Source organism: Paenibacillus macerans (genome assembly GCF_900454495.1).
GTDB lineage: Bacteria > Bacillota > Bacilli > Paenibacillales > Paenibacillaceae > Fontibacillus > Fontibacillus macerans.
Genome location: NZ_UGSI01000002.1, coordinates 805,785 through 863,455, shown reverse-complemented (window position 1 = coordinate 863,455; position 57,671 = coordinate 805,785). Strand labels below are relative to the sequence as shown.

General features: G+C 48.1%; 45 protein-coding genes and 1 pseudogene (2 of these 46 cut by a window edge). 6 read left to right on the top strand and 40 right to left on the bottom strand.

Annotated features, from left to right (window positions below; all coding sequences use genetic code 11):
• The 10 genes from DYE26_RS26910 to argC form a co-directional block, all read right to left on the bottom strand.
• Positions 1-228 carry the 5' portion of a hypothetical protein gene (locus DYE26_RS26910; protein ID WP_051985227.1) on the bottom strand. It extends 123 nt beyond the left edge of the window, so only the first 228 of its 351 coding nucleotides appear in the window; its start codon is at positions 226-228; its stop codon lies off the left edge, out of view.
• Between the two features lie 111 nt (positions 229-339).
• Complete coding sequence (locus DYE26_RS26905; protein ID WP_240534089.1) at positions 340-1,836, bottom strand: methyl-accepting chemotaxis protein; 1,497 nt, start codon at positions 1,834-1,836, stop codon at positions 340-342.
• Complete coding sequence (locus DYE26_RS34405; RefSeq protein ID WP_240534087.1) at positions 1,767-2,327, bottom strand: hypothetical protein; 561 nt, start codon at positions 2,325-2,327, stop codon at positions 1,767-1,769. Before DYE26_RS34405 ends, DYE26_RS26905 begins: the two co-directional genes overlap by 70 nt.
• Positions 2,328-2,631: 304 nt before the next feature.
• Positions 2,632-4,047, bottom strand: coding sequence for an argininosuccinate lyase (gene argH, locus DYE26_RS26900; RefSeq protein WP_036619373.1), 1,416 nt, complete (start codon positions 4,045-4,047; stop codon positions 2,632-2,634).
• Between the two features lie 97 nt (positions 4,048-4,144).
• Positions 4,145-5,383 carry an argininosuccinate synthase gene (locus DYE26_RS26895; RefSeq protein ID WP_036627455.1) on the bottom strand — a complete coding sequence of 413 codons (1,239 nt, stop codon included), beginning with the start codon at positions 5,381-5,383 and terminating at the stop codon, positions 4,145-4,147.
• A 95-nt stretch (positions 5,384-5,478) separates the two neighbouring features.
• Positions 5,479-6,441, bottom strand: coding sequence for an ornithine carbamoyltransferase (gene argF, locus DYE26_RS26890; protein ID WP_036619372.1), 963 nt, complete (start codon positions 6,439-6,441; stop codon positions 5,479-5,481).
• A 3-nt stretch (positions 6,442-6,444) separates the two neighbouring features.
• Positions 6,445-7,815, bottom strand: coding sequence for an acetylornithine transaminase (locus DYE26_RS26885; protein WP_082207644.1), 1,371 nt, complete (start codon positions 7,813-7,815; stop codon positions 6,445-6,447).
• 452 nt (positions 7,816-8,267) lie between these two features.
• Positions 8,268-9,107 (bottom strand): acetylglutamate kinase, encoded by an 840-nt coding sequence (argB, locus tag DYE26_RS26880; RefSeq protein WP_036619370.1) that lies wholly within the window; start codon positions 9,105-9,107, stop codon positions 8,268-8,270.
• Between the two features lie 117 nt (positions 9,108-9,224).
• Positions 9,225-10,460: a bifunctional glutamate N-acetyltransferase/amino-acid acetyltransferase ArgJ gene (gene argJ, locus DYE26_RS26875; RefSeq protein ID WP_036619368.1), complete on the bottom strand. Its 1,236-nt coding sequence runs from the start codon at positions 10,458-10,460 to the stop codon at positions 9,225-9,227.
• A 99-nt stretch (positions 10,461-10,559) separates the two neighbouring features.
• Positions 10,560-11,612 (bottom strand): N-acetyl-gamma-glutamyl-phosphate reductase, encoded by a 1,053-nt coding sequence (argC, locus tag DYE26_RS26870; protein WP_036619367.1) that lies wholly within the window; start codon positions 11,610-11,612, stop codon positions 10,560-10,562.
• 234 nt (positions 11,613-11,846) lie between these two features.
• On the opposite strand from argC, the gene DYE26_RS26865 reads away from it, so the two are divergent.
• Positions 11,847-12,539, top strand: a complete 693-nt coding sequence (locus tag DYE26_RS26865; protein WP_036619366.1) for a PIG-L deacetylase family protein — start codon at positions 11,847-11,849, stop codon at positions 12,537-12,539.
• A 65-nt stretch (positions 12,540-12,604) separates the two neighbouring features.
• Here the strand turns inward: DYE26_RS26865 and DYE26_RS26860 are convergent, their stop codons facing one another.
• The 8 genes from DYE26_RS26860 to DYE26_RS26825 form a co-directional block, all read right to left on the bottom strand.
• A complete protein-coding gene (locus DYE26_RS26860; RefSeq protein WP_036619365.1) occupies positions 12,605-18,967 on the bottom strand; it encodes a phosphodiester glycosidase family protein in 6,363 nt (2,120 codons plus the stop codon).
• 185 nt (positions 18,968-19,152) lie between these two features.
• The gene (locus tag DYE26_RS26855) at positions 19,153-20,037 is read right to left on the bottom strand and encodes a YitT family protein (protein WP_036619364.1); all 885 of its coding nucleotides are present in this window, start codon (positions 20,035-20,037) and stop codon (positions 19,153-19,155) included.
• A 141-nt stretch (positions 20,038-20,178) separates the two neighbouring features.
• A protein-coding gene (gene prfB, locus DYE26_RS26850; protein WP_115311334.1) for a peptide chain release factor 2 occupies positions 20,179-21,289 on the bottom strand; the annotation gives its coding sequence in 2 pieces (ribosomal slippage) (positions 20,179-21,216 and positions 21,218-21,289; 1,110 coding nt in all).
• 237 nt (positions 21,290-21,526) lie between these two features.
• Positions 21,527-24,034: a preprotein translocase subunit SecA gene (gene secA / locus DYE26_RS26845; protein ID WP_036619363.1), complete on the bottom strand. Its 2,508-nt coding sequence runs from the start codon at positions 24,032-24,034 to the stop codon at positions 21,527-21,529.
• Positions 24,035-24,303: 269 nt separating this feature from the next.
• Complete coding sequence (hpf, locus tag DYE26_RS26840) at positions 24,304-24,855, bottom strand: ribosome hibernation-promoting factor, HPF/YfiA family (protein ID WP_036619362.1); 552 nt, start codon at positions 24,853-24,855, stop codon at positions 24,304-24,306.
• Positions 24,856-24,952: 97 nt separating this feature from the next.
• Positions 24,953-25,447 (bottom strand): VanZ family protein, encoded by a 495-nt coding sequence (locus tag DYE26_RS26835; RefSeq protein ID WP_036619361.1) that lies wholly within the window; start codon positions 25,445-25,447, stop codon positions 24,953-24,955.
• 116 nt (positions 25,448-25,563) lie between these two features.
• On the bottom strand, positions 25,564-25,761 hold the full coding sequence (locus tag DYE26_RS26830) for a cold-shock protein (RefSeq protein WP_036619360.1): 198 nt from the start codon (positions 25,759-25,761) through the stop codon (positions 25,564-25,566).
• Between the two features lie 273 nt (positions 25,762-26,034).
• Positions 26,035-28,212, bottom strand: coding sequence for a fibronectin type III domain-containing protein (locus DYE26_RS26825; RefSeq protein ID WP_227872953.1), 2,178 nt, complete (start codon positions 28,210-28,212; stop codon positions 26,035-26,037).
• Between the two features lie 418 nt (positions 28,213-28,630).
• On the opposite strand from DYE26_RS26825, the gene DYE26_RS26820 reads away from it, so the two are divergent.
• Positions 28,631-29,200, top strand: a complete 570-nt coding sequence (locus DYE26_RS26820) for a hypothetical protein (RefSeq protein WP_036619355.1) — start codon at positions 28,631-28,633, stop codon at positions 29,198-29,200.
• Positions 29,201-29,450: 250 nt separating this feature from the next.
• Here DYE26_RS26820 and DYE26_RS26815 read toward each other — a convergent pair whose 3' ends face one another.
• A complete protein-coding gene (locus DYE26_RS26815) occupies positions 29,451-31,244 on the bottom strand; it encodes a glycosyltransferase (protein WP_063836295.1) in 1,794 nt (597 codons plus the stop codon).
• Positions 31,245-31,289: 45 nt separating this feature from the next.
• Positions 31,290-32,354 (bottom strand): glycosyltransferase family 2 protein, encoded by a 1,065-nt coding sequence (locus tag DYE26_RS26810; RefSeq protein WP_240534086.1) that lies wholly within the window; start codon positions 32,352-32,354, stop codon positions 31,290-31,292.
• A 1,090-nt stretch (positions 32,355-33,444) separates the two neighbouring features.
• Here DYE26_RS26810 and DYE26_RS34960 point away from each other — a divergent pair.
• Both DYE26_RS34960 and DYE26_RS26795 read left to right on the top strand, forming a co-directional pair.
• Positions 33,445-33,576 (top strand): transposase, encoded by a 132-nt coding sequence (locus DYE26_RS34960; protein ID WP_082207641.1) that lies wholly within the window; start codon positions 33,445-33,447, stop codon positions 33,574-33,576.
• Entirely contained in the window at positions 33,573-33,761 is a 189-nt protein-coding gene (locus tag DYE26_RS26795; protein ID WP_051985226.1) for a hypothetical protein, read from the top strand. The genes DYE26_RS34960 and DYE26_RS26795 overlap by 4 nt, the downstream gene beginning before the upstream one ends.
• A gap of 678 nt (positions 33,762-34,439) precedes the next feature.
• Here the strand turns inward: DYE26_RS26795 and DYE26_RS26785 are convergent.
• Positions 34,440-35,834 (bottom strand): cohesin domain-containing protein, encoded by a 1,395-nt coding sequence (locus DYE26_RS26785; protein ID WP_051985225.1) that lies wholly within the window; start codon positions 35,832-35,834, stop codon positions 34,440-34,442.
• 579 nt (positions 35,835-36,413) lie between these two features.
• On the opposite strand from DYE26_RS26785, the pseudogene DYE26_RS34400 reads away from it, so the two are divergent.
• Positions 36,414-36,609, top strand: a pseudogene (locus tag DYE26_RS34400) (fibronectin type III domain-containing protein); the annotation flags it as partial.
• A gap of 52 nt (positions 36,610-36,661) precedes the next feature.
• On the opposite strand, the gene DYE26_RS26780 reads toward DYE26_RS34400, so the two are convergent.
• Genes DYE26_RS26780 through rfbH form a run of 4 tightly spaced genes read right to left on the bottom strand, consistent with a single transcriptional unit; the run spans position 36,662 to position 41,003 of the window.
• Positions 36,662-37,549, bottom strand: coding sequence for an NAD-dependent epimerase/dehydratase family protein (locus tag DYE26_RS26780; protein WP_036619353.1), 888 nt, complete (start codon positions 37,547-37,549; stop codon positions 36,662-36,664).
• Between the two features lie 18 nt (positions 37,550-37,567).
• Complete coding sequence (gene rfbG, locus DYE26_RS26775) at positions 37,568-38,650, bottom strand: CDP-glucose 4,6-dehydratase (protein WP_036619351.1); 1,083 nt, start codon at positions 38,648-38,650, stop codon at positions 37,568-37,570.
• Positions 38,640-39,443: a glucose-1-phosphate cytidylyltransferase gene (rfbF, locus tag DYE26_RS26770; RefSeq protein ID WP_036619349.1), complete on the bottom strand. Its 804-nt coding sequence runs from the start codon at positions 39,441-39,443 to the stop codon at positions 38,640-38,642. Before rfbF ends, rfbG begins: the two co-directional genes overlap by 11 nt.
• A gap of 12 nt (positions 39,444-39,455) precedes the next feature.
• Positions 39,456-41,003, bottom strand: coding sequence for a lipopolysaccharide biosynthesis protein RfbH (gene rfbH, locus DYE26_RS26765; protein ID WP_218032586.1), 1,548 nt, complete (start codon positions 41,001-41,003; stop codon positions 39,456-39,458).
• A gap of 151 nt (positions 41,004-41,154) precedes the next feature.
• Between rfbH and DYE26_RS26760 the strand changes: the two genes are divergently transcribed.
• The gene (locus DYE26_RS26760; protein WP_036619347.1) at positions 41,155-43,032 is read left to right on the top strand and encodes a glycosyltransferase family A protein; all 1,878 of its coding nucleotides are present in this window, start codon (positions 41,155-41,157) and stop codon (positions 43,030-43,032) included.
• A 50-nt stretch (positions 43,033-43,082) separates the two neighbouring features.
• Here DYE26_RS26760 and pseC read toward each other — a convergent pair whose 3' ends face one another.
• The 15 genes from pseC to DYE26_RS26685 all read right to left on the bottom strand — a co-directional run.
• Positions 43,083-44,279 (bottom strand): UDP-4-amino-4,6-dideoxy-N-acetyl-beta-L-altrosamine transaminase, encoded by a 1,197-nt coding sequence (gene pseC, locus DYE26_RS26755; RefSeq protein WP_036619346.1) that lies wholly within the window; start codon positions 44,277-44,279, stop codon positions 43,083-43,085.
• Between the two features lie 42 nt (positions 44,280-44,321).
• Positions 44,322-45,269: a dTDP-glucose 4,6-dehydratase gene (locus tag DYE26_RS26750; protein WP_036619344.1), complete on the bottom strand. Its 948-nt coding sequence runs from the start codon at positions 45,267-45,269 to the stop codon at positions 44,322-44,324.
• Positions 45,270-45,298: 29 nt separating this feature from the next.
• On the bottom strand, positions 45,299-46,096 hold the full coding sequence (locus DYE26_RS26745; RefSeq protein ID WP_036619342.1) for a formyltransferase family protein: 798 nt from the start codon (positions 46,094-46,096) through the stop codon (positions 45,299-45,301).
• On the bottom strand, positions 46,093-47,436 hold the full coding sequence (locus DYE26_RS26740; RefSeq protein ID WP_218032585.1) for a DUF4910 domain-containing protein: 1,344 nt from the start codon (positions 47,434-47,436) through the stop codon (positions 46,093-46,095). The genes DYE26_RS26745 and DYE26_RS26740 overlap by 4 nt, the downstream gene beginning before the upstream one ends.
• A 57-nt stretch (positions 47,437-47,493) precedes the next feature.
• Positions 47,494-48,540 carry a pseudaminic acid synthase gene (pseI, locus tag DYE26_RS26735; protein WP_036619341.1) on the bottom strand — a complete coding sequence of 349 codons (1,047 nt, stop codon included), beginning with the start codon at positions 48,538-48,540 and terminating at the stop codon, positions 47,494-47,496.
• Positions 48,541-48,555: 15 nt separating this feature from the next.
• On the bottom strand, positions 48,556-49,644 hold the full coding sequence (pseG, locus tag DYE26_RS26730; RefSeq protein ID WP_036619339.1) for a UDP-2,4-diacetamido-2,4,6-trideoxy-beta-L-altropyranose hydrolase: 1,089 nt from the start codon (positions 49,642-49,644) through the stop codon (positions 48,556-48,558).
• 47 nt (positions 49,645-49,691) lie between these two features.
• Positions 49,692-50,414 (bottom strand): cytidylyltransferase domain-containing protein, encoded by a 723-nt coding sequence (locus DYE26_RS26725; RefSeq protein ID WP_036619338.1) that lies wholly within the window; start codon positions 50,412-50,414, stop codon positions 49,692-49,694.
• 38 nt (positions 50,415-50,452) lie between these two features.
• Entirely contained in the window at positions 50,453-51,658 is a 1,206-nt protein-coding gene (locus DYE26_RS26720) for an acyl-CoA reductase (RefSeq protein WP_036619337.1), read from the bottom strand.
• Between the two features lie 3 nt (positions 51,659-51,661).
• Complete coding sequence (locus DYE26_RS26715; RefSeq protein WP_036619336.1) at positions 51,662-52,726, bottom strand: LuxE/PaaK family acyltransferase; 1,065 nt, start codon at positions 52,724-52,726, stop codon at positions 51,662-51,664.
• 2 nt (positions 52,727-52,728) lie between these two features.
• Complete coding sequence (locus tag DYE26_RS26710; RefSeq protein WP_036619334.1) at positions 52,729-54,078, bottom strand: AMP-binding protein; 1,350 nt, start codon at positions 54,076-54,078, stop codon at positions 52,729-52,731.
• A 62-nt stretch (positions 54,079-54,140) separates the two neighbouring features.
• Positions 54,141-54,380, bottom strand: coding sequence for an acyl carrier protein (locus tag DYE26_RS26705; RefSeq protein WP_036619332.1), 240 nt, complete (start codon positions 54,378-54,380; stop codon positions 54,141-54,143).
• 69 nt (positions 54,381-54,449) lie between these two features.
• The gene (gene pseH, locus DYE26_RS26700) at positions 54,450-54,989 is read right to left on the bottom strand and encodes a UDP-4-amino-4,6-dideoxy-N-acetyl-beta-L-altrosamine N-acetyltransferase (protein ID WP_036619331.1); all 540 of its coding nucleotides are present in this window, start codon (positions 54,987-54,989) and stop codon (positions 54,450-54,452) included.
• Between the two features lie 28 nt (positions 54,990-55,017).
• The gene (locus tag DYE26_RS26695) at positions 55,018-55,758 is read right to left on the bottom strand and encodes an SDR family NAD(P)-dependent oxidoreductase (protein ID WP_115311332.1); all 741 of its coding nucleotides are present in this window, start codon (positions 55,756-55,758) and stop codon (positions 55,018-55,020) included.
• Positions 55,759-55,789: 31 nt separating this feature from the next.
• Positions 55,790-56,932: an FkbM family methyltransferase gene (locus tag DYE26_RS26690; RefSeq protein ID WP_036619330.1), complete on the bottom strand. Its 1,143-nt coding sequence runs from the start codon at positions 56,930-56,932 to the stop codon at positions 55,790-55,792.
• A 31-nt stretch (positions 56,933-56,963) separates the two neighbouring features.
• A protein-coding gene (locus DYE26_RS26685; RefSeq protein WP_036619329.1) for a glycosyltransferase crosses the window boundary here: on the bottom strand, positions 56,964-57,671 show its 3' portion. 441 nt of this gene lie beyond the right edge of the window; the window shows 708 of its 1,149 coding nt (coding positions 442-1,149); its start codon lies beyond the right edge, outside the window — the gene reads right to left on this strand; it ends in the stop codon at positions 56,964-56,966.

Genomic DNA, 57,671 nt, shown 5'->3' with positions numbered 1-57,671 from the left:
TCCGCGCACGACATCACAGACCGTATTCTCCAACCGGATCACATCGCCTTCGATTACGTTGGCCTGCAGCTCCGGCGTTCCCCACGACTTCAGCCAGGGCATCAGTCCCCAGGAAATTTGCGGGGCGACGCTGATCCGGGCGCCTACGATTTCCGCGGCACGGGCGGGACCAAGCAGCCGCCCGGCACCCGTTTTTAACCGTACTGTGATTTTTTCGTTGTAAATCATCCGGACCTAAAAAAATTTGGAACGAAGCTGATTAAAAAACGCGCGGCCCTTTTCCTTTTGCAGGAACAGGGCCGCACGCAGCGATAGAGTATGAGGTTATAAGGAGGTTAATTAAAGTTTAAACCGTTCGATCTGTGCATTGACATCGGCCGCCATCCGCGCCAAACCTTCGGAAGCCGAGGAGATTTCCTCCATCGAAGCGAGCTGCTCCTCGGTTGCGGCGGTTACGCCTTGGAAGCTTTCCAGGCTTTTCGCCGAGGTGGCCGCGATCTGTTCCACCGAATTTGCGATCTCGTCCGCGCTGGCCGACATCTGCTCGGTAATGGCCGACACTTCATGGATTTGCTCCGAAATGCGCTGCGTCGAGCGCTCGATTTCGCGGAACGCCTGCTGGGCTTCTTCGGTCACGGACATGCCCCGGTCCACATTCGCGTTGACGTCCTGCTTGATCATTTGGTACGCCTTGCCGGTAAGCTCGTTCATCTCTCCGATATGCTGCTGAATGCGGTCCGCCGTAACGCGCGACTGCTCGGCCAGCTTGCGCACCTCGCCCGCCACGACCGCAAAGCCGCGTCCTTCTTCGCCGGCCCGGGCCGCCTCGATCGCCGCGTTCAGCGCCAGCAGATTCGTCTGCCCGGCGATGTCCGAAATCGAGCCGCTCATCTCGGCGACAAATGCGCTTAGCTCGCTCATCTGCTGCATCAGCTCCGCCGATTCGCGGGTAGAGCGGCGAATTTCTTCCATTTGCAGCCCGACCTGGGCAACCTTCTCGCTGCCGTTCTGCACGTCGGATACCGTTTGCGAAGACGACTGGACAATGGTGGACGAAGCTTCGGCAATTTTGCGGATGCCCATCGACATTTCTTCCATCGTTTTGGCGCTTTCGGCCGAAGACGCAGCCTGGCTCTCCGCATCACCCGAAGCCTCTTGCACCAGCTCGACGACATGCTCGACCGCTTTCGCGTTTTGCTCCGTTCCGGCCGTCAGTTCTTCGCTCGAAGCGGCGAGCTGGCTGGCGGTTTCCGACATTTCCTGGACCATCGTGCGCAAAGAAGCCAACATGCCGTTATAGTTCTCCGCCAGTTGTCCGATTTCATCTTTTCGCTTCACAACGACATCCTCGTTTAAGTACCCTTCGCTGACCCGCCGTGCCGAATGGTTCAACTGTTCGATCGGACGGGTAATAAGGCGGATGACGAAAAACAGCACGATGCCGGCAACCACCAGTGAAATCGCTAAAACGATCATGGATGTCCAAAAAATCGGCATGGAGGCTTCGCTAAATTCCTGTAGTTCCAATACGCCGACGATCTTGAATCCCGTAAGCTTGTTCGTGGTGAAAAATACGCTCTGCGACAAATCTGTCTTCGGGTTGACATACTCCATAAATCCCGATTCCGTCCCCTGAATTTTGGCGATTTGGTTCCCGGCCGCTTCTTCGCCAATGGCGTTTGTCGGATGCGACACAAACTTGCTGTTCCGGTCCATGATATAAATGTACCCGTTTTTGCCCAAACGGATCGCTTTCACCATTTCGTTCAGCTGGGCCAGGTCAAGGGAAACCGTGATCGCCCCCTGTCCATCCGCCAACGCGCGGCTGATGAACAAATTGTAGTGGCCCGTTGTTGACGATCGATGATGACCGTTTCTTTCGGAGCCTTCAACGCGGCTTTGTACCAGTCTCTTTCCCGCGGATCATAGTCCTGCTTGCCGGGATCCGGCGCTTTCATCCACGCCCCGTTTTGGTTCCCGACGGTCAGGACCTCCAGCTCGGGATGTTTCTCCATAAATAATTCCATCAGCTCCTGGACTTCGGTCGACTTCGCGTCGATTTGCGCCGAATTGATTTGCATCACCAGTTGTTCGACGTTGCGGCTCTCCGCTTCGATGATTTGATTCAGCGTCTCATCCAAGAGGTTTACGTTCGATTTGACGCTTTCTTCCATTTTAGAGCGCAGCTGCCCGCTGGCGCTGGTATAGCTGGAATAAGCGACGACCAGGTTCGGGATGATCAGCAAGACGGCAAAAATAAGGAGCATCCGGTTACGCAATGTCCTGACTTCCACTAAACTAAGCAGACGGTTCCAAAAGGCTTTCATTAAATTCTCTCCTTTGCGGTATGTGTAAAATTTAAAAGTAACTGGGTTGATAGGGATGACATTTGATTGAGGAGGGGGTAAAAGATCATTCACATAAAGCGGCATAATCTATATTTCGACAATTTATGTCAGTTTTTATAGAGTATTTTTGAAATTTCAATGAAAAATATTATAATTAACTTTCATTTTTTCACATAAAAATGGGATGGTTTAGGAGCCCCGCTCGCTCACAAAAAAAGCAGCCGCTCGTCAATGACGATGGCTGCTTGTGATTTTACCGGATCATCCCGGATGGGCCGGCTATTTATTTACTTTTTTCCGCGTACTCCTGCACCCATGTCCGGCCGCTCTCCAGCTTCCGCTCCGCGCGTTCGATCGCCGCGGCTACCTGCTGCGAAGCCGTACCTCCGTATACGTTGCGCGCGTTCACGACGCTCTCCGGCTGCAGCACCTGATAGATGCTGTCGTCAAATAGCGGCGAAAACTGCTTGAATTCCTCCAGCGTAAGGTCGAGCAAATATTTGCCGTTTTGAATGCAGTACAGCACCGTTTTGCCGATGACCTCATGCGCCTGGCGGAACGGCAGGCCTTTGTTGGCCAGGAAGTCGGCGATGTCGGTCGCGTTGGAAAAGTCCTGGTTCACCGCTTCGCGCATCCGCTCCTTGTTCACCTTCATCGTGGCGATCATCGGAGCGAACAGCTGCAGCGCTCCCTGCAGCGTAGCGACCGTATCGAACATGCCTTCCTTGTCCTCCTGCATGTCTTTGTTGTAGGCCAAGGGCAGCGACTTCAGCACCGTGAGCAGGCCCATCAGGTTCCCATATACGCGGCCCGTTTTGCCGCGGACCAGCTCCGGCACGTCCGGGTTTTTCTTCTGCGGCATAATGCTGCTGCCCGTGCAAAACGCATCGTCCAGCTCAATGAAGCGGAATTCGGTGCTGCTCCACAGCACCAGTTCTTCACTGAGGCGCGAGAGATGCATCATCAATATCGAAGCGTCCGCCAAAAATTCGAGTATAAAATCGCGGTCGCTGACTGCGTCAAGGCTGTTTTCATAAACGCCGTCAAAATGCAGCTGCTCGGCCACGAAATGGCGGTCGATCGGAAACGTCGTTCCCGCCAGCGCCCCCGCTCCCAGCGGCAGCACGTTGATGCGCTTGTAACTGTCCTGCAGGCGTTCGATATCGCGCTGGAACATCGATACGTACGCCAGCAAATGATGGGCGAACAAAATCGGCTGCGCCCGCTGCAGATGGGTATACCCGGGAACGATCGTATCCTGGTTCGCTTTGGCTTGCCCCAGCAGCGCCTCCTGCAAATCCTGCAGCAGAGCGACGAATTCAACGACCCGTTTGCGCAGGTACAAATGCATGTCCGTCGCCACCTGATCGTTCCGGCTCCGTCCGGTATGCAGCTTCCCGCCGACCCCGCCGACCTCTTCGATCAGCTGTTTTTCGATATTCATATGAATGTCTTCATCCGACACGGAATACTCCAGCTCGCCGCGCCGAATTTTGTGCAAGACGGCATGCAGGCCTTCCTTGATCTTGTCCACGTCCTCCTCGGACAAAATTCCGCATTTGCCCAGCATCGTCACATGCGCCAGGCTCCCCTGCACATCCTCCTCGGCCAGCGCTTTGTCAAACCCGATGGAGGCGGTATATTCCTCGACTAAACGGTTGGTCTGCTTCGTGAAGCGGCCTCCCCACAGTTTGCTCACCTGATCCACTCCCTTATCTGCTATAGAGGTAGTTTAAAAAGTCATCTTTTAGCCGACTTTTTAAACTTGAACTTACTTATAAAGCTCGTTCAACGGCTTACTTGCTTTTGTTCTGTTCCACGCCGGAGCTTACTTTAAGCCGCAGCGCGTTCAGATGAATAAAGCCCGTTGCGTCCCCCTGATCGTAAGCCTGGGTCGGATCCTCCTCCATGGTGGCGATGTCCGGATTGTACAGGCTGACCGGGCTCTTAACGCCGGCGGCGATAATGTTGCCTTTGTACAGCTTCACGCGCACCGTGCCCGTCACGTTCTTCTGGCTTTCGGTCACCAGCGCCTGCAGCGCCAAGCGCTCCGGGGCAAACCAGAAGCCGTTGTACACAAGCGTGCTGTAGCGCGTGATCAGGCTGTCGCGCAGGTTCATCACTTCGCGGTCCATCGTCAGCGACTCCATTTTGCGGTGGGCCGTAAACAGGATCGTGCCGCCCGGCGTTTCGTACACCCCGCGGCTTTTCATGCCGACGAAGCGGTTTTCCACCATGTCGACGCGGCCGATGCCATGTTTGCCGCCAAGCTCATTCAGCTTCTCCATCACGGCCAGCGGGTTCAAACGTTCGCCGTTCAGCGCCACGCAGTTGCCCTGCTCGAATTCCAGCTCCAAGTATTCCGGCTGGTCAGGCGCATCCTCCGGCGACACGCTGAGCAGGTACATATCCTTGTTCTCCGGCGCGGCCGCGTCAAACCACGGATCCTCCAGCACGCCGCTCTCGTAGCTGATGTGCAGCAGATTGCGGTCCATCGAATACGGCTTGGCCGCGGAGGCCGTCACCGGGATGCCGTTCGCTTCGGCGTAGGCGATCATTTGCGCGCGGCCCGGGAAACGGTCGCGGAACTCGCTCAGCCGCCACGGGGCAATCACCTTGATCTCCGGCGCCAGCGCCGCGGCGGCCAGCTCGAAGCGTACCTGGTCGTTGCCTTTGCCGGTGGCGCCGTGAGCAATTGCCGTTGCGCCTTCGGCGCGGGCGATTTCCACCATCCGCTTCGCGATCAGCGGGCGGGCGATGCTGGTGCCCAGCAAGTACTGTCCTTCATACAAAGCCCCCGCCTGGAACATCGGGAAAATAAAGTCTTTGGCGAACTCCTCGCGCAGGTCGTCGATATATACCTTCGAAGCGCCGGTGGCCAGTGCCTTCGCTTCCAGCCCATCCAACTCTTCCTTCTGGCCGATGTCGGCGGTGAACGCAATGATCTCCGCGTCATAAGTTTCTTTTAACCATTTCAGAATAACCGACGTATCCAGTCCCCCGGAATAGGCCAGCACGATTTTTTCTTTTGCCATGATCCTGATATCCTCCTCGTTGATTGTCAAAGCGAAGCCCGGGCTCCGGCTCAGATATTCGACGCTGGCCGTGTCTACCCCGGGCATCCCCCAAATTATCCGAGCAAAGCCGCCAGCAGCGCTTTTTGGGCATGCAGCCGGTTCTCGGCCTCGTCAAAAATAATCGAATGCGGGCCGTCGATGACGCCTTCGCTGACCTCTTCGCCGCGATGCGCCGGCAAACAGTGCAGAAAGACGTAGTCCGGTTTGGCGTATTTCGCCAGCTCTTCGTTGACCTGATAATCCTTAAAAGCGATCTCCCGGATTTTCTGCTCCTCTTCAAAGCCCATGCTGGCCCACACGTCCGTATAAATGGCGTCGGCGTCCCGCACAGCCTCTTTCGGCTCGCGGACCACTTCAATCCGCGCCCCCGTCGCTTTGGCGATTTCCTTCGCGTCCGCCACGATTTGCGGGTCCGGCTCGTAGCCCTCAGGGCTTGCCACCGACACGTGCACCCCAAGCTTCGCCCCGCCGATCATCAGCGAATGGGCCATGTTGTTGCCGTCGCCGATGTAGGCCAGCTTGAGCCCTTGGAGCTTCCCTTTGTGCTCGTAAAGCGTCTGGTAGTCGGCCAGCACCTGGCACGGATGAGCCGCATCACTGAGGCCGTTAATCACCGGCACGGCGGCGTGGCGGGCCAACTCGACCACTCTGTCGTGGCCAAACGTACGAATCATGATGCCGTCCAAATAGCGGGACATCACCCCGGCCGTATCGGAGATCGTCTCGCCGCGCCCGAGTTGGATGTCGTTTTTGCTCAAAAACAACGCATGCCCGCCCAATTGATAAATGCCCACTTCAAAAGACACCCGCGTCCGCGTCGACGATTTTTCGAAAATCAGCCCCACGGTTTTGCCTTTGAGCGGCTGATAGACCTCGCCGTTCTTCTGTTTGCGCTTGAGCTCAACGGCCAGGTCGATCAGGTAGTGGATTTCCTCCATAGTATAATCGGTCAATTCGATAAAATCACGTCCGCTAAGGCTAATACTGCTGTGTTTCCCCTGCTCCAGCAAAGTCATCGGTTATTTCCCCTCCTTGGCGGTATAGGCTGCGATCACGTCGGCCAGCATGGCTACGGCCTGATCGATGTCATCCTTCGTTACCTTCAGGTTCGGCAGCAGACGGATGACGTTGGGTCCCGCCGTGACGAACAGCAGGCCTTTCTCCTGGCCAAGCGTCACGATATCCGCGACCGGTCCGGCGCATTCGATGCCGATCAACAGGCCTTTGCCGCGAACCTCCTTGACGAACGGCACGGCCTGGAACGTTTTCTCCAGGCGGCTGATCAGGTAGCGTCCCATCTCGTCCGCGTGCTCGGGAATCCGCTCTTCCTTCATCGTTTCAAGCGTAGCGATGATCGCCGCCGCTATGACCGGGTTGCCGCCGAAGGTGGAGGCATGCGTTCCCGGCGTAAACGCCTCGCGCAAATACTCCTTCGCCAGCATTGCGCCGGCCGGGAGGCCGCTGGCGATACCTTTCGCCGAAGTGAAAATGTCCGGCTCAATGCCGTAGTGCTGGTAGGCGAACCACTTGCCGGTCCGGCCCATACCCGTTTGCACCTCGTCGATGATCAGCAGCACCCCCTGCTCCCGGCACAGCGCCGCAAGCTCCTGGACAAAGCCGTGATCAACCGGATACACACCGCCTTCGGCCTGAACCATCTCCAGCATCACCGCGGCGGTGTGCGGGCCGATGGCGGCTTTCAGCGCGTCCATGTCATACAGCGGCACGGTTTTGAAGCCGGCCGGCAGCGGCAGGAAGCCGTCCTTTACCTTTTGCTGGCCGGTGGCCGTCAGCGTGGCCAGCGTCCGGCCGTGGAACGATTGCTCGAACGTAATAATCTCATAACGTTCCGTTCCCTTCACCTTCTGGTGGTACCTGCGCGCCAGCTTGATCGCCGCTTCGTTCGCCTCCGCGCCGCTGTTGCAGAAAAACACCACATCAGCGCAGCTGACCTCGGTCAGCATCCGGGCCGCCGTCTCCTGCTGCGGAATGTGGAACAGGTTGCATACATGCCACAGTTCGTCGAGCTGGGCTTTCACCTTGGCCTTCACTTTTTCCGGCGCATGTCCCAGATTGGCTACGGCCAGACCGCTCATAAAGTCCAAATAGCGGTTGCCTTTGTCATCCCACAGCCAGCTCCCCTGGCCTTTTACCAGATGAATCGGATACCGGGCATAGCTTGGAAAAAGCGCGCTGGAGCCCGAGTTGGCGCCAGGGCTTGAGCTTCCATTAGGGTTGGAACTTGCACTGAGGCTGGAATTTGCTCCAAGGCTGAAGCTTGGACTAGGGCTGGTGCTCGCACCTGGACTTCCGGTTGAAGAGGCGCTCCCCGCTCCATTGGCGGCAGTTTCCGCAGGTTTCCCCGTTTCTTTTACGTCGCTTTGTGCCATAAGTTTTATCACTCCTGTCTATGATTAAGAAATCGACTCGCTGTGCAGCTCTTTTCACGACCAACACACGTAACATAAAGGCAAAAAATGTCGTTATTTCGGCCAATCCCCCACTTTGAGTGAAATAGAGGCAATTTATGTCGTTATTTTCACGAACCGCAGGGAATTGCCACTTTTTCGGGACCGCCCCTGGAAAATAAGGACCAAAAATGCCGCTATTCGGGATGAACATGTTCAATTCCAAAAAATAAGAGCATAAAACTCCGCTATTTTGATGAGACCACGTATCCGGATTGTTCTACTGGTTGTTCTACTTGTTGTTCTACTTGTTGCTCTACTGGTTGTTCTACAGGCTAGTCTCCGCAATCCAGCATCTATTAGTCTAACATATATCTACCGTCACTCTATTAACCTAACTATAACGCACTATAGCGCAAACGGGAACAACGGGGCTACTGCATCCGGACGATTTTGGTACCGATCTTTTCGCCGGACAGTACTTTCCCCAGCACGCCGGGTTCGGCGCCGTTGACGATGACGACTTCCTTGACTTTGCCGCTGATGCAGTCTACCGCTGCGCGAACCTTCGGAATCATGCCGCCGTAAATTTCCCCGGCCAAAATCATGTCCTCGATCTGCTGTACGGTAATCGTCTCCAGCACGCGCTTTTCCCCATTCACGGTCTTCATGATGCCGGGGACGTCCGTGACGACGATCATCCTCGACACGCCCAATTCGGACGCTACCGCGCCGGCCGCGGTATCGGCGTTGATGTTGTAGCGCTGGCCGTCCGGTCCGGCGCCGACCGGAGCGATGACCGGCATATAGCCGAGGTTCAGCACGCCGGCCACCAAATCGGCGTTGACCCCGGTCACTTCGCCGACCAAGCCAACTTCATGGCTAGCCGCCACCGGCTTCGCCTGCAGCAGGCCGCCGTCCACGCCGGACAGGCCAAGCGCCTTGCCGCCGGACTTGGCGATGCGGCGCACGATCATCTTGTTGATGCTGCCGGACAGCACCATCTCCACCACGTCAAGCACCTCTTCCGAGGTATAGCGCAGCCCGTTCACGAACTTGCTTTCGATCCCGAGCTTGCCGAGATTTTCCGAGATCGCCGGCCCGCCTCCATGCACGATAACCGGCTGGACTCCGCTCTCCTGCAGCTTGACGAGATCGCCGAAAAAAGAATCCGGCAGCTCCGCAAGCGTGCTGCCTCCGCATTTCATGACAAACATCCGCCCTCCGGAAAGCTTACCCGCCGCATCCGGAGCGCTGTTTACTGCCGTTGTCATCGTTCAAATGCTCCTTTCCGTCCGATAGATTTCAAAATTAGGTGAAGCGCAAGCGCAATAGCAATAGCAATAGCAATAGCAATAAAGTTCATCTTAAACTATCGGTCCGCCCCTGGACTAAGTCCGGTAAGCGGCGTTAATCCGCACGTAATCGTAGGTTAAATCGCAGCCCCAGGCGGTCGCTTCGCCCTTGCCGTTATGCAGGTCCACGAAGATGTTCACGGTGTCGCCCTTGAGATAGGCGAGCGCCTCATCCTCGTCGAAAGGAATCGGCCGCGAGCCCGACAGCACGAGAATGTGGCCGAGCCTGATGTCGACGGTCTCGGGGTTGATCGGCTCGCCTGCCCGGCCCGCCGCCGCGATGATCCGCCCCCAGTTGGCGTCGGCGCCAAACACCGCCGATTTGACCAGGCTCGAGCCAACGATCGTTTTGGCGATGGCGCGGGCAGACCCATCGGTGACAGCCCCCGTGACCGTCACCTCGACCAGGCGCGTGGCGCCCTCGCCGTCGCGGGCGATCGCCTTGGCGAGCGTCTCGCACACGTGCCGGAACGCGGCGGCGAAGGCGTCCCAGTCGGCGTGACCCGGCGCAAGCTCGCCGCCGCCGGCCAGGCCGCTGGCCATCGCCAGCAGCATGTCGTTTGTGCTGGTATCTCCGTCGACCGTGATCATATTAAATGTCAGGTCGGTCGTCTCACCCAGCAAGCTTTGCAAGGCCTGCGGCTCGATCGCGGCGTCGGTCGTCACGAAAGCGAGCATCGTCGCCATGTTCGGATGAATCATGCCCGAGCCTTTGGCCGCCCCGGCGATCGTCACCTCGCACCCGTCAACGTCCAGCTTGACGCACACCTCTTTTTTCACGAGGTCGGTGGTCAAAATCGCCTGGCAAAACTGCTCGGCGCCCTCGCCGCTCGCCGCCAATGCCGCCGGCAAACCGGCGATGCCGGCGGAAACGCGGTCCATCGGCAGCAGTTCGCCGATGACCCCGGTCGAGGCTACGGCGACTTCGTGCTCGCCGAGCCCAAACGCCGCGGCCGCCGCCGCGCGCATCGCGTACGCGTCGGCTTCGCCCTGCGCGCCGGTGCAAGCGTTGGCGTTGCCGCTGTTGACGACGACGGCCCGCAGCAGCCGCCCTCCCGACGCGATGCTCTCCCGCGTCACCTTCAACGGGGCGGCCTGGAACACGTTTGTCGTGTACACGGCCGCCGCCGCCGCCGGCACCTCGCATACGATTGCGCCGAGATCGTTGCGCGGCGTTTTTTTCAAGCCGCAATGCAGTCCGCCGGCCCGGAAGCCTTTTGGAGCGGTAATGCCTCCCTCCGGCGCAACGCGAAATAAACTAACTACTCCCATGACGTTCTCCTTTCCATCTTCAGCCGATTTCGATACTTTCGCTTAAACGCGCTGTTTATTTTCGAGGAGGCCAAAAGCCCCGCCAACCGTAAACTTAATTTACGGATAAACTGGAACGTAGTTCAGTCCGGCCGTTTCGTCCCAGCACATCATCAGGTTCAAGTTTTGAATCGCCTGGCCCGCGGCCCCTTTGACCATGTTGTCGATCACGGAAATGATCGTCAGCCTTCCGGTCCGCCGATCCGCCGCAAACCCGATGTCGCAATAGTTGGAGCCGAACACTTCTTTCGTCGCCGGCCAGATGCCGTTTTCGCGAATGCGGACAAAAGAACGCCCCTTGTAAAACTGCCGGTACAGCTGAATCAAATCGTCCTCGGTATATGCGCCCTTGAGCCCGGCGTATATTGTGCTCATAATTCCCCTCGTCATCGGCGCCAGATGTGTCGTAAACGTCACTGTCACCGGCTCGCCGGCGACCTGGGATAAAATTTGCTCGATTTCGGGAATATGCTGGTGTTTATTCACTTTATAGGCTTTTAAATTTTCGTTGATCTCCGCATAGTGCGTCGTCAGGCTTGTGCCTCTGCCCGAACCGGACACGCCTGATTTGGCGTCGATGATAATGCTGCCCGGATCGATCCAACCCGCGCTGAGCGCCGGGATCAGACCCAGCAGGGTCGCCGTCGGGTAGCAGCCGGGGTTGGAGATTAGCCCCGCGCCGGGCACCTCATCGCCGTATACTTCGCTAAGTCCGTAAACCGCCTGCTCCAGCAGCTTGCTGTCCGGCGCCTCATGTTTATACCACGTTTCATACACGTCTCCGTCTTTAAGCCGAAAATCGCCGGAAAGATCGATCACCTTCAGCCCGGCCTTCAGCAGTTCAGGCACCAGCTTGCCGCTGACGCCGGACGGCGTTGCGGTGAATACGACCTCCGCTTTGGCGGCGATTTCCTCCGGCTCCACCGCGTCCAAAGGCTGGACGATAATATCCGACAAATGCGGAAACCCTTCCGAGATCGGCGCTCCGGCGCTGGATGCCGAAATGACCGAAACAATCTCTACCGCCGGATGCCCCCATAAAAAACGAATCAGCTCCGCGCCTCCGTACCCCGTAGAACCGACAATCGCGACTTTTACTTTTTCCCCGTTCACCTGCTTGCCCTCGCTTTCTTCTCCCGCCTGTTCCTATCAAACCAACAACCCGGAATGTATAAAACCGTATTAAATATGTATTATTATACGAGCGAACTTATATAAATACAATCCCATTCCAAAAAATTTACACGGCAATGTTAGGAAACGGCCGGACTTAACGATTTGACCATATTAAAGTATAGTAGGTAGTAAATCATAAACAGCAGGAGTGGAGTAAGGAGGAGGTTCATCATGACAACCGTAGCTTTTGTTTACGCTCATCCCGATGATGAGACGTTCGGCTGTTCGTATCTGATCCGGCAAATCGCCGATGAAGGGGGCAATGCGGTGCTGCTAACGGCAACCCGGGGAGATGCGGGGAAGACCGGGAGATTAGGGGCCATGACCCGGGAGGAACTGGCCGCCAAAAGAGATTTGGAACTGGAGAAAGCCGCGAACATTTTAGGCATCTCCACGGTGGAGCAGCTAGGAATGGGGGACGGCAAGCTGAAGGATACGGATCCGGCCCTGCTGCGGGAGAAGATCGCCGATTTTTTGCGGCGCCATCAAGCCGAAATCGTCGTCACGTTTCCGGAGGACGGCATTTCCGGGCATCAGGATCATATCGTGATCCATCATGCCGTTAATGATGTAGTATTTAGCGGCCAGGCGCCCACGGTACAAAAGTTGTACTATAACCAATTCGGATCATTTGATTCGAAAAAGTCGAGTGTACTGCGCGTAGAAGCCGCCGGCCGCTGGGACGCCAAACGCCGGGCGTTGGAAGCTCATGAATCGCAAATCCTGAGCGTCGAGCGGGTATTCGGCAAATTGGGACCCGACGTTCCACCGCACCTCGGGTTTGAGTCATTCGAATTGGCCTGGGAGCGGGGAGTCCGGTTTCCGCTGAAACAGGAGCATTCCATCTATGATGGTTTGAGTTAAAAAAAGAAGCAGCCTGTGTTCGCTTGAGTATCGAACACAGGCTGCGTTTTTATCCAGATTAGGAATTAGCCCCCATGGTCTCCCATGGTCTCCATCAGATTGTAGATGAGCTTGGCGCTTTCAGCGCGCGTTCCGTATTCTTCAGGGCCAAAAGAAACATCCGTCCGCCCTTCAACAAGCCCGAGGGAACGGGCTACGTTTATCGCCGCTTTCGCCCATTGCGGGGCGGAAGCGATGTCCGTGAAGCCGGATTCGGTACCTGGCTGCGCTGGCTGGCCAGAACCGTACTCATACGCCCGAACTATCATGACAGCCATCTCCTGACGGGTGATCGGCGCATCCGGCGCAAAACTTGCCGCCCCCGTACCGGTTACGATTCCCGCCTGTGCCGCTAACGCGACTTCGTCCGCGTACCACTTGTCCGGAGCCACGTCCGCGAACCCGGCGTCCGCGCCCGTGCCTTGGAGATCAAGCAGACGAACCAGCATCGAGGCAAATTCCGCCCGCGTCACTTGCCGGCCCGGTTGGAACTTGTCGCCGGAAACGCCCTCCACCAGATGTTTTGCCGCGAGATGCATGATCTCACTTGCCGCCCAATGACCGTCCGGCAAATCGGTGAACGACTTCGTATATTCCAGAACAGCATATCTGCCAGCCTGGTTCAACAATGCCGTCAAAAATTTATCCTTCCAAACGCCGCCCAAGTATTCAAGCGAACCATCGCCGGCAAACCCGTAAATCCCCGTCAGGTTCCTGTCCGCATCCGGGTTCGCCGGCAGGAATATTTCGATCGGTTCATTGAACCGGGTAAGCCAAACGGTATCGCCTTCCTTGCTGTTCAAGGACAGCGAGAAGTCCATCACGTCGCTCGCCGCTTCAATCCCAGCCCCGGAAAGCACGCTTGCGTTACGCAGAAGAATTTTGGCTTCCTCGGCTTGTAAGGCATGTGCTTTCAGCACAATGGTACTGTTTTCCGGATGTTCGGTTTTCGCCAAACTGATAAGAGATCGAATGACCCCGGACGGGATAGAGACAGCCATATTGCCTGCTTGCACAAATAAAGCATTGCTCTCAAGCAGTTCCCCCGCATTCCCCGGCAGAATTAATTCGCGCAGCACCCCTTCAAAACGGAGTTCGATTTGTCCGTTTACTGCCTCTTGGCCGCTGAACTGCTCCGGCTTCACCACGAATCGTCCCGGTGTTTCGGACGTTGGAGGAGAGGCAGGCGCGGTTGGCGGTGCCGGCGTATTATTGCTCTTATTCGACGATTTCCCCCTGCCGCCCGTCAAACGATCCCGTCCAACCGTCACTTCAACGCTGGCGGTATGATTCTCGTAAGTCGCCGTAATGACCGTCTGGCCCTCCCGGACGGCTCTAACTACCCCGGCGGTATTTACCGCGGCAACCGCCGGATGGCTGCTGCTGAATTCAACCCCATCCGTCAAAGAGACGGACGTTCCGTCGCTGTAAGTCCCCGTCAAGCGGGCCGTTTGAGTTTCCCCCTCCGTCATGTTCCGGCGAAGATCCATCTCCAAACGCTCCAGCTTAACATCCGGTTTCTGTCCTTCAATGATCAGCGTGTATTGCCCGCTCATTCCCGCAAATTCCGCGGAAATCACCGTCGTGCCCTCGCTAAGCGCCCGGATCACGCCGGCCGCGTCGATAGTTGCAACTTCCGGACGGCTGCTTGCGTACTGAACACCTTCAACCACCTGCCGACGGGACCCGTCGTCATAAACGGCTTCCGTCACCGTTTGATCCGTCTCGCCGACATAAAGTTTATCCCGCCCACGCAATTCGATAGCGGCCAACTCGGCACCCGGCGACGGCGGCACCACCTCGACTACACTGTCGGCGTAAACGGCCTGGGTGACGGTGGAAGCTCTGACAACCGCCGTTCCCGATTCATGAGCGGTAACCAGACCGTCCGCGTCGACCGTGACGACGTTATCCCCGCTCGAGCTGTAAACGGACCAGGTGACCGACTTATTATTCGCGTGCTCGGGCAATACGGTGGCGTTCAGCTTGATGCTGCCGCCCACCTGAATTTTGGCTTCCGTGCGATCCAGTACGACGGATTGCGGGGCCGCTTTGGCCAGTGTAAACCGATCCACGATCCGGTCAGTGATGGTCTTGGCGGCAAAGCTCAGTTCATCCCCGTCTATTTTGATCGATGCATACATCTGGACCTCTTCGCCGTCCGTAATTTTCTGCCATTCGCGCGGCACCACCTGATAAAATTTCGGACCGGTAGAGCCGGCCACGACGTAAGTCGTCCCTTCTCCTTCCCCGACCGGCTTGTTGCCTTTCATCGGATGGGTCCGCATATACACATGGTCGTGTCCGTTCAGAGCCAGGTCGACCCGGAACTCGTCTAAAACCGGAGTCCAGGCGTTCCGGATATGCTCCGAATCGTAAATGCTGCCGTACGCGCCACGGTGGAATATGACGATCTTCCACGTCTTGCCGGTCGACGCCAAGTCCTCCCGCAACCATTCCCGCTGTTTTTCAAAATCGTATTCGCTGTTCAAAACGGCAAAATGCGCATTCAGATAATCAAAAGAGTAATTGCTTCCTTTCAACGAATCGATGCCATTCTGCGGATGATTGAAGTGCGCCAGGAAATAATCGTTTTTCTTCGGACCGGTGACTTCGTGGTTGCCGACGACGGATACGATCGTACTGTTCAATAACGTCTGCTGGGCGGCGCCAAACCACATGTTCCACTCGTTTTCCTTATATCCGTCTTCCACCATATCGCCAGCATGCACCATGAAGCTGGAGTCCGGATGTTCCGCCGCCGCTTTCTTGGCGATATCTCCCCACAATTTGAAGCCGGACGCGTTGGTCGCCTGGGAATCGGCAAAATAGAGAAACTCGAACGCGTCCCCGGATGCCGCGGCCGTGCGGAACGTTCCCTGCGAGCTGGTGTTCCCGGCTCCGTCGCCTACCCGGTAGACGTACTCCGTTCCGGGATCCAGGTTGTCGGCGACCGCCTTGTGCACCCTGACGGTTCCGATGTCCCACGTGTTGAACAAGTAGTCGGAACCAATCACCTTAAATACGTTAGGTTGGGAAAAATCAATAAATTCCGATTTCTTGGCAATCTCCACAACCGTTTCTTTCACATCCGGATGCGTATGCCATGTAAAAGCGCGCGAGCTGCTCGGATCCGCCCCCATCGTTACGCTGATATTGTTCGGAACCGGATTCCCGGCCAATGGCGAAACCTTGAATTTGAGCACGGGACTGTAGAAATTCCCCTTCACCGCTTGCAGCTCGTACTCTTTCAACCCGTCCGTAAGGTCGTTCGTTTCCAGCTTCCCGCTCGCGTCCGTAACGCCGAGCTCGGTGCCGTCGGCCGTCACTGTCGCGTCTTCAACGGCGGCGCCCGCTTCATCGGTGACCTGAATCGTCGTGGCCCCTCCTTGGATAACCCCGTTTTCGTCCCATGCGAGCCGCAAATGGTGTCTGATCTCCGACTCGACCGGCAAGCCGTAAAGCCTGAAGCTGGTATCTCCCTGATCCTTCAGCTTGATCGCGCCGGACCGGAAGGCGATACGATGCGTATCGGACGCGGCCGGTTTCACCTTGAACCGGATTTGCGCAAGCGGCTCATGATCCGTCAAGCCGGACGCCTCCAGACCGTTGAAATCAATCCGAACCGTCCCGGATTCGGGTTCGATCGCAGACCGCAGCTGGGTTTCCGTCAGCTTTTCGCTTGCCGCAACCTGCAGATCCTCCGCCTTGGCCGGATCAAAGCCGAATTCGATAAACCCTTCGTGAATTCCCGCAGCCTTCACCGCCCGCACGCCGAGCGTATACGAATTGCCCGCATACACGCTTGCCGGGCCGTCGTATTCGATTTTCGGCGCTCCGGTATCGACCGTGAACGTCCATTCCTTCTCCGTCTGATTGCCGGACAAATCGCGGATTTTCAGCTTGGCCGCGTGAACTCCGTCCGTCAGGGGAATGGCGGGAGTATAGTGGATTTGCCCTTTAGGCGGATACAGTGTGTGCTGTACCAGTTCTCCATCAACATACAGCCTGATTTTATCCGGATCGATCAGCGTCGTCCCCGGATGAACCGCCGGATCATACCCGTAATCTTCGCCAAAGGCTTGGATTTTCGGCGTATTCGTGTCGATCGTGTTTCCATCCGCGGGGGAAACGTCCTTGATCAACGGGGCGTCCAAATCGTCGTTCGCGGGACCGTACAGTGCCCGGATTTGGTCGATATAGATCGCGCCCGCGTCCTTATTATCGTTTTTCGTTTCCATATAGCGCACCGGCATGGCGAGTTTCAGCGGCAGCGGTCTGCCTTGCGGCACCTCCGCCTCCAGATAGCGCCAGCCCGTGAAGTCGACGCCTACGGTCTCTTCGACAAAGTTGATCGGGATATTCCCGCCGTTGGCGTCGAACATTTGTGCCCGGAGCCAGTGCTTCTTCCCGTCTCCATAAACCCACATGCTGATTTTTTCCGGATATCCCGGAATTTCGATGTAATCGTCGGCGCTTTTCGCTTTGATATAAGCTCCGGAAGTCCCGATCGTCCCCGTGAAGTCGTACTCCAGCTTCGCCGACTTGTTTCCGAAGCGGACAAAGTCCTCATTCGTTTCTTCGCTGACGCCGGCCAATGTGTACCGGTCGCCTGCGCTTGGCAGATACCGGTCCAGTCCGTTCTCGAAATCCTCCAGAATCACCGGAGGGAGGCCAACGTGAACATCCATGGAAACTTCTATTCCCCGATAGCTCGCGATAATCCTGCCGCTTTGTTCAGTCTCCGTCGTCGCGGTGAACGTTCCGTTCTCGTCAATGCTCCCGATCGGACCTTCTACCCGCCACTCGAACATGCGGTTGTCCGCCTGAATCACTTGCCCGTTCCGCAACGCCGTCACGGACAAGGTTTGCTGAGCTCCCGAGGTAAACGTTCTGACCGCGTCGGGAAACTTCAGTTCGCTCAGTTCGTCCACGACTTCTACCTGTCCGCTTCCCGCGAGGCCGCCGGCCGTAACGGAAATATCAGCCATTCCCGGCGTATTTCCCGCCGTAAACAATCCCGATTCATCGATCGACCCGACGGATGCATCCACACTCCAATTTGGCGATCCCGCAAACGGGGCAGGATGGGCATACTCATCGACGGCAGCCGTATTGAACCGGAAACTAGAACCGATCAGCACCCGCTCCAGGTTCGGCTGGACCACGAGCTTGGATGCCGCGGATTCCGGCGCTTTATTGACAAGCAAAATGCCGTTTGCGGTTTTGCGCTCCGCTCCATCGGAAGGTCGGTTCAATATTTTCCGCGTCGGCTCCCCGGGAAGTCTGGCCACAAACGTCGCCGAACCGCCTCCGTCAAGAAGCAGCGCGTCGACAATCCCCATGTCTTTCAACATGAGCGCCAAATCCTGAAAGGATACGCCTTCGCTGAACCCCGGCGCACGCCCGTCGACTTCCAGCATAACCACCGTGCCGTCGGCCTTAGTTCCGATCGCCACCCGCGGATACAGCTCCCGGTCCGGATCGGACATCGGTACTCCGTCCTTGACCAGCAGGTGCTGTCCGCCGACCGCCATTTTCACATCGCCCCACGCCTCTTCAAAAGCAAAACTGGCAGTGATTTCGTCGTCAATTTTCAGCCCCGACAGCAGCTCTCGGTAACTGCCGGAAGCGGACAACACCACTTTGCCTTCCGCAAGCGGCGTGTTCCCCTGGTCCTTGTGGATGGCCGCAACGCGCAGCCGCATCGTTTCCCCGCTTTTCACCGCTCCGTCCAAAACTTCCAGTTCAACCTCGTCACCCAGATCGTTCGTCATGGTGGAGGTATAGAAAGAAGGTGTGTAAAGGATCAGCGCCTCGCTGTTGAACCGCATCCGGTTAATATGATGAATCGGCACGGTATTGCCATTGATATTCAGCGTTCTGTCCAGTCTGGGGCTAGCTCCGTAAATGGTCGTTCCGTCGCTTTTCATCCCAAACGCAAACCAATCGTCGGGAGGGCTGGTCAAAATCTCTCCATCCCCCATAAACAGACCAAGCGGCACGCCCGTCGACATGTCATAAAAATCCGCGTTGATTGCGGCAATAACCCGATTGCCGGAGCGATCCGCGTCATTGGCCATCTTGGTGACTCCCTGCATGCCGTATACTTTGCCTTCCGTTTTACCCGGCTGCAGCTCAAGCGCGGGATTCCGCGGATCAAACTCGACAAAATGGACTTTTTCCAAGCCTTGCGGCAGCTTCATATCGTACCAAGTGTAATGTGCGTCCGGGCCTATTTCCATTTTGCGCTCGTCCAGAACTTGTCCAAACGGCGCCGCCTTCATTTCCTCCGCCCGCGCTGCCCCCATGGGGAAGCACGATAACAAAACAGCTGCGATCAGAAGCATGATTAACGTACGCCTGCCCGATTTTTCGATAATGCCCATAACTAAAAATGAACTCCTCTCGGTTTGGTTAGTAATACTTCTTGATAATAATAAGTTTGGATTGTCAATGGTGTGTTTAGCGGGTGTTAACAATCTTGGAGTGACTGTTAAATTAATACTTCGTAAAGAAAACTCCTCTATATTTAGCGATTTACTTTAACCGCTAAATATAGAGGAGTTTTTTCTTACCCTCGCTTAAACCCTTCTCCCAAAACCTCATGGGCATTTGTGATGATGACGAAGGCGGTGGGGTCCAGCGTCTGTACGAGCGTTTTGAGCCGGGTGACCTCGCTTTGCCCCACGACCACCATCAGCACGGTCCGTTGATCGCCGGTATATCCGCCGCGCCCGTCCAGCTTGGTGAGCCCGCGGTCCAATTGCGACAGCACAGCCTTCGAGATTTCCTCGGTCTTTTCGGCGATGATATAGGCCACTTTCGTATAGTTAAAGCCAAGCTCGATCGCGTCGATGATTTTGCCGGTAATGTATAGGCCGATTAGAGCGTATAGCGCCTTTTCCGGGGAGAGTATAAACATAGCCAATGCAATCACGGTACCGTCCATCAGGACAACGCAAACGGATAGGCTGAGCCCGCTGTACTTCTGAATGATTTGCGCAAGCGTGGACAAACCTCCGGTCGATCCGCGCCCCCGAAAAACGATGCCCAGCCCCAGGCCTACGCCGATCCCCCCATACAAAGAAGCGAGCAGCGGGTCGGTCGTCGGGACCGGAAAATCTTTGGTCAGAAACACGAATAAAGGCAAAACGACCGTACCTAGCAAAGAGCGAATCGCGTAATCCCGCCCGAGCAGTAAATACCCCGCGACAAAAAGAGGAATATTCAGCGCCCACTGGGTATACGCCGGCTCCATGCCAAATAGCGCTTGAACGATAATCGAAATCCCCGATACGCCGCCCGAGGCGATGTGGTTCGGGACGAGAAATAAGTTGAAGGCCAGCGCCGTGATCAGCGATCCTACGAGAATCATCGCCGTGTCGATCGCATGGCGTACCGGTCCAGTTAAAGGAATATAATCCCCAAATCTGCGTTTGCGGGTTTTAGGCGGCACCGCGGCCCCTCCTTATTTGATCGCTTCTAAAACTATTATGTATGCACCCGAAAAATAAAAACCCACCCGATCAAGGCGGGACAAGCCCTTCGCCTGAGGTGGGTTTTCGGTTCTATAGTTGAATGCGGCACAAGGACGAAATTAGGCCTCGGAGCGAATTTGGCTGCGCAAATATCCGTCAATAAACGCGTCCAGGTCTCCGTCCATGACCGCGCCGATGTTGCCCGTCTCCACCGAGGTGCGGTGATCTTTCACCATGCTGTACGGATGGAACACGTAGGAACGGATCTGACTGCCCCAGGCGATATCGGATTGCTCGCCGCGGATTTCGTCCAGTTCCTTCTGCTGCTCCTCCAGCTTGCGCTCGTACAGCTTGGAACGAAGCATCGTCATGGCGCGCTCGCGGTTTTTGATCTGGGAGCGCTCGTTCTGGCACGTCACCACGATCCCGGTCGGAATATGCGTAATCCGCACCGCCGAGTCGGTCGTGTTGATGTGCTGGCCGCCGGCGCCGCTGGCACGGTACGTGTCGATCTTCAAGTCCTCGGGACGGACTTCGACTTCGACGTCTTCGCTGATCTCCGGCACGACATCGCAGGATACAAACGAGGTGTGACGCCGCCCGGAAGCGTCAAACGGCGAAATCCGCACCAAGCGGTGCACGCCTTTTTCCGCCTTCAGGTAGCCGTAAGCGTTGTACCCTTTAATCAGCAGGGTTACGCTTTTGATCCCCGCTTCGTCGCCGGGCAAATAGTCCAGCGTCTCTACCTTGAAGCCGCGTTTCTCGGCCCAGCGGGTGTACATCCGCAGCAGCATTTGCCCCCAGTCCTGGGATTCGGTGCCGCCCGCGCCAGGGTGAAGTTCCAGAATCGCGTTCATTTTGTCGTAAGGCTGATTAAGCAGCAGCTGCAGTTCGAAATCCTCAAGCTTCTTCACCAATGCGGCAACCGACTCGGAAATTTCCGCCGCCAGCGAATCGTCGCCTTCCTCCTCGGCCAGCTCGGCCATCGTTTCGATGTCGTCATATTCCCCTTGCAGCGCCAGGTACTGATCAACGGAGGACTTCACGGCGTTCATCTCGGCGATGATCGCCTGAGCCTTCTCGTTGTCGTCCCAAAAGTCCGGGGCCGCCATTTTTTCTTCATAGTTGGCGATCATCTCTTGCTTAAGATCTAAGTCAAAGAGACCCCCTAAGATTGGATAATTTCTTGGCGATTTCGCGCATATCATGCTTTACGTTGGCCTCGATCATGTTAATCACCTTTCATTAAGAGGTTGTTCAAAAAGTCGTCTTTCCATGACGAAGTAGTTCAGGGAATGGATCGGGCGTCGAATCTTGAATTCAGCCGGGCCTTCCAAGCGGATGCTTCCGAAGCATGTTTCCTTCGGAAACATTTGACTCACGTAGATCTGTCTACGCTCCGCTACTCAGTCCCTGGCTTCATCCAACCTTCTCGGTCCTGAAAATCCAACTTTTTGAACTCGCATTTTAAGCATTTTGTCCGTGGCAGTGTTTGTATTTCTTGCCGCTGCCGCATGGGCAAAGGTCATTACGGCCGATTTCCTCGCCGCGTTTGACCGGGCGTTTCTCGGCCGGCTCGCCGCTGGTGGAAATTTTGCTTTCTTCCACAACCGCCTGGCGCTCTTGGTTGGATTCCACCTGCGCCTTCATAATATATGTTGCCACTTCCTCCTGGATACTGGCGATCATCGCGTTGAACATTTCATAACCTTCAAATTGATACTCGCGCAGCGGGTCCGTACCGCCGTACGCCCGCAGATGGATGCCTTGACGCAATTGATCCATCGCGTCGATGTGGTCCATCCACTTGCTGTCCACGGCGCGCAGGGCGATAACTTTCTCGAATTCGCGCACCATTTCCGGGCCGATCGCCTGTTCGCGGGCTTCGTATTTGGTCAACACGCGCTCGAAAATAAACTCCACCATCTCCGGCGCTTCCTTGCCCCACAGGTCATCCTTCGAAATCGCCCCTTCGTCCAACAGCTTGCTGTTGACGTAGTCGGCTACCTCCTGGAGCTCCCAGTTTTCCGGGATTTCGTCGGCGGTGTGCGCCTCTACAACCCGTTCGATCACCGGCTTGATCATATCGAGGACGATTTGCTTGATGTTCTCGGATTCCAGCAATTCACGGCGCTGCTTATAGATGATTTCCCGCTGCTGATTCATAACGTCGTCATATTGCAGGACGACTTTCCGCACGTCGAAGTTGTTGCCTTCGACCCGCTTCTGCGCGGATTCGATCGCCCGGGTGATCATCTTGCTTTCGATCGGCTGGTCTTCCTCGAAACCGAGGCGGTCCATCATGTTCAGCACATTGTCCGCCCCGAACCGCTTCATCAGTTCGTCGCCGAGCGACAGGTAGAACTGGGTTGAACCCGGGTCGCCTTGGCGTCCGGCGCGGCCGCGCAGCTGGTTATCGATCCGGCGCGATTCGTGGCGTTCCGTACCGATAATATGAAGGCCGCCCAGATCGGCAACGCCCTCGCCCAGCAAAATGTCGGTACCGCGGCCCGCCATGTTGGTGGCGATCGTTACGGCTCCGGCTTGGCCGGCGCGCGAAATAATTTCCGCCTCTTCGGCATGGTACTTGGCATTCAGCACTTTATGCTGGACGCCTTTGCGCTTCAGCATTTCCGAGACGCGTTCGGAGTTTTCGATCGACACCGTGCCGACGAGTACCGGCTGGTTGTTTTTGTGCCGCTTCACGATCTCTTCCACGACCGCCTTGAACTTGCCGTCTACGCTCTTGTAAACGACGTCCGGCATGTCGACCCGCTGGTTCGGCTTGTTGGTCGGGATCTGCAGTACTTCCAGACCGTAAATTTTCTTGAATTCCTCTTCCTCCGTTTTCGCCGTACCGGTCATCCCGGCAAGCTTGCGGTACATACGGAAGTAGTTCTGGAACGTAATCGTGGCCAAGGTCATGCTTTCGTTCTGCACCTTGATGTCTTCCTTGGCTTCGATCGCCTGATGCAAACCGTCGCTGTAGCGGCGTCCCGCCATCAAACGGCCCGTAAATTCGTCGACGATCAACACTTCGTCTCCCGTAACAACATAATCGACGTCGCGGCGCATAATGACGTTCGCCTTGAGTGCTTGCACCACATGGTGATTCAGAGTCACATGCTTCTGGTCATAAAGGTTGTCGACGCCAAAAGCCCGTTCCGCTTTGGCCACCCCTTTTTCGGTGAGCGCTACTGCCTTCACTTTAATATCTACGGTATAGTCCTCTTCCGGTACTAGCGTCTTCACGAACCGGTCGGCGGCATAATACAGCTCCGTCGATTTTTGCCCGTGCCCGGAAATAATCAGCGGCGTCCGCGCTTCGTCGATCAAAATGGAGTCAACTTCGTCAATAATGCAAAAATAAAGCGGACGTTGTACCATCTGCTCTTTATAAAGCACCATGTTGTCGCGAAGGTAATCGAATCCGAATTCGTTGTTCGTTCCGTACGTAATGTCGCAGGCATACGCCTCCTGTTTTTGATGGTGCTCCATGCCGTTCAGGTTGATCCCGACCGTCATGCCCAGGAAGTTGTAAATCTGCCCCATCTGCTCACTGTCACGCTGCGCCAGGTAGTCATTGACGGTGACGACATGCACGCCTTTGCCGAGGAGCGCATTCAAATAAACCGGTAAGGTCCCGACCAGCGTTTTCCCTTCACCGGTTTTCATCTCCGCAATTTTGCCCTCATGGAGAGCGATGCCGCCCAGCATCTGCACATCAAAATGGCGCATGCCCAGCGTGCGCTTGGAGGCTTCTCTTACCGTAGCATACGCTTCGGGAAGGAGCTCTTCAAGCGTTTCCCCTTTTTCGATCCGTTCGCGGAATTCCGCCGTTTTCTCTTTTAATTGCTCGTCCGACAATGCTTCAAATTGCGGCTCCAATGAATTTATATAGTCCACCGTCTTCATAAGACGTTTGACATCACGTTCATTCGTGTCGCCAAATATCTTTTTTACTAATCCCAGCATGGTTTACCCCTTTCACGCATAAACAGATGATTTGCCTAAATTGTAACAGTTTGTAATGGCCGCCGCAACACGCCCGATCATACCTCTATTGCGCTAAAGCGCCATGTATATGAATAAAGAGCCCTATCCGCGAGGGGATAAGGCTCGTTTCCTTTACGTTTGGGATGCAGGAATTACCACCTCATTCACCTAATCGCCATAAAGAGGTTGTTCAGAAAGTCATTTTCCGGCTCTTTGAACTCGCACTTTAAGCTGGAGAAATCAAGGGGTTAGCCCTGTTCAATCAAACCGTATTTGCCGTCGTTCCGTTTGTAAACGACATTCACTTCGCGCGTGTCGATGTTGGAGAAGACAAAGAAATTATGCCCTATCATGTTCATTTGCAAAATCGCTTCTTCCACATCCATCGGCTTCAAGGTGAAGCGTTTGGTCCGGACGACCTCCAGTTCCTCGTCGCTTTCATCCACGGCTACGGAACCACCGTTGGCATTTTCGGCGAACAGGACGTTCTTGACGCCTTTCTGGCGCAGCTTACGGTTGATTTTCGTTTTGTGCTTGCGAATTTGACGTTCCAGCTTGTCCACAACCGCATCGATCGATGCGTACATGTCGTCGCTGCGGTCCTCCGCGCGAAGCACAACGCCGGTAAGAGGAATCGTCACCTCTACCGCGTGCAAACCTCGTACCACACTTAACGTGACAGTACCGTCTGAGGTGGGGGGTGCATCAAAGTACTTGTCTAGCCGGCTGAGCTTCTTGTCTACGTAGTCACGCAAGGCCTCAGTCACTTCAATTTGCTGTCCTCGAATACTAAAATTCATAGGGCACTCCTCCTTTGCTTTGCACCTTCATTATACCACAGGTGTTAAGGCAAAGTAAAAAGAGTTAAGGGAGTGTAAAAAGCACACCCTGAGCTGGTTAATGCTTAAGCTTTCTCCTCTGTCTCCAACTCCGAAGAAGCAACAACAGCAGCGCTCCGCATGCGGCCCCCGCCGTGTCCAGCAGCACATCCTGGAATAAAGGGGTGCGGTCGGGCGTCAGCATTTGATGCAGTTCATCCGAACACGCATAAAGAAAGGAAATCAGCACCGCCCCAAAAAAGCTTCTTCCGTTTCGCGATGAATTCAAGGCGTAAACGAGCAGAAAACCGAGCAGCCCATAGATCGAAAAATGCGCCGCCTTGCGAATGAAAAACTCGACGATGCCGGCGCCTCCCAGACTTTGCAAGCTAACTTCGTGCCCGCCATAGGAGAACGTGATCCCGTCGAAAAATTCGGCAATCACCGATTTGGAAACGTTTTTTTCAATTTCGGGTTTAAGCGTTTGTTGTTCATAGGGCTGAGCGGAAAACAGAAATATAATCAGCATGACGATGATCGCCGGAATCCACCGGGAAAATGTTCGGAATTTCAAATCAAGAGCTACCTCCTCAACAAATAAAGACCCCAGGTTCCCCTAGGGTCAATTGCTAGCGAATCTTCAATTGTTAACCATCGTACCGTGCTATGTAGGTCGGCTATGCCGGATGATTATAATTTGATTACGTTAGCGGCTTGCGGTCCACGAGCGCCTTCAACGATTTCGAACTCGACGGATTGTCCTTCTTCCAGCGTTTTGAAGCCATCGGCTTGGATTGCGGAGAAGTGTACGAATACGTCGCCGCCTTCTTCAGTTTCGATAAACCCGTAGCCTTTTTCTGCGTTGAACCATTTAACTTTACCTTGCATGCACTAACATTCCCTTCATTTTCAAATAAGCGTGCGGCCCCAATAAACCAAGCCCCACATTTCTGACTATACCACCCGACTTATCCAGTGTCAATTACCAAAGAAAAGGTTTTACTGTAAATAATATGTAAAAACTTGTCGATTGGTGAACTGTTGGAGTCAGGTCTGTTAATAAATAATACCCCACAGAGAAAAAAATGAAACGGCACACCTGCAAAAAAGCTCTTGGGCAACGCTTATGGCATGTCCCAAGAGCTTAAATCGATCTAGAACTCAGTAAGCATTAACTTCAAACGTAATGATTTTATCAAAGAACACATAGTCTTTACGATTTACAAACGGACCTTTATTATTGTCGTGCTTATCAATGGCAAACATAGCGGTTCCCGATCCATTGGCACGTCCCTCATACCAATTTATGAAGGCTTTTACTTCCGACATAGACAAATCGTATTCTTTCTCAATCCCGTTAATGAGGATAAGCCGAAGCAAAGCCCGCTCTCCTTCTTCGCCAGGAAGGGGAGGATTTACCACATCGCCTTTCGGCGTAGCGGAGGCTTCATTTGAACTTCCGCTTTCACCGGCATCTGTAACAGCAGTGACAATATAATAATAAGTGGTGCCGTTAGTAACATTGCTGTCCGTGTAACTGTAAGTATCGCTCGTTACCGTGTCGATCACATCATACGGACCGCCGGAAACAGTGGCCCGCTTCACATTAAAGCTCGTGACGTCTTTACCGGCTCCGCTCCAAGTTAAATTAACCTTCTTGTTCCCTGCGGTTGCAGTTAAACTCAACGGCTCTTGCGGAGATGGAGTCTCCCCGCCTTTGCCGAAGACATTCCATTCGTATACTCTCGCACTGCTGCCCGCCGTATATTTTAAAGCTACTGTGGAAACCCCTTGCACCGGGGTTGGAAGCGTCTGAATTTCATCATTGCTCAATAACGCGTACCTTTGCAGTAAGATGTTATTTTCATCATAAAACTCGACCGCTAATGCACCTGTGTTTTTGGCAACGACCGCGGAAATCTCCATCGGTGAGGAGAAGCTGTACCAGACAAAATTGTTGCCGCTAATGTCGGTAAAGGTGGAGATGTTATTATCCGTCAGATTCCGTGTCGTACTTGCCGGACTGGATATGGATTGACCCACCTGCAGTGTTAGCCAGTCGAGCAAGCCTCCCGTATACCTGGTCGCATCCGGCTTTATGCTTTTTTCCGGAGAGTTGGCGCTTTCTCCCGCCCGGTTCACCGCGGAGACTACATAATAATAAGTCGTGCCGTTGGTGACGGTTGTATCCGAATATGAAGTTCCCTTCACATTTGCAAGCTGAATATACGGCCCGCCGGGGGAAGTGGCGCGTTTCACGTTATATGATTCCGCCCCCGTCACGGCCCATTCCAATTTCACGATTTTGTCCCCGCTTTGAATCCAGTTAATCGTCGTAGGCAATGGCGCCGCGGATGGAGCGGTAAAGACATTCCATTCGTAAATCCTCGCACTGCTCCCCGCCGTGTACTTTAACGCGATAGTGGAAACTCCCTGTACGGGAACCGGGAGCGCCTGAACTCCGTCATTGTTTAATAGTGCATATTTTTGCAGCAGGTTGTTGCTCGCATCATAAAATTCAACCGCTACCGTACCGGTGTTTTTGGCAACGACCGCGGAAATCTCCACCGGTGAGGAGAAGCTGTACCAGACAAAATTGTTGCCGCTAAGATCGGTAAAGGTGGATATGTTATTATCCGTCAGATTCCGTGTCGTACTTGCCGGACTGGATATGGATTGCCCTACCTGCAGTGTTAGCCAGTCGAGCAAGCCTCCCGTATACCTCGTCGCATCCGGCTTTATGCTTTTTTCCGGAGAGTTGGCGCTTTCTCCCGCCCGGTTCACTGCGGAAACCACATAATAATAAGTCGTGCCGTTGGTGACGGTTGTATCCGAATATGAAGTTCCCTTCACATTCGCCAGCTGAATATATGGCCCGCCGGGGGAAGCGGCGCGTTTCACGTTATATGATTCCGCCCCCGTCACGGCCCACTCCAATTTCACGATTTTGTCCCCGCTTTGGATCCAGTTAATCGTCGTAGGCAATGGCGCCGTGGATGGAGTGGTAAAGACATTCCATTCGTAAATCCTCGCACTGCTCCCCGCCGTGTACTTTAAAGCAACGGTGGAAACACCTTGTACAGGAGCCGGGAGCGTCTGAATTCCATCGTTACTTAACAATGGATACCTTTGCAGCAGGTTGTTGCTCGCATCATAAAATTCAACTGCTACCGTACCGGTGTTTTTGGCAACGACCGCGGAAATCTCCACCGGGGTAGAAAAAGTATACCAAGCAAACTTTCCGCTGCTGAGATCGGTAAAAGTGGATATGTTACCATCCGTTATTTGCGTGACGGCTGTTGATGACTGGCCTATTGCGGTGCCCACTTGTATCGGCACACTATCCAACAAACCATCTGTATACTGGGATGCTGCGCTCACACTTTTAGGACCGACAATGACCACACTCAAAAAAACCGCTAGAACTAGTACAAAATGCCCAACTCGTTTCAATTTTTACCCTCCTTTGGCAATATATTGGTTCTTTTATACTAGTAAAATAGCATTTTTAATTATGGATGTCCATACATTAATTACAAATAAATAAATAATAACCCTATTATTTCAATATATAGAGAACAAGCGATAAGACCAAGCCTAGAAAAACTAGGTCATATTGACTAATAATCATTTACAAAATAGAACACTAACATTACAATTATTCCCATAGATACATATTAACTATATAGATGTTTTTAAATTGTGAGATTCCGAAGAGGCGCCCTTCGGCTCAAATAATAAAAGATTAGGTGAGAAAATGAGTAAGCAAAGCTGCATAACCAGTCTTTATCTTGTGTTGCTTTTGGGAATATTGATATTTCCGAAAGAAGTATTTGCTGCTACAATCATCGATAATCAAATGAACTCCAACCCTTTTAACCGCGGTAGTATAAGTACAGGACAGTGGGTTGATTCAGTCGGAGCCACTACTGTAACTGCAACATGGTCCGATGCATGGTCCTACGAAAATAACAAAGACTATGAAATCAAAACTAGTTATAACATTATGTCATATGGAAGCCAATACTATGCAGAACTTAACCTGGGACTGATGAGGATTGTTTATTCAAGGGACGGAATAAGTGCAGTCTACGTTAAGGATGGGGATACTTGGAAGACACATGTCATGACAACAAAAGGGAATTATGTTTGGAAACTCATCTATACTTCGGAAAAGCAATATCAGGTATATCGCAACTCTGTATTGGTAGCCAGTGGTAAGGTTGAAAATTTACCTGCCGACACCAAATTTTCAATAACAAGTAAAGTCAATAACGAAAAATTTTCACTATCGCTCGCTCCTTGCTTCTTTCTTGTTTTCCATTAGTGCAAATATAGACCAAGTAAAAGCCACCCTACTTAAGCTCATTTTGGGTAATACAAGCTTCCTGTGAAAAGAGAGGCAAAAAACATAGACTTAAAACAAACAGATGATTTAGGCTCAAAAAAATAGAAAAACACCTGGCATTCCTTCAGATAGTTGTACGAATAATCCAACTCAAGGAATGACAGATGCTTTAGAGCAAGCACGTCGATCATGATCAGAGTTCTTAGTAGCTCAAGTACTAACTTTAGTATTAAGCCAAACCTCCACTCCCCTGCCTAATCTCATCCATTAACTGACAAATGTCCTCATCTTTATTTTGAATCTGGTCTAGATAATGCAGCGCTAATTCATACTCATTAGCCTTAAATAGAATATAACCCAAATTATAAAGTGAGTTTTCATCGTTAGAATCCAGTTGTATCGCATATTGCAACAATGGGATCACCATATTAAATAAGCCATTGTTGTAGAAAAAAATCGCTAGTTTATTGGCATACTCTATTCTGTTGCAAGATAAACTATTGATAATTCTTATAAGATGCTCATTTGTTAGGTTCCCGTCACAGACACTATCCAATAATTTCAACAGGTCTTCTTCATTCTCCATATCCAAGCTTAAGCGCTCAACAATATCCGTTATGTAATTGTCGAAATTAGACGAATTCGCCTCTACCAGATACTTTTGGGTTTCATATTGTTCTCTTAGCGAAGGACCGGCCAATTTAACAAGCTCATCAACAAACTGTTGATCCAGATCATTAATAGAACCCGTCTCACCGTATAATCGAAGATTTAAAAAGCCTGCATTTGTAAACATGGCTTTAATATCTTTTTGCGTAAACAGTCTCAATTGAGAACGATCTACTACTCCCGGCTCCTTATATATACCTCTTCCGTAAAGCACTTCTCGCAAAATGCAATAATGCATAAAGTTAGGGATACTAGCCACGATCTTGCCCCTTGGTTTTAGGAGTCCGCTTAAATTCTTCACAACTTCCCATGGATCCTGTAGGTGTTCGAGTGTATCCGCTAAAATAATGTAATCGAAATAGTTAGCTGGGTAGTCCGGAATTGATTCCTCAATATTTGCTGTTTTAACACTCGCAAAATTTGAAGCCATCGCTGCCGCAGCTTTATTTTCTTCAATCCCGTGTAATTCCGCGTTTTTAAATTTCCCTTTTATCCCCATGAGCGTTCCGCCGCATAAGCATCCGATCTCCAATACTCGAATAACTGCGTTCCGATCAAAAGGGCTTAATATATGGATAATATCATTTCTGATTAATGATGATCGTCCCGGTTCAAATCCCCATTTTTCCACAAACTTTTGTTTGTTGCTGTTCATTAAAGCCATGTACTTTTCATTTTTGGCCCCAAAAGAGACCGATCCATAATGATGAATAAATACATTTTTGCAAAGCACGAGATGATAGCCTGCTTCGATCATTCTAAAACTATAATCATCATCCTCAAAATTGCCTGGAGTAAACCTTTCATCCAGCAGCCCAATTTGATCGATGACCTTTCTTTTTATCAACAAACAATAACCCATTAATCGCAATCTATATTCATGTGCTTCTTGAAATTCAGGAGTATTAAGCATACTTCGATTAAACTGATCGGCAAAAACAAACATTTCTTCGATCGTTTGATAAGGAACGTCAATTTGTTGAAAATTGGACATGCTATTGGTTACAGGCCCTACTGCTGCAATCCGTTCATCGCTGTATAAAGACTCCACCAAAAGCTCAAGCCATCTAGGGGTTACTACTACATCGTTGTTTAATAGAAGAACATTCTCACCTTTAGCAAGAGTTATGCCTTGATTACAGCCTTTAGGAAAGCCTTCATTCCGATCATTCAATACGGCCAGAATATCATGCTGTTGGCTTAACCACCCAGGGGTTCCATCGGTAGACTTGTTATCAATCACAATCAATTCGTAGGTTCCCGGTTCAGTATATTTTCGAATACTATCGATGCATTGCTTTGTGTATTCCAGTTGGTTGTATGTAAGGATAATGATGCTGGTGAGTGTCTTCATCTCATCTGCTCCAATCAATTCCGTATACTGCTCTGCCATAATAGCTTACAGTTGTTTTAACCTTTCGTTCGATGGCTGGTAACCATATGTTGTTGCAGCTTCACGATAGCACTCTTTTGCCTTATTTATGTTCCCCATCACTTCATAAAGGCCGCCCAAATTATGCAATGCGCTAAAACTCCCGGTTCCCCTAACGCTGTTATATTGATCCGTTTCTCCAATTTCCAGGCATCGCAAGTAAGATGCTTCAATAAGCGGAAACAACTCGACATATTTTGCGGTGTTGCTTAGAATCAGCTTCATGTAAAATATCCCGCAAGCAAAATGAAAATCACTGAAATCCCGTAAAAAATCCCTTTCCCGCTGAATCACCGGCAGGCCGGCTTCCAGTTGGCCCGTTGCTATCAGTTCATAAAGCAAATTGACGATAACGTTGGGAGCATAGTATTCCTTTCTTGTCAGCAGCCTGTATGCTTGCTTAAGATGGTGACATGCCTGGACATGATCGTTAATCCCTCTGTATTCTTTGGCGATCTGAAAATGAAAGTACGAGTCGTGGGGGCTTTTTTCGATCTCTGTTTTTAAAATGGGAATATTCCGCTCAGCTTTCGATTTTAGATAACCATCGTGCCAAATCTCCACAGGCAGCTTAATTCTGGGAAGATCGGAAACCAATTGTTCATGGATGCTGCCCTCGTATCTGACTCCGGACGGAAAAATTCGCGATATAAAGCTTTGCGCGGTGGATTCCAAACCATCATCACCTATAAATTGGTTAATGATTTTGAATCTGCCGATCGCTTTCTCGCCGTTTATGAACTGGCGAATAGCGGCGCCGTCCTCGCTTTTTACATATTCATCAGCGTCCAATACCAGGTTCCAATCGCTTGTCGAGTATTCCAAGGCGGCGTTTCGGGCGTCCGCAAAGCTTTGGTTCCATGCCCAATCGTAGATTTTCGCGCCGTAGGCTTGAGCTATTGATTTAGTCCGATCCGTCGATCCCGTGTCGACAATAATAATCTCATCCACCAGCTTACGGACGCTGTCAAGGCAGCGCGCCAGAACTTTCTCTTCGTTTTTGACGATCATGGTCAACGCTACAGTCTTCATTCAGAATCCTCCTGATCCGCGCTTGCTGACTCTTACTACAAAAAAAGGTCGTATATTGCCTTCAATGTTCAACTTATATAGAAAGTTTTTATTCACTCTTAGGCAGCGCTAATAACACTCCAAGAGCTTAATTCACTTTAAACTTCAGCTATTTTAACGGGATTTCTGATCATAGGGATGAAGTATTCGAAATCCCTAACGCCATATTGTAAGCATTAACCTCAAATGTAACGATTTTATCTAAGAACATAATATTTTTATGATTTACAAGCTAAGATGAACGTAAACAAAAGACAGCCCTCCATATTGCTACATCTCGCAGGTTAAAATGTATAGTGATAAACCAAACCATTTCAGAGCTACATAGCAAAAGAAGAACTGATACTATGCAGTCTACCACAAAATTTGTCGATTTAGATGTATCCAAAGAAAAAAATTCGGTTGTGATTGCAGATGTGGCGGGAAAGCTCCGCGCTATTACGGGAGCATTCCTCACACACCGGCAGCGCTCCGCAAACTTATCAAAGAGCTGGGGGGGCCGAAACACTATCATTTTGTTATGCGGCAGGTCCAACGGGTTACGAAACTTATCGCTAGATCACCTCCATGGGAGTCCATTGCTTCGTCATTGCCCCGTCGCTCATTCCCAAACGCCCCGACGACCACGTCAAGACGGATCGACAGGGACGTCGAGTAGCTTGCCCGTCTTTTCCATGCAGGAGAATTAACGCCTGTCTACGTCCTGGAGCGGGAAGACGAGGCTTTGCGGGAGTTGGTTCGCGCCCGGGAAGCCGCCAAAAAGGACACGCATCGGGCACGTCAGCGGATATTGAAGTTCTGCTTCACCATCAAGTCGAACCGCCGGCTACGATAAAGCGTCGTTGGACGAAGAAGTATCGTGCCTGGCTGGGGCAATTGACATTCCCTTACGAGCCTATGCAAGTGGCCTTTGATGAGATGCTTCATGCCCTGGATGGATGAGATCGAACAATGCATGGGGCGATTGGAAAGAGCATTCGGTCAGTAAGCCACGGTTGGCCCAAAAGCATCTCTGATTCAGGTACTTCAGTCCTTGTGTGGTATTGGGCTAATGACGGCCATCACTCTTGCAGCTGAAATCGGTTCATTTGCACGCTTCCGCTCTTCTGCTCAACTTATGGCGTACTTAGGGCTGGTACCTCGGGAGTACTCACCGGCCAAAGCACTCGGAGGGGAAGCATGACCAGAACCGATAATGGGCGTTTACGCCGAGCCCTGGTGGAAGCAGCCTGGAGCTATCGCTACCACCCTGCGGTGAAAGGAGATCTCGCCAAGCGCCTCGATGGCACGCCGACCGACGTACAAACGTTGCCCTTGAAGGTTCAAGAAAGATTGCACTACAAATACCACCATCTCGTTTTTGGATAGAACAAGCACAAAAATGTAAAGCCTGCTTGCGAGTCATCCAGCATTTGCGCTCTATGATAAAAGGCCTACCTGCTTGTCCCTTCGATTCCGATTTTCGCCTATCTTGCCAAGTGGGCCTCGTCTGGACTTATCAGTTTCTGGATCCCAAACAAAGGTATAGCCGACGCTTCCGCGCTCAACCGTGGAGCAAGCTTTTGAGGTCTACAGCAGCCCATAGTACTCATATGTAGCAACCTTCTTCCAGCACCGTCCAATTCATACATAACGAAGCTGTTCCCGTAGAAGGAGACGCATTTATGAGCAGGTAATGGAAAGCGGCCACCAGTCTCGTACGACTGCTCCCTTAATTATACCGTGGCCAAGCAAGGCTTTGTGCATTGGTGCCCCAAAGGGGAGGCCATCTACCACAAGCCCTCTGAAAACAGTGCGTAACTAGGAAACAGAGATTGTAAACTACCATCAATGTCGTTTCACCAACAACAACGTCGAAAGGCGTCGCAATAGGATAAAAGTCTTTAAGAACCGTCACTACTTCACGCGAAACCGCAACGGTTACAAGGTGGGGATCCTCGTTGAATGTAATTGTCATTGGCTAATCTCCTGAAAGTCAAGCACTGATTATTAGATTGAGCCATTTTATAACTCCGACCTTAAGACTGAGCTCCCAATGAATCAAAATTAGAGATTCCGGCTGTAATTTGCATTGTTAAGCATTTGATTGACGATATAAACCAAGTCCTCATCGTTTACGTACCCATCGATAACTTGATCTGCACTATGTCTGGCTGTATCTGTATCAGCCACTGCCTTTCCAAAATAATATCCGTCGATTGCAAGGTCAACGAGCGTATACTCACCTGATCTGTTTACATCATCGACGGTTACAGCCTCAACGATTACGGAGTCTAACAGACAGTTCTCTTCATCCAGATCAAATTCTCGTTCGGTGTCTGCAATTCTCCCTCTTAGGGCATCAACATCCCCAGTTCCGATGCTAATGGCTCTAAACTTGAGCTTTAAAATAGTCGTGTCCTCATGAATACCGTATTCCTCACCTTGACTCGCGATAATAAATCGAATATTACCAGACTTATCTGCCGACTCGTTGTAGACTTTATATCCTGTAATTTCTTCGTAACCAAGATATTTAAATAGGGTCGTGTCATAATTGATCGTAAAATCTTCCGCGTAAATTTTGTCCACATTTTTCAAAGATATGGTAGCATCAAACTCCTGGCCTACAGTAACGGTATCTTCGTTGATGATAACAGCCAAGACTGGATTTAAAGCTACAGCAGATGGAGTTGCAGAAACTTCATTTGAGTAGCCGGATTCGACTCCATTTACTGAAGCAGTTGCAACAATATAATAGGTTACTCCATTAGTGAGATTGGGAATAGTGTAATTTGAATAAACATCACTCGTCACTGTTACGAAGTTTGTATACTTTCCAGATTCTGTTCCATAATAAACGGTGTAACTTTCTGCGTTATCCACTTTATCCCATGAGAGTGTAATTTGGCTGTCTCCAGACGAAGCACTTAAGATTGCCGGAGAATTGATTCCGATTAGGTAACCACCTTCGTCAAGATCAATCGCATCTACAAGTAACTCTTTTCCACTAACTAGATTTTTTAATTCGATTGTATGAGTGCCTGGAGATAAACCGGTTTTTTCATATACTACCGTTAAATATTTATACGTTGACGAATATTCTGAAATTATTTCTGAAACGCCATCTATAGTAACCTGAATTCGGGAAGAGTTACCAGGCGCATAGTTGTTGACCAAACGAATTTTAGTTCCCGTAAACTTAAATTTAGAACTAGCCCCATTACTAGTCGAATAGTGATGCCCTCCCTTCCAAAAGGCGGAACTATTATCTTTATAGACTTGCCAAGTCCCACTATAAGAAATTGCTGCATTCGTGTCATCAAACCTTGTCCAGCCTTCTTCGGGTTGAAAAAGTTGTATTGGGGTTACTGCCGCATATGTGCTTGTTGGCGAAAAAATGAAAACTGATAATAAAATTACACCGAATACTGAAAATAATTTACCGAACTTTAATTTCATACAAATCCCCCCACATAATAATTTAAAAACTCTTATATGGTAAATCATACATAATAATTCGTCCAAACAATTCCATATATAATATATCATAATAAGTAATATAATCATTTTATTATCATTTAATGAGATATATTCCATTATATTATCAAGAAGTGATCCGGGAAAAAAATGGTACAACTTTAGGGTATAAAATTGGATCTTTGTATATTTTTGGAGTGCGGCAATAAGATAATAAGGGATCGGTTACACCCGATCCCCTGATACAAAGAATCGCTATAAAAGTGGGCAGCTTCGGAATGATCCAGAAATAGACCTTCACTGGGAGAATGGCCTACTTACGACTTTTTTTTGCTATAAAATATCCACCTAACTTTGTAACTAAAGAATCCATGTTTCTTGAAACGTTCTCGTTGAAGCTCCAGCATGCGTTGAAGGGACAGAATCCAAGTAAAGGCGGCAGAAGGAAATTTGTGCATGAATAAATAGATACCATAAGACTAATCTTCGAATTTTACAAAACTAAGTTGCTTTTAAAACTGTTAAAATGTTATAGTAACGAAAAATGAAAATACAGAACTGGAACATCCTATTGGTAATCGCGCTATCCTCGTCGTTACTATGAACACTGGACTTGAGAAAGAACTCTCGATGTAGTAGGTTAAACGATTTTATAACTTTGTATGAGAATAAACAAACTGGGTCAGGGACAGTATTGGCTGTATCTTTTGCTATTAATAAGCATGGTAACAATAAAGGTCCGTTCTCTGCGAGATAGGATTAAGTTATCTTCGATAAGATTCTATAGTTTAAAGTGAATGAATACAATTTTACAAATGAATAACATTGATTATTTTTTTTATTCCTTCCTCGATTCCATCATTCCAACTCCAGCCCATCTCTTTTAATTTTGAAGTATTTGCGTAGGAATCCATAATTTCCGATTCTCGATAAGGTAAAGCACCGAATAGTAGTTGGGTACTAGAGTTGGTTAAAAAATGAGCCGACTCGATAAAGTGCCTTATTGATACACTTACTCCTCTGCCGATTTCTATCTCGTTATAAAAATCCGAAAAAAGATGTAAATTATTTATTATGTATCGATACGCTGAAGTCACATCGTCTATCGATATAAAGTCTCTCTTTTGCTCTCCAAGAGTTAGTTCCAAGGAGGGTATATTATTCAATAATTGAGTGATTGTATTAATAGTAAATTTATTGGGATTGTCATTTGGTCCATAGACATGCTCTAAACGAGCATTTATTAATTTCGTATCTCCTTTCCCCCTAAATATATCGGCTAATTCCAAAAAATATCGTTTTGTTTTTGAATATGAACTAAGATAATTATAGTTCTGATGAGCAGGTTTATTAAAAAAAGTATCCGTATTAATAAAACCTTGTACTTTATGCTCAATAGCGTTCTCTAGTAACTTCATGGGGAAAACAACGTTACTCTCTATTTGTTCACTTAAAGACTCATTGCCGCCATAAGATGTTGCTGCATGGATAACAACATCTATACATTCATTAGCGAATACATTATTAATTGCAATTTTATCAATATCATACGACACGGATTTGTTTAAAATGCTGTCAATTCGATAGGTATCCGAGAAACTTCTTTTCAATATAATTACATGATGATGATCATCCAGTAGCCCTTTGACTAGATGACTTCCTACGAAACCTGTTCCGCCAGTTACAAGAATTCTCATTGGCTCAATCCTCAAATTTTATAGGCTGCTGTATTCAAGAATTTGATTCTCACAAACTTCTTGCATATTTCTTTTATCCATGTAAGCATAATTCCAATCAATGATTTTTTCAATGGATTGTTCCAGGGACCATTTAGGGGCCCATCCCAACTTATACTTGGCTTTTGAACAGTCAAGTTTCAAATAATGCGCTTCATGAAATTGATTATCGCGTCTTATTTGGAAACCTGCATTTCCATTCCATCTGGAGCAAAATCTTTCAACAATCCACTGAACGGTTTTAGCATCATCGTCATTTGGCCCAAAATTCCAAGGTTCCGCATACTCACTACCATACAGATACAGTTTTTCTGCGAGTAATAAATATCCACCCAATGGTTCAAGAACATGTTGCCATGGTCTAATGGAGTCAGGATTTCTTACTATAATGGGAGTATTCTCTAATAAAGACTTCATTATATCGGGTACGAGTCTATTATTGGCCCAATCTCCGCCACCGATAACGTTGCCTGCTCTTGTGGTTGCTATGGCTACACCGTGTTTTTCATAATTTTCAGCATTAAAAAAAGAATTCCGATAAGAAGCCGTAACCAGCTCGGAGCAAGCTTTACTACTGGAATAAGGATCGTAACCGCCCATGGGTTCATTTTCGCGGTATCCCCAGAACCATTCCTTATTTTCATAGCACTTATCTGTAGTTACGTTTACAACAGCCTTAATTTCATTCCCATTATTAATTCTTCTGATCGTTTCTAACAAATTAACGGTGCCCATAACGTTTACCATATATGTTTCAACCGGGTTAATATATGATTCACTAACAAGCGGTTGAGCCGCCATATGAATAACAATTTGCGGTTTGGCTTCTTTCATTGATTGCTCTAACAACTCAAAATTCCTAATGTCGCCAATAACGCTTTTTTCTATAAGCGATTCAATATTACACACTTCAAATAAATTAGGTTTTGTGGAGGGCGGCAAAGAGAATCCTGTTACTTTGGCACCTAATTGTGTTAGCCACAACGATAACCAAGACCCTTTAAAACCAGTGTGCCCGGTCAAAAATACCCTCTTATCTTGCCAAAAGTTTTTATTCGCCATTGTTCGTCACCATATCCAAGTCCCATGTTTTCCACGGGGCTTTCCCTGTTTTCCACAACTCTTCAAGAAGATTCTTATCTCTCATTGTATCCATAGGTTGCCAAAACCCTTCGTGTTTATAACTCATCAATTCACCGTCTTTAGCCAATCCTTCTAATGGTTCCTTTTCAAAAACAGTAGTGTCATCACATATATAGTTGAAGACTTCCGGCTGCAAAACAAAAAAGCCTGCGTTAATCCATCCACCATCACCTTTGGGTTTTTCTTGAAAACCTTTAACCTCATTACTTGCCGTAATAGTAAGTGCACCAAATCTCCCACTTGGCTGTACCGTGGTAACCGTTGCAAGTCTTCCATAAAGCTTATGGCTCTCAACCAACTCAGATATATTGACATCTGACACCCCATCGCCGTAGGTAAGCATGAATGGCTCATTTCCTATGTACTTTTGAATTCTTTTCACCCTGCCGCCGGTCATTGTATCTAAACCGGTATTAACCAAAGTAACCTTCCAAGGTTCAGCCGTATGATTATGAGTAATGAGCTGGTTGTTATTTTGAAAATCAAAGGTCACATCTGATTCATGTAAAAAGTAGTGAGCAAAATACTCTTTAATGTAGAAACCTTTGTAACCTAAGCAAATGATAAAATCATTAAACCCATAATAAGAGTAATGCTTCATAATATGCCATAAAATCGGCCGCTCCCCTATTTCGATCATCGGTTTAGGTTTAAGATGAGATTCTTCGCTTATTCTAGTCCCATATCCGCCTGCAAGAATAACTACTTTCACAACAAGGACCCCTTAGTTAGCATTTTTTGAAAGAACGAATTCTCTTATCTTTTCGATTACATAATTGATCATTGCATCTGTTAGTCCTGGATAAACCCCTACTAAGAACGTATCATGCAATATCTTATCCGTATTGGTTAAGTCCCCGTGTACTCTATAGTTAACGCCTTGGTACGCAGGTTGGCGAATTAAATTTCCAGCAAAGAGCATGCGTGTTTGAATCCGGTTTTCTTCAAGATAATTAACGATCTCATTCTTGGTAAATCCAGCTCCATCACGAACTGTCAATATAAAGCCAAACCAGCTTGGATCTGAGTTAACAGTTGCTCTAGGCAAGATGAAGTATTCTTCTAAATCTCTTAATCCCTGGTACAACCGATTAAAATTATTTTTTCTAGCTTGAACAAAGTCAGGAACTTTCTTCAATTGCGCCACCCCAACAGCAGCCTGCATGTCTGTGACTCTCAAGTTGTATCCTATATGGGAATAAGTGTACTTGTGGTCATAACCATACGGCAGGGAACCTAATTCCCAACCAAACCGTTTACCGCATGTATTGTCACAACCTGAAGGGCACCAGCAATCCCGCCCCCAATCTCTAAATGATTCTATGATCGTCTTCAATAGTGCATTATTCGTATAGACTGCTCCACCTTCGCCCATCGTCATATGATGAGGAGGATAAAAACTGGACGTTCCAATATGGCCATGTGTTCCTGTTAATTTGCCTTTATAAATAGATCCTAAAGCATCGCAATTATCCTCAACGACCCATAGATCATATTTATTGGCAACTTCCAGCACCTTGTCCAGTTCGAATGGATTGCCCATGGTATGGGCAATCATAATCGCTTTTGTTTTTGGTGTAATAGCCTCTTCGATACGCTCTGCAATGATGTTATATGTTCCTAGCTCGACATCAATAAAGACCGGAACAGCTTTGTTTTGAACAATGGGGCCAACTGTAGTAGGAAAACCTGCTGCTACAGTAATAACCTCATCACCCGGTATGATGCGCTTCTCTTTTAATTTAGGAGAAGTTAAAGCTGAAATAGCCAATAAATTTGCTGATGATCCGGAATTTGTTAACAAAGCATATTTTACTCCCAAATACTCGGCGAATTCTTTTTCAAATTGCTTATGGTATCTACCAGCAGTAAGCCAAAAATCCAAAGAAGAATCGACAAGATTCCTCATTTCTTGTTCATCGTAGACCCTGCCTCCATATACTATTGGAGCGGAATTTTTATCAATCTTTTTGTCCAAATGGAACAAATTATGATAATTTTCGACATTGTACAAAATTTCTAATCTCATAATCTTTTCAAGTTCATTCCTGCTTATGTCTGAATATATTTCAATATCTTCCGAGTTCAAACTAATTTTTTTGCGTATATCCAGATATAGCGGAAAATCAAAATTAGAATTATTGATTTCCAGGTTATAAGTACTTGAAAAATCTTCAGGTAGATTTTTATATAAAGAATAGCCATACATAAGTTGTTTATTAGTAATAACTACATAGCTTTTAATACTTTTAACAAAGACGATTTTCCCCATTATTTCGGCACTCCTTTTGGCCTTACCTATTTTTAAAATCTAAAAGTATCAATACTATCATATCGGCATGTTATCGTTATAAATAAACATAAATTAACCACCAATATTAATGCTATAATTTAATCAAAAATAAAAAAGGTGCTGAACGAAGATGATCAAAAAAGAACTATCCGAGCTGACTCAACAGATCGATCAAGAGCTACAAAAAATAGATGATCTGTTAGCTAATGAACTGGTTGAAGCAGCATATTCAGAATATATTAATCTTGTAAAAAAGATAGAAAGTACGGAATACAAAGATATTGATATTCAATATAAAGCCAAAGCCTTCATCTCTTTTGCTTATTTTTTGTTTAGCGTGTCAGAATTCAATGAGTTTTTTAAGATGCTAATAAAAGCTCAGAAATATGGATACTCAAGAGATGATTTAGAAAAAATACTTTTAGAAGCTTTTGTCGAGCCTAACTTAAATGAATTTAAAACCCTTTATGAAGCTAATATCAAGTTTTTACAATGGAATAAATACATAAATATCGAGAAAACTGTAGCTTTTGATGATCTACCATTTTGGCTTCTCCCCAATGGCATTCCAAATGAATACTATTTATATCATAAGAAACAAAAGCTTATACAAGAAAAAATAACACTATATAATTATCAGCAACTTCAATCACTACCGACCTCAGATGCCTTTGCAGATTATTTGCTACTAGAGGATTGGAATTGGAGTAATGTCTTGACATATACAAATTCTATTAAAAAAAGAAACAAGAAAACTTATATCATAATTAAGGATATTGAGAAGTTTCTTTCATGTTTGCAAGGTGCATTATTAAATACCGAAACTATATCTAATATATTAATATTTGATAACCTTAATCGTTTCAGTGAGTATCTTTCGGACTCTAATTTATTTCTCCCAAGGAATATCATTAACCTTTCAGATAAAAGTTCAATGCCTCAACAAATTTTAGACGAAATTCATAACACCCGGATTCTTAAAGAAAATCGAAAGGGAGATCGAGTTTTACTCAGTATTTGTATTCCTAGTTACAACAGAGGGAAAAGAGCTTATGAAAATATAATTCATCTGCTGCAATCCAACTATGATGAGGAAATAGAAATTATTTTGTCTAATAATGGGACGCAAAATGAAACAAAAGCACATTATGAGCAAATTAAGGAGATTAGAGACGGAAGATTAAAATATTTTGCTTTTGAAGAAAATCAGGGATTTGCCAACAACTGTTGCAAAACCTGCGAATTGGCAAGTGGGGAATTTATTTTATTATTAAGCGATGAGGATTTGATTAATTTTAATAATTTACATTTCATTATGAATAAATTGTATGCTTCAAAAGATACTGTATCTGTGATGAGAACTTCATCTACTTCACAGTACAAGTTATCCAATTTAGTTGCAGCTCCAGGAAAAGAAGCCTTGTTAAACTTTATGTTATCATCTAATTATATGTCAGGCCTTATTTTTAATAATAAACTCCTCAAAAAATATAATGGAATCGAATACATTAAAGAAAAACTGAATAATAGCGTATGTTTCTGGTATCCTCACATGTTCTGGGAGCTGCTATTATGTCAATATGGAAATGTAGAGAGTACAGATCTCATTCTAGTAAACGAAGGAAGAGCTGAAAAAACTGAATTCGATAATCTGAAAATAAATGATGAGGTTGTGATACCTTACTATGCAACAATTGAAGGTCGATTGGAACAGCACGAAGGATTTACTCGGATTTTTAATGATTTAGAGATTTGTGGTCAGGATCCCGGCCTACATAGGGAAATGTACCTCCGACTTTGCGTGAAAACTTTGTTTCTAACAACAATTTCAATAAATGCTTATTATAAAAGAACAAATACCGACACCCAAAAATTATACGAACAATCGTATAATTTCTGTTCAAAGGAAAGCTTCTATAAAACTAACATAAATAATAATGATGAATATTATCGACATGATCTAAACATAATTACTCAATATTATGAGCACTTTAAAAAATCAATTTAAATACAATTCAAAAAATCTATTCAAAAAGGATCTTTTTCAAGATCCTTTTTTCATTCATATTGGTTCAAAAAAAGATCGTATACCTTTTTGACCGCTGTCATCACATCTGCCACATCCTTGTCTGTCATCCTCGGAAAGAGCGGCAATGTTATGGCTGTATTGTAATATGCCTCCGCATTAGGACACAAACCTGAGCAATAACCAACTCCCTTGTAGTAAGGCTGCAAATAGACCGGAATATAGTGTACATTTACACCGATATTTTCCGCACGAAGCGCCTCAAAAATCTCTCTCCGATCTGCGGCAAAGTATTCCGGCAACCAGCGAATTACGTAAAGATGCCATGAAGACTCGGCCATAGGGTGCTGCTTTGGAACAACAAGGCCAGGCAACGTGGAGAAAAATTCATTATAGGTTGCGGCGATTTCCCGTCTTTTTGCAATAAAATCGTCGAGCTTGTCCATCTGGCTTGCGCCCAACGCCGCTTGCATATCGGTCATCCGGTAATTGTAGCCCAGTTCCTGCATTTCGTAATACCACGGTCCGTCCGTCCGCGTTAATTTTTCCGGCTCCCGGGTCATCCCGTGGCTGCGGAACAACAACAACCGCTCATAGTAGCGCTCATCGTCCGTCGTAATTATACCTCCTTCGCCGGTTGTAACATGCTTGACCGGGTGGAAGCTAAACATTGTCATATCGGCCCAAGAGCCTATCTTTCGCCCGGCGTAAGAAGCCCCCAGCGAATGCGCGGCATCTTGGATCAAAACGAGGTTTCGATCATGCGCCAACATCGAGATTCGATCGATTTCAACCGGCTGCCCCGTAAAGTCAACCGCGATAATCGCTTTGGTTCGTTCGGATATTTTCGACTCAATCTCCGCCGGATCGACATTGTATGTATCCATGTCGATATCTGCAAAAACCGGCGTACCGCCTTGATAAAGCACACAGTTGCTGCTGGCTAGAAAAGTAATCGGTGTTGTGATAACTTCATCTCCCCGACCGATCTCCGCCGCGAAACAAGCGCCATGAAGCGCGGCCGTGCCGTTGGCAAAGGCCACCGCATATTGGGCTCCGACGTATTCGGCGACCTTTCGTTCAAAAGTTTGAATGGCCGGCCCTTGGGTTACGAAATCGCCCCGCAGAACCTTAACCACCGCTTCAATATCCTGTTCATCCAGCCACTGCTGCCCGTAAGGCAGCAGTGTAGCGCGAACCGGCTGGTTAGATTCATGTTCTTTTGACATTCTGCATTCCCTTCTTCCTTAAAATGCAAATTATACCGGTTGCTAATCCAACCCTCCGGATCGAATCCACTCGCGTGTCCGGGCAATTCCTTCCTCCAGCGTTACCCGCGGCTCCCAACCGAGCAAACGTTTAGCTTTTTGCGAATTGCACAGCAGCTTCTGGATTTCACTCTGCGGGTGAATATGTTCTACATGCCTGATCCGCGAGCGATCGCCTGCGATAAGCAACGCCAAATCGTTGATCGCAATATCCCGTCCCAATCCGGCATTCACAATCTCACCGTTAACGGCATCGGAAAAACCAGCTGAAACGACAAAATTTGCACAATCCTCGACATAAAGAAGGTCGCGCGTCTGTGTGCCTTCTCCGTATATGCGGAGCTCTTTTCCATCCAATTCATTTTTGATGAAAATAGCAACCACGCCGCCTTCACCGCCGGTCTTCTGAAACGGACCGTAGGTGTTGAATGGGCGAATGACCACAGTCGGCAAACCGTAGGCATGATAATAAGACAGGACCATATTTTCGGCGGCAACCTTAGCCCCGGCGTAAGGCGAAGCCGGTTTTGTCGGATGCAGTTCGGTGATGCCGGTGTCGTCGTTACAGCGGTCATAAACCATGCAAGTACTCATGAATACGACCTTGGTATTATACTTGCGGCATTGCTCCAAAATATAAAACGTGCCGACCGTGTCGTTATTAAACGTTGTTCGCGGATCATCGATCGAATCCTGTACATTAATGGAGGCACCAAGATGATAGCAAATATCGAACTTATGCTGATCAAATAAATCGCTGAGCAACCGCTCGTCCAAAATCGTTCCTTTGATGAACTGTTTAAATCCTTGGTGGCCGTGAAACTCACGGATGTTTTCTTCCCGCCCATTGGACAGATCGTCCAAAATCCAAAGATTGTGTCCCTCTTCCAAAAGGCGTTTGGCAACCCAACGCCCAATAAATCCGGCGCCGCCGGTGAGTAAGATGTTCATAGGTTAGAAACTCCTTAAAATAGAATTCTTCAAAAAGCACGTACCAGTGGAGGAGGCGTATTTCCAAGCTTCCCATCCAAATAGAGATCTACTATGTTGTTATCATATAACTCGTAAATTACACGAAGATGATAAGGCTCCCAATCCGCCGAAGTAAACAACTTACCGCTGCTCTTTTGCGGCACTTCTACGATGCTTTCACCTAAAGAAATCTTCCTTAGAATTTCTATCAGGTCAATCGCGGTTTGCTTTACGGCGTTGCAGGCCACATCATGTATCCCATCGCCGTAATTTAAATGAGGCACAGAATGATGAATAATCCCCCCGCCGTCCAATTTCGAAGTAAGGCGGTGTATGGTCATTCCCGCCCAGTTGGGCTTCATAAAATAAAATGGCCAGAATAAAGTAGTATTCCCACGATACCAGGGAGACAAGCCGCCATGAATATTCCAAGAATACTCAGGAAATAATCTCAGCACCTCTTCATTCAGTTTATGAACCCCATAGCTGATCACAACATCGGGATCATATTTAGCAACCCAATCCATCACAGACGGCCCGTTTAATTCGGATGTATTAACGTACAGAACTGGGACAGTCCAGTTTGACAAGGCAATATTGCCGAAGGCTTGATGCTCTGTCCGTTCCCTATCTTGAAAGTGCCTTAAAAATAACTTCTTATCACTTTCTTCTATGTTAGTTGGCGGCAAGGGAAGAAACTCTTCACGTTGCTCAATAATAAGAGAAGTTAAATATCCGGCATTATACAAAGTCTGTGCAAAATATAGGTGACGGGGATGTGAACCGGTTAATAACAACAGTTTCAATATAGTCCCCTCCTCTCATCAAATGGTCCCGAGATGATTTTTTTCTCCAATAATAATTTTATGATAGGAACAAGTTCTAAAATGCTGCAATGGCATTTTTCAGCGATATCTCTTAGTAAATGTTCTCCATCAGAATAGTTGAGAATTATTAATATTCGCGATAACTGCACTCTATTGTCATTTAATTGATTAGTCGAAAGCCCCATACCCGTTGCGGCAGCGTTTATATCAGGGTATAGCTCATGTTTGTCCAGCTTGACTTCGCCAAATGGGGTATTATTGATATAATAGCCATCCCACTCCAAAGCCTCAATTAGCAATTCTAATTCATTTACACTTTTGTGTAGAGCCTCAATCGTCATCGTTTCTTTGGTATCCAGAGAATTGTGATAACCGGGATAAGTCCCATAGACGCTTCTGGCCATTTGCCCAACCGGGAAGTTAAACCCTGGGGAACAATACTGTCTCTCATCCGATCCATCAATCGGAGTAAACGGTCTAGTATTACCCTCCAGTGTATGAAATTGATTTAAATGCTTCCACATTAAATCAATTGGGGCGTCTCCTCTTCTCGACATTTTATAACTTAATGATGGAGTGCTGCCCAAACAGGTGAGTACAATACCGCTGTAAATCTTGGGTCGCATTTCTTCACCAAAACGATGCAAGTAGCTTATACTGCCAATTGTTTCGGGAAGAAAAACAAACCGATAAGTAAATCTTCTGGGACGATTAGCCAGTCGTTTATAGAGGAAAGTTGACACAATGGGCCCGCTTAACTCGTTATTCGCTAAAGAAGGATGGCAAACATATGCGCTAATCAGCACTTCCTTTTTACTCTTTCCAGGCAATATAGCATGAGAATAGTTTAATTCTCCATCTATAAATTCGCTGTCGATATAAGCATGGTATTTCCCCGGCTTGAGATTTTTTCTTACTTTATGAGGAAGGCAAAATCCCCAACGTTCTTTATAATAAGATGTTACATAAGGAATAGCCTCGGGCAGTGTCGGAATGGAAAAAAGGTGCTCCTGCAATTCTTCCAATTCCATTTCCTTATTGACTGCTGCACTATAATTCAATACATGAAGATTATGATCTTTAAAATCAACGATCGTATTTCCGTCCGGTCCTGTCAAAACAGCTTCTTTGATTACCCATTCCTTAGGAACCGTCCAGTCATAAACTTCAGTCCCCGACTTCACTCCAAAGTGTTCAAGCGGAACATACTCTGACAAAATGCTCAAAGTTTCGCGCAAACCCGCCCCGGTTATACTCCGGCATATCGGAAACAAACGATCAAACAACTCGTCCATTTCGGCAATCTCATTTTCACCCAAGTCCAATCAACTCCAGCCTAAACGTTTCTATCAGAAATCCATAATTATATTGAGATTCTAAAATAAATCCCACGTTAAAGGAGTACCCTTTTTTATATCTTTTTTTACCGATTTTCCTAAGAGATGATCTAAATATTTCGTCGGTAATCCTAGGCCTGGCCGAATAGCCTTTACATTGTTTTTTGTTAATGCTTCTCCCTTTTTTACATCTTGGGAAATATAAAGAGAACGGCGGTGTTTTAATGATGGGAGCTCTTGATTCGTTGCCCCGTAAGTGATCGTACCTAAAGCCTGCCAGGCCCGCTCGGATTCAACCACCAATGCTTGCAACTCATCAGGCTCAAGTGAAAAAGCGGAATCAACCCCTCCTTCAGCTCTGCTGAGGGTGAAGTGCTTCTCGATCACTGTGGCTCCAAGAGCAACGCTTGCCACTGAAACGCCGATGCCCATGGTATGGTCGGAAATGCCGACTTGGCAATTGAACAGTTGCTCCATATGAGGGATGGTCAATATGTTTGTATTATTCGGCGAGGCAGGATAAGTGCTTGTGCATTTCAACAACACGATATGCTTTGCGCCGGCATTTCTTGCCTCCCGAACGGATTCATCCAACTCGGCTATAGAAGCCATACCCGTGGATATAATAAGCGGTTTTCCCGTGGCCGCAACCTTCCGAATAAGTTGAATATCCGTATTCTCAAATGAAGCTATTTTATAGGCTGGAACATCTAAACTCTCCAGAAAATCTACCGCCGTCTCATCGAATGGGGTACTAAATGCAATTAAGCCCAATTCGGCGCATTTTTTAAATATAGGTTCGTGCCATTCCCACGGGGTATAAGCTTCTTGATACAAGTTATAGAGTGACGAACCACTCCATAAGTTATTGGGATCTTCGATAAAGAAATCCCCCTCATGAATATCCAGGGTCATCGTATCCGCCGTGTAAGTTTGCAGCTTCAACGCATCGGCCCCGGCTCTGGCGGCAGCTTCCACAATGGCCAGCGCCCGGTCCAGCGATTGATTATGATTACCGGACATTTCTGCAATAATAAATGGCTTTTGATCTTTACCAATCCACCGATTACCGATTTGAAATTTCATGAATCCCACCCTGTCCTATTGAAAGTCATTAAAATGAGCAGCGAAAGAAAGTTCCTTAATAACTTGACTGCCACTAGTCTCGGCATGGCTGTTCATCAACTCCAGGGAGCGATTGCTCATAGCCCTCATCTCCTCAGGAGCACCTATAGCTCTCTTTAAAATATCGGCATATTTTAGTGAATTCATTTGCCCATACCACCCGGAATTCCAAATAACCCCCATTTGATTGGCTAAACGCGCAGCCTCCAGTTGATTATCAGCCACTACAGTGACGGATGAAGGCAGGCCTAGGTAACATCGCTCCCACATAGCGACACCACCGGCCCCTAGTGCAAAGTCAGCGGCGGCGATCAATTCGGCCATATACTCGATCTGTATGTGTAGAGTGAGACGATCAATCGTTTCACATTTTCGCTTAATTTCTTCTTTAAATCGGTGGGAGTGGCCAATCACAACATCAACTGTTAGATCGTACATCGAAAGTTCTTTAAGCGCATCAATCGCTTTTGTCGTTTCATTGGTAGGGTCGCTTCCCCCGAAGAACATTAGCAGTCTGTGTATTTGCCCTGTCCTTTCCCTTAACTTCCGACGTTCTGTGTAAAATGACGACCGAAGCAGCAGATAGGATGGTCCAAGCAGCAATTTGCACTTATCCGGGACAAGATCACGATATCTTCCCCCCGGGTCTCTGGCTAAGTTCTGATCAAGAAGAACATCCGCATGATGCCTCCGATTGGCTAAATCATCAATAACCAGCAACTTTTCGATGTAGGGGCGGATTCTGGCCTCCCACTGCTCGTCTATTCCGTAATGATCAACAATCATCCATTTAGGCTTTACTCCTAAATTTAGAGCGATATCGGCAGTAAACTGAACATCAAACTCCATATTCTCTAAAGATAAAGGATCCTCCGTTTCCATCACATAAACATTAAATCCTCGGGTTTTAATATACTCCACCATATGTCCTTTAAGCGCCCGGCAGATAAACAGAGACTGATGACCATGACGTTTCAATTCATCTGCCAGAGCTAAACATCGCATCACATGCCCAGTCCCAATTTCCTCCGAAGCATCTGCTCGGATAAGTACGATATCTTCCAACTATACCACCGACTTTTATTTGATATGAGCATTTTAGCTGTGATTGTTCATACGACTGGCTTTTGCTCCACGTGAGCATTGAGGCTAGCTAGTTCAGGATGGTCCAGCAAGTATTGAATAACCTCTGCGCTAGAGATGTAAGGATCATTGAAATGTCTTGCTACCGTTGAGATTAATGCGTAATCTTCCTCTGTATCAAGTGTGATGCGAAGCTGAGGATGCAGTCGGTTCACAGGAGGGTGATACACCGCTCTGGTAAATTGCTCTCTATATTCATAAGCATAATAGGTCACGTGCTCCCTGTGGCGAGGCTCTTGTCCATGCTTATCTATTATCTGCAGTGCAGAATAGGAGATCGCTTCGACAGCAAGCCCCCTAGGCAAAGCAGCCCCCAGATCGACGATATCGACTTGCTCCTGCTGGATTAAACGAATCATGTCCTCCGCCATCTCCACATCGACAAAGGGACAGTCGGCTGTGACTCGTACAACATAAGTGGGCTGGTAGGGCCGAGCCGCTTCCATATAGCGGCTTAATACATCTTCCTCCGAGCCGCGGCAGCAGACGATCTGGTGCTTGCTGCACCACTGCTCCACCGCATCATCCTGCGGTAACCTCGAAGTAGCCACAATCACCTCATCGACCCCGCGAATACTTTTGCAGCGGGATGTTACATAGTACAAATTATCGTGATCGCCTAACGGCATTAAGATTTTTCCCGGCAATCGCGAGGAACCCATTCTTGCTTGAATAACCACGATTGTTTTCATAGGCTGCGCACTTCCTTTTTCTGCATCGTTTCAACCTATTATATAATAACAATTTCTCGCGTAAACGAGCGTAAAAAGCTTTGTCCGTCCCATACCTCATGAAAGTCCAGCGCCTTGCCGATCGGGACAATACGATCAATGCCCCGAGCATGAATGCGGGCGGCCAGTTCCAGTAATTCCTCCCTGTCATAACCGAAATAGGATAACGTCTGATCCTTGTCATTCAACATGGGGACCAGTTCGGACAGTTCGTTCACAACCGTCTCCAGGAAAAAGCCGCCGCCGCAATGACGCTCCCTGATTTCCGCCGTGACCTGATTGAGCATGACCCTGGCAAAGGCAGGGCGGTTATTCATCTGGATTGCCTCTGGCTCTGCAGACAGCCATAAGGCTGTCGTCAGCTTCTGCACCTGCAGCGCCGGTAGCAGCTCCGAGGCCTTAGTTGTGTGCACTTGCTCAAGCATCTGCCAAAATCTGTCCTGCACTCGCTCAACCTGCTCATGTTCTCCGTCCCATACGATCAGCCTAGGGGAAGAGCAGGCCAATTGATCAAACCAATAGGCATCGTTATAAAATTGATGAACGAGTTGCACGAAAGCTGCTTGTTCTAATTCAATAATAGCTTGCGCTTTTATTAGAGACAGCGAGAAACGATCAGGAAACACCAGCTCACTAGCCACCGGTAAAAGCGGAACGCGGCGTACAGCCTTTACCGTTTCATCGCCTCCCCATACCACACGAACATGACAAATTACGCTAAGCTCGGCTGTCGTTTGATCGTTATGCTCATACGTTAGAATAACATTCCGCTCAGCAAGCATTTGGTAAGCCGGCTGTGTCAGCTCTTCAAGGATCGCTTGCAGCAAAGCATGCTGCTGCGGCTGATCCTTGCTGGACAAGCGAATAATGTTGCGATTACCTGCCAATAGAGACAGCATCCAGGAATAAATGAAGATGGTATCCACATTAGACGGTGCAATATGGAACACGGTCCCTCTTGCTTTCATGATCCGCCCGTTTGTATCCTGCTCCCATCGCTGCTCAATGGCTTTCATATTCGCTTTGCGCATCCAAAATCCTAGAGCCACGATTTCCGGGTACTGGCGCATTTTGACAAAACGTTGCGACAAGGCTTGTACAAAATCCAGCACTACCTGGTGGAATGGGGCCAGCGGCGGCTTGCCCGACAATTGCTGCAAGGCCTGCTCTCCTTGTTCATGCGGAAAGAAAAATCTCTTCGTCATGCCTCACGCCCCCCCTTGTCCGAACGCATAGGTATCACTGCAGCCTCTTAGCTCAGCCTTGGGGATTCTGCCCGCCACACTGAAGTATTTCCCTCTCCAGCCGCATGGGCAATCATCTTCGCCGTGAATGACTCCAAGGTCCTCCGTTAGCAAGCTGTGGCCCGGATAGCTCTTGGGCAGCAGACTCAGCACCTGAATCAAACCCTGCTGTCCATACGGCAGCGGAGCAAAGCTGATCGGGTCCCGGACGATGACGTCGGCATAATTAGGAGTGTGCAAGTGACCGTGCTTGCACTCTGCAAAGATCGAGCCTACCTGCTCGACCATACCGTAATAATTATGAATTCGGCGAATGCCCAGCACACGACCCAATTCAGATCTGAACGTAGCGGCATCCACCGCTTCATCCTGAAGCTTCTTCCAGCCTCCGCCATGAATCAGCAAGCTGTCGCCAAAGTCGATCGCGATCCCCTTCTGTTTGGCTTCCAAATACACATGCTTCCAAATCATATAAGTGAATCCGAACAGCAGAATTTTGCTGCCTTCATGCTTGTTTAAAAATTGGGCCAGGCCATCCCAGTCCACGGACATATCATCATGCAGAGCATAAAAATGCTGCCTGCCAAAGTTGGCAAACCCTAATATACCCGCTCCACGAGCACTGAACGAACGCCGGTCCTTCAGCACGGATTTCGTATCCAAAATAATCATCGGCAGGCGCTGAGTCCCAAGCAGCGGCTTCATCACCTCTACCAATGCCTTGGATTGCTGCGCGGCTGTCTCTTTGTCCAGGTGAATCCTGGATACCTGCTGACCTGTAGTTCCGCTTGAGGTTAACACCTTCACGATGTTCTCCTGCGGGACAGAAACCAGGTCCATCAGCTTAAATAGCTGTACGGTCAAATAAGGGACTGATTCGAGAAGATGATTTTGCGGCTGAGAAGCCGATTTTTCAAGCATTGCACGGTATGCCGCGTTGTTCTCTGTATGATGCAAAGTAAGCTCATTTAATCCAGTCAGCAGCAGCTGCTGCTTCGCTTCTTTATACAGGTTATAGGGATAGCACATGATCATTCACCCTTTAATGCCTGATAATTAATTTTGCCATTGGCCAATCTCGGAATTTCATCGACCACAATCACTCTGTAGGCTGTGGGATGCAGCTTATACAGCTGGTCCACATGTTGTTTGATCTCAGCGACATGCTGACTGGATTCCGTTGCAACAAGCAGTTTGTCATCGTTTCCGACACACGCTATCGGCTGTTGAAGCAGTGCCTCCAGCTTTCTTTCTACTTCATCCAGGTTGATACGAAGACCAAACAGCTTGATGAACCGCTTCATTCTTCCCGTAATCGTAAAAAATCCTTCCTCATCCACGGTAGCTGTATCGCCTGTATACAGCACCCCGCCGCATTCATCGCCCTTGGCCAAATCCGCAAGCGACTCCGCATAGCCCAACATGACATTGCTACCATAGTAGATCAGTTCTCCTGTATCTGACGCAAGCTCCAGCCTGCCGCCGGGAATAGGGATGCCTATGGATCCTGGCTTATCCAATACTCTGTCACTAGGAATATAGGAAATACGCGGCGCAGCTTCGGTCTGGCCATACATGACGAAAAATCGTTTTCTCTGCTCCTTGGCGTACTCGCCCAAGAGACGCACCAATCGTTCCTCCAGACGTCCGCCAGCCTGAGTTAAAGTTCGCAGATACGGCAGCTCCATCTTAAAGAAGCCTACTCGTTCCAGCATTTGATACGTAAATGGAACTCCAGGCAAGGAGGTCGCTTGCTGTTCCCGCACGAAGTTCCAAAACGTTTTGGCAACAACGCTTTCCCCGGTTAGCAGTACGGCGGCTCCAGCATGAAAATGACTGTTCAAGATCGATAATCCATACGAATAGGATAATGGCAGATTCAAAATTCCCCGCTCGCTAGCATCAATCTCCAGGTACTGTGCGATGGCCTCGGCATTGGACTGTATATTGGCGTAGGACAAGCGTACAAATTTATGACTGCCCGTAGTGCCGGATGTACTAAGCAGCACGGCAAGCTCGGAATGAATGGCTGCTCCGGAATGCTGTTCGCGCTCTAATACATTGCCACGCTGACGGTATCCATCAAAGGTCAGTTCATTTAAAGCAACGATCCATTTCGGCTGATAAGTCATAACTATATGATTTAACAGCTCTAAATTCGTAGAAGCATTCAGCAGCATTACAGCCTGCTTCGCTTGCAAGGCCGCCACATAAGCGGCCACGATCTCTATTTCGTTATCACAGAGCAACAGAAGCAGTTCTTTACTGTCAGATCGAAAGTCATACTGATCAGCCAAGGCTTGCAGCTCAGCATACGTCAGCTTGCGTTGCTCCGTGATTACGGCGCATTGTTCCCCATATTGTTGTATATTGAAAAGCATCGCAATCTCCTTTCAAGGCTGTAAAAGAATAGGGCATGGTCTTTTAACCACACCCTTGAATTCTAAAATTGAACATCGTATTTAGCTAATATCTCCTTGGCCTTGGCAAAAGAACTCATGTCCAGCACGTCATCTGTATCCAACATCGTGTCGAACACATTATCGATCTCTGCAATCAAGGTCATATGCGCAATCGAATCCCACTCGGAAATGCCATTGTAGGATAATCCGTCCGTTACTCGCTCTATATCGATTTGTAACGCTTCCGCAAATATTTCACGCAGCTTTTGTTCATTATTCATCTCTTTACCCACCTAACTAAAGACGTATATAACATATATCGGTCTTTGCTCATGATCGTTTTAGATGTACTACAGCGTAAACTGTGCAGTAAACCTATGAAATTTCTGACATTTCTCTTTCCAAGTCGAGGCCAGCAATTCAAAGTAATGTACATCATGATAATGCCCATATTTATAAATGTGCTCCTTAAAGATAGCCGTATGTGTATATCCGTGGTGAAGATGCATTTTCATTATGCCGTCATTGCCTTCCATAACTTCGGCATAGAGCTTATTTAAGCCCAGCTGAAAAAAAGCAAAATTATAAAGATAAGGATGAATGTGTCCTGCTATCATTGAGTATCTTAGATCGCCAAGATAGTAGCCAGATGTAGCCTTCCGGTTAATCCTATCCAGGTTATTAATGGATATCAAACCAATTGCCGTACCCTTATATTCAATGATCCAATAATACTGCGTGTCATCCTTCGAAATAGCCTTATACCATTTCATTTGATTATCCAGATTTTTGTCAATATCGGTATACATATATCGGGTTACATGCTCGCTTGTCCGCCACTCCAGTACCTGCTCCAAATCACCTTCATCCAGCTTCTTAAAGGTAATCACAAACTCACCACCGTTTAGCCATTAAGTATTAAATCACCATGCCGCCATCCACACCAATGACTTGTCCCGTGACATAAGAGGAGAGGTCGGAGGCGAGGAACAGAATCGTGTTAGCAACCTCCTCCGGCCTTCCCATTCGATTCATCTTGATTCCGCTCAATCGTTGTTTATACACCTCTTCGGAAAACTGTTTGGTCATATCGGTATCGATGAAGCCCGGAGCAACGGCATTGACTCGGATATTATGCACGCCAAGCTCTTTGGCGGCCGAATAGGTCGCACCGATCACGGCTGCTTTGCTAGAGGCATACACTACTTGTCCCGCATTACCCGTTCTGCCGATAATAGAACTGACATTGATGATTGAGCCCTGCTTTTGTCTGGTCATCAAGCGAGAGGCATACTGCATATGATAGATCACTGCTTCGATATTGATCGAGAAGGTAGACTCCATTTGCCGCTCATTCACCATGCCCAGCAGAGCATCATCCATCACGCCGGCATTATTGACAAGCACATCTAATCTACCTAAGTTTTTTTTGATCCATACAAATGCGTTTTTTATTTCATCGGGATCACAAACGTCATAAGCTAGTAAGTGAACATCAACGTGGTATTTACCGGTAATTTCTTCCTTGACTTGCTTAAGCACAGAAAGATCCCGACCATGAAGCACTAAATTCGCCCCATTTGCTGCGCAAACGAAAGCAGTTGAGCGTCCAATCCCTCTTGTAGAACCTGTGATAAATACATTTTTTCCTTTCAGCATAATACGGATCATCCTTTGTATATCTGAAACTTTATTTTTTCGCGCGGATTGCATACAAAACGGTTTCCATATAGTTGTCCGTATGATGACCAATATAAAATTTGTAATGCTTGTCCTTGTATTTATTATAAAAAAACAACGGAATATCTATTAAATCTTCTTTTTTGTGATATAGACATACTTGTATCTTCGGAGCAAAATTTTGTATGGTTTTATCCGCTCCTTGTAATGCAGATAATTCAAACCCTTCAATATCCAATTTAATAAGGTTAACATCTTGTAGCGCATATTCTTCTACATAACGATCAATTGCCATAATATTAACCTTTTCATTTCCCTGTTCAACGATTATATTAGACGGATTAATTTCACCTTCGATTGAATTCATATACAACTCAGTATTTTCGATTCCTAAACCTGATTGAACGGTCGTTACATTTTGTATACCTTTATTCTCTATCCATTCTTTCATCTTCTTAAAATTATCCTTTGATGGTTCAAAGGAATGAATATGACAATCAGCATCTAATAATTTATTAAATTGTTGCGCAGTGTCACCGACATAGCCACCACCATCTATAATGACATCTCTCTTCTCAGGTCTAACAATCGGATGCTCGTATTGCTTGAAATCCGATATCTTCAAACAATGAATATTCCCTGAAACGCGATACGCAATTAAATGTAGAAAGAGCTCCTTTGATGAATCGTCCTCCAACATATGAAAAACTGCATCAAATTTATCTTGCTCTCTCGTAAAAAAACGTTCAAACTGTTCTCTTACCGCTGAATATTTATAACAATATTTAGAAATAACAACAGGATCTGCTTCAATAAAATTTGATACATTAGCATGTAATAGTTGTTGTCTTATTTCATTGTGCCATGTACTGCAAATAATGATAAGGAGATCATCCTTCTTCATCCCTAAAATATGGTCTAATGAAACTACTTCTATGCCACAAATATAATTGTGATGTTTTTTTTCATCATTATCAATAAAGAATTCGATTTTTTTGTTAGCTTTCAAGAGGTTTTGTGCCATATCCTGTCCAAAACTTCCAGCGCCAAATATTGCTACCCTATCGCTTTGTAAAATGGTTTGATTCATATAAAATGTGTTGTCTACCGGCATACTTCGGATTAATTGCTGTACACTGCTATAAAAATCCATAGCCAGCCTCTTTTCGTTTGAATAATATATTTCAAGAATATCTTAACAAGCTTTTTCTTAACTCTCGTTTGGTAAAACGAAATATGGGAGTTTCTGTATCTAGTTGTTCTAAATTATAGGCAGCATCCAGATAACCTGGATAATATTGAAGCGCAAGCTTGAACGATTCTCTAGCTTTCTCTAGCTCGTTGTTTTCCGCATACAGAACGCCGATATTATTGAGAGCAGCGCCATGAGTATTATTCCATTTGATAATTGCTAAGTACAGGTCTTTCGCGACTTCATACTTTCCAACCTGCAGCGCAACAAGTGCTTTCACAAATAGATAAGAGCCATATTTATCATCCGAAGCTTCTATTTGTACTGTCTCCAGTAATTGCTCGGCTTCCGGCCATTTTTCAAATCGAATTAAGAAATTCACATAATCTAAATGATTATGATCAATTGTATAGCCTCTTTCATAAATCGTTTCTTTAATAACTCCAAGGCCGAATTTATCTAACAGCCTTTTTTCACCCTGTCTCGTCGATTCGATATTCGCCGTCGTATTACTAGAGTGTCTACGGATGAAAGATAGCGGCTCGCACACATGACCAATATTGTTGCCATTCAGTAGTAGTCTTAACCAGAAGTCAACATCTTCCACGTACTTAATGGATGTGTCAAAACCATTCATCTCATCCAGGATAGCCTTCTTAACCAAGCTCCCGGACGGGGAAATAATCGGGTTACGCAGCAG

Bases quoted from the DNA above. Each gene is read 5' to 3' on its own strand.
- DYE26_RS34405 (WP_240534087.1), bottom strand. From the start codon at position 2,327: ATGAAAGCCTTTTGGAACCGTCTGCTTAGTTTAGTGGAAGTCAGGACA.
- DYE26_RS26895 (WP_036627455.1), bottom strand. From the start codon at position 5,383: ATGGCAAAAGAAAAAATCGTGCTGGCCTATTCCGGGGGACTGGATACG.
- argF (WP_036619372.1), bottom strand. From the start codon at position 6,441: ATGACTTTGCTGGAGCAGGGGAAACACAGCAGTATTAGCCTTAGCGGA.
- DYE26_RS26885 (WP_082207644.1), bottom strand. From the start codon at position 7,815: ATGGCACAAAGCGACGTAAAAGAAACGGGGAAACCTGCGGAAACTGCC.
- argB (WP_036619370.1), bottom strand. From the start codon at position 9,107: ATGACAACGGCAGTAAACAGCGCTCCGGATGCGGCGGGTAAGCTTTCC.
- argJ (WP_036619368.1), bottom strand. From the start codon at position 10,460: ATGGGAGTAGTTAGTTTATTTCGCGTTGCGCCGGAGGGAGGCATTACC.
- DYE26_RS26865 (WP_036619366.1), top strand. From the start codon at position 11,847: ATGACAACCGTAGCTTTTGTTTACGCTCATCCCGATGATGAGACGTTC.
- DYE26_RS26860 (WP_036619365.1), bottom strand. From the start codon at position 18,967: ATGGGCATTATCGAAAAATCGGGCAGGCGTACGTTAATCATGCTTCTG.
- secA (WP_036619363.1), bottom strand. From the start codon at position 24,034: ATGCTGGGATTAGTAAAAAAGATATTTGGCGACACGAATGAACGTGAT.
- hpf (WP_036619362.1), bottom strand. From the start codon at position 24,855: ATGAATTTTAGTATTCGAGGACAGCAAATTGAAGTGACTGAGGCCTTG.
- DYE26_RS26830 (WP_036619360.1), bottom strand. From the start codon at position 25,761: ATGCAAGGTAAAGTTAAATGGTTCAACGCAGAAAAAGGCTACGGGTTT.
- DYE26_RS26820 (WP_036619355.1), top strand. From the start codon at position 28,631: ATGAGTAAGCAAAGCTGCATAACCAGTCTTTATCTTGTGTTGCTTTTG.
- DYE26_RS26815 (WP_063836295.1), bottom strand. From the start codon at position 31,244: ATGAAGACACTCACCAGCATCATTATCCTTACATACAACCAACTGGAA.
- DYE26_RS26810 (WP_240534086.1), bottom strand. From the start codon at position 32,354: ATGAAGACTGTAGCGTTGACCATGATCGTCAAAAACGAAGAGAAAGTT.
- DYE26_RS34960 (WP_082207641.1), top strand. From the start codon at position 33,445: ATGACGGCCATCACTCTTGCAGCTGAAATCGGTTCATTTGCACGCTTC.
- DYE26_RS26795 (WP_051985226.1), top strand. From the start codon at position 33,573: ATGACCAGAACCGATAATGGGCGTTTACGCCGAGCCCTGGTGGAAGCA.
- DYE26_RS26785 (WP_051985225.1), bottom strand. From the start codon at position 35,834: ATGAAATTAAAGTTCGGTAAATTATTTTCAGTATTCGGTGTAATTTTA.
- DYE26_RS26780 (WP_036619353.1), bottom strand. From the start codon at position 37,549: ATGAGAATTCTTGTAACTGGCGGAACAGGTTTCGTAGGAAGTCATCTA.
- rfbG (WP_036619351.1), bottom strand. From the start codon at position 38,650: ATGGCGAATAAAAACTTTTGGCAAGATAAGAGGGTATTTTTGACCGGG.
- rfbH (WP_218032586.1), bottom strand. From the start codon at position 41,003: ATGGGGAAAATCGTCTTTGTTAAAAGTATTAAAAGCTATGTAGTTATT.
- DYE26_RS26760 (WP_036619347.1), top strand. From the start codon at position 41,155: ATGATCAAAAAAGAACTATCCGAGCTGACTCAACAGATCGATCAAGAG.
- pseC (WP_036619346.1), bottom strand. From the start codon at position 44,279: ATGTCAAAAGAACATGAATCTAACCAGCCGGTTCGCGCTACACTGCTG.
- DYE26_RS26750 (WP_036619344.1), bottom strand. From the start codon at position 45,269: ATGAACATCTTACTCACCGGCGGCGCCGGATTTATTGGGCGTTGGGTT.
- pseI (WP_036619341.1), bottom strand. From the start codon at position 48,540: ATGAAATTTCAAATCGGTAATCGGTGGATTGGTAAAGATCAAAAGCCA.
- DYE26_RS26725 (WP_036619338.1), bottom strand. From the start codon at position 50,414: ATGAAAACAATCGTGGTTATTCAAGCAAGAATGGGTTCCTCGCGATTG.
- DYE26_RS26720 (WP_036619337.1), bottom strand. From the start codon at position 51,658: ATGACGAAGAGATTTTTCTTTCCGCATGAACAAGGAGAGCAGGCCTTG.
- DYE26_RS26715 (WP_036619336.1), bottom strand. From the start codon at position 52,726: ATGTGCTATCCCTATAACCTGTATAAAGAAGCGAAGCAGCAGCTGCTG.
- DYE26_RS26710 (WP_036619334.1), bottom strand. From the start codon at position 54,078: ATGCTTTTCAATATACAACAATATGGGGAACAATGCGCCGTAATCACG.
- DYE26_RS26705 (WP_036619332.1), bottom strand. From the start codon at position 54,380: ATGAATAATGAACAAAAGCTGCGTGAAATATTTGCGGAAGCGTTACAA.
- DYE26_RS26695 (WP_115311332.1), bottom strand. From the start codon at position 55,758: ATGCTGAAAGGAAAAAATGTATTTATCACAGGTTCTACAAGAGGGATT.
- DYE26_RS26690 (WP_036619330.1), bottom strand. From the start codon at position 56,932: ATGGATTTTTATAGCAGTGTACAGCAATTAATCCGAAGTATGCCGGTA.